Source organism: Leisingera sp. ABM4_060, from assembly GCF_056158765.1.
Genome location: NZ_JBSWTX010000001.1, coordinates 2620001 through 2677171, shown reverse-complemented (window position 1 = coordinate 2677171; position 57171 = coordinate 2620001). Strand labels below are relative to the sequence as shown.

Below are 57171 nucleotides of genomic sequence, written 5' to 3'. Positions count from 1 at the left end.
TTACCGTTTTGGGTAGGTTTTTTCCCATCCATTCAGATACCCAAAAGCAGGATATAGGAGTGTTGCGGGTTTTGTCGACCTGGGTTTTCCTTGGGTTAACAGATGTTGCACGACAGGAAACAAACCTTCCCGCAGCGAAGAACGCGTCGCAGAAGGCTTGGGACCCCCGGCACATCGCCGACACGAAACCAGCGAGGTCTAACCCCGATGACTGAACCCACGATTTTCCCCAGCCTGGAAATCCCGGAAACCCTGGCCGCAGGCCCCGGGCCGGGCAATACCGACCCCCGCGTGCTGCAGGCCTTTTCCAACACCGGCCTGGCCGACCACATGCAGGCGGACGTGCTGCGCGGCATGATCGAGTGCAAGCAGATGCTGCGCGACCTGTGGGGCACTGCCAACACCTACACCTACGGCGTTGGCGGCACCGGCTTCTCGGGCCTGGACTGCATGCTGAACGCGATCCTGCCGGGCGACACCGTGGTGGCCTTCCAGAACGGCACCTTCTCGGGCATCGACGCGATGACCATCCGCATGAAAGCCGCCACCCGCGAGGAGCTGGCCGCAGACGCGATGAACCCGCAGCCGGCTTCCGTCACCGTGGTTGACGTGCCGCACGGCGAGTCGGTTTCCGGCAAGCTGGTGGAGCAGGTGCTGGCCGAGAAAAAACCGAAATGGGCCTTCATGGCGCATTGGGAAACCGGCTCGGGCCGCATTAACGACCTGAAAGGCTTCTCGGATGCCTGTGTGAAACACGGCGTGATGGGCCTCATTGACGCAGTGTCCTCGCTGGGCATCGAAGACTTCTCGATCGACGATTACCCGGGCGTTGCCGGCTGGGCCTCCTGCCCGCAGAAAGGCGTGCTCTGCCTGCCGCTGACCTATGCGCCGGTGTCCTTCACCGACAAATATATCCAGACCGTGCGTGAGAACGGCTGCCATTCCTATGTCCACAACCCGATCCTGGAAGCCCGCCACTGGGGCATCATGGACGGCGAGGACGTGGCTGCCGGCACCTACCACCGCACCCACTCGGGCTATGCGGTTGCCGCCTTCCACGAGGCGCTGCGCATCACCCTGCAGCACGGCCGCGCCCAGAAGGCCCGCGACTATGCCTTCCACGAGAAAGCGCTGCGCGACGCCGTCACCGCGATGGGCTGCGACGTGACCTCGAACATGACCAGCCTGGTGGTTCTGAACCTGCCCGGCGATCTGGCAGGCCGCGAGAAAGAGCTGGTGGGCAACTGCCGTGCCGTTGGTTTCGGCATCTGGCCGACCCTGTCTGAGCCGGTCCAGGTCCGTATCGGCATCCTGAACCAGATCACCCCGGCGGCCATCACCGACATCGTCAACCGCTTCGGCAAGGCGATGAACGATATGGGCGCAAATGTCGACATGGAGGCGATCAACGCCCTGCTCGACAAGCATTACGCACCGGAACTGGAACCGGCTGAGTAATAGAATTCCGACATCCATGAGGAGGAGAGGACCATGGATATCCACGAGTATCAGGCCAAGGAAGTTCTGAGCAACTTCGGCGTGACCGTTCCGCCGGGCGCGCTGGCCTACAGCCCCGAGCAGGCGGCCTACCGCGCGCGGGAACTGGGCGGCGACAAATGGATCGTCAAAGCCCAGGTTCACGCCGGCGGCCGCGGCAAGGCGGGCGGCGTCAAGCTGTGCAACTCTGAAGCCGAAATCTATGAGGCGACTGAGAACCTGTTCGGCAAGAAGCTGGTGACCCATCAGACCGGCCCCGAAGGCAAAGGCATCTACCGTGTCTATGTCGAAGGTGCGGTGCCGATCGCTCGCGAGATCTATCTCGGCTTTGTGCTGGACCGTTCCAGCCAGCGGGTGATGATCGTTGCCTCGTCCGAAGGCGGCATGGAGATTGAAGAGATCTCTGCCGAGCGCCCCGAGTCCATAGTGCGCTCGACCGTTGAGCCGGCCGTTGGTCTGCAGGACTTCCAGGCGCGCGAGATTGCGTTCCAGCTGGGCATCGAACCGGCGATGACGCAGCAGATGGTGCGTACCCTCAAGGGCTGCTACCAGGCGTTTTCCGAACTGGACGCCACCATGGTTGAGATCAACCCGCTGGTGGTCACCTCGGACAATCGGGTTATCGCGCTGGACGCCAAGATGACCTTTGACGACAACGCCCTGTTCCGCCACCCGCAGATCGCCGAACTGCGCGACAAGTCCCAGGAAGACCCGCGCGAAGCCCGCGCGGCCGACCGCGGCCTGTCCTATGTCGGCCTCGACGGCAACATCGGCTGTATTGTGAACGGTGCGGGCCTGGCAATGGCGACCATGGACACCATCAAGCTGGCCGGCGGCGAGCCTGCCAACTTCCTGGACATCGGCGGCGGCGCAACTCCGGAACGGGTGGCCAAGGCTTTCCGCCTGGTGATGTCCGACAGCAACGTGCAGGCGGTTCTGGTCAACATCTTCGCCGGTATCAACCGCTGCGACTGGGTTGCCGAAGGTGTCGTGCAGGCGTTGAAGGAAGTGCAGGTCGACGTGCCCGTGGTGGTCCGCCTTGCCGGCACCAATGTGGAGGAAGGCCAGAAGATCCTGGCGCAAAGCGGCCTGCCGCTGATCCGCGCCACCTCGCTGATGGAAGCTGCAGAGCGGGCCGTTGGCGCGTGGAAAAACGACCTTGATCAAAACACTCGTGTGAGGGCCGTCAAATGAGCATCCTTCTTGATCGCGAAAGCCGTGTCATCGTCCAGGGCATCACCGGCAAGATCGCCCGGTTCCACACCAAGGACATGATCGAATACGGCACCAACGTCGTCGGCGGCGTGGTGCCGGGCAAGGGCGGCGAGACCGTCGAGGGCGTGCCGGTCTTCAACACCGTGAAAGAAGCGGTTGAGGCCACCGGCGCAAATGCCTCGCTGGTGTTTGTGCCGCCGCCGTTTGCAGCCGACTCCATCATGGAAGCGGCGGATGCGGGCATCCACTACTGCGTCTGCATCACCGACGGCATCCCGGCCCAGGACATGATCCGGGTGAAGCGCTACATGTACCGCTATCCCAAGGAAAAGCGGATGATCCTGACCGGGCCGAACTGCGCGGGCACCATCTCGCCAGGCAAGGCGCTCTTGGGCATTATGCCGGGCCACATCTACCTGCCGGGCACCGTGGGCATCATCGGCCGTTCGGGCACCCTGGGGTACGAGGCCGCGGCGCAGCTGAAAGAACTGGGCCTGGGGGTTTCCACTTCGGTCGGGATCGGCGGCGACCCGATCAACGGCTCCTCCTTCAAGGACATCCTGGAGTGGTTCGAGAAGGATCCGGAAACCGAGGTGATCGCGATGATCGGTGAAATCGGCGGCCCGCAGGAAGCGGAAGCGGCGGATTACATCAAGAACCACGTGACCAAGCCGGTGGTGGCCTACGTCGCGGGTCTGACCGCACCCAAGGGCCGCACCATGGGCCACGCGGGCGCGATCATCTCGGCCTTCGGCGAATCCGCCTCGGAAAAGGTGGAAATCCTGTCGGCTGCTGGCGTGACCGTTGCCGAGAACCCCGCCGTGATCGGCGAAACCATCGCAAGCGTGATGAAAAAGAACGCCGCCTGATCCAGCCCTGGATCTGGCGCACTGCTCCACCCTTGGCCCGGGGCAATGGCGGGGGTGGAGCACCCTAAAAAAGATCAAGCACGTCAGGGAGATGAAATCATGGCAAAGCCAAAGGTACTGGTGACCCGCCGCTGGCCCGCCGCAGTAGAGGCGCAGCTTTCTGAAACCTTTGATGCCGTGCTGAACACCGGCGACAAGCCGCTGAGCGAGGATGAGCTGCGCGACGCGCTGAAATCCTATGACGCAGTGCTGCCGACGGTGACCGACACTGTCTCGGCCAAGGCATTCGACGTCGCCAAACCGCAGGCCCGTATCCTTGCCAACTATGGTGTTGGCTATTCACATATTGATATGCATGGCGCTGCTGGCCACGGCATGACCGTGACCAACACGCCAGATGTGCTGAGCGAGTGCACCGCTGATATCGCCATGACGCTGCTGCTGATGGTGGCCCGCCGTGCAGGCGAAGGCGAGCGTGAGCTGCGCGCCGGCGAATGGACCGGCTGGCGCCCGACCCATCTGATTGGCACCAAGGTTTCCGGCAAGACGCTGGGCATCGTTGGCTTTGGCCGCATCGGCCAGGAAATGGCCCGCCGCGCCCATCACGGCTTTGGCATGAAGATCGTGGTGCAGAACCGCTCCCGCGTGTCGCCCGATATCCTGGCCCGCTACAACGCCACTCAGGCCGACAGCCTGGAAGAGCTGATGCCGCAGTGCGACTTTGTCTCGCTGCACTGCCCGGGCGGAACCGCCAACCGGCATCTGATCAACACCCGGATGCTGAACCTGATGAAGCCGGACGCATTCCTTATTAATACCGCCCGCGGCGAGGTGATCGACGAGCTAGCCCTGTCCCGCGCGCTGTGGTTCGAAACCATCGGCGGTGCGGCTCTGGACGTGTTCGACGGTGAACCGCGCATCAACCCGGACCTGCTGGACTGCGACAACCTGGTGATGCTGCCGCATCTGGGCAGCGCTACCCGCGAAGCGCGCGAGGCAATGGGCTTCCGCGTGCTCGATAATCTCAATGACTTCTTTGCAGGGCGCGAGCCGCGTGACCGGGTGATGTAATGGGAAACCCGGCCGAAACCACTCAAGCGGGGTTCGAAGATACGGGCTATGCTGCCGAACTGCGCACCGAACTGCACGCCCTTTGGCTGGATGTGCTGCGCCAGCGCGCACCGGAAGTGGCAAAGCGCGCCACCGGCGAGTTGCCTTGGGACCTGTCCGACGGCCAGCCCGCGATCGCCTATATGCAGGCCTTCAACATCTGGTTCCAGCTGCTGAAGATCGTCGAGGAAAACGCCGCCATGCGCGACCGCCGCATCGCCGAAACCCAGGACGGCCCGGAAGTGGTCGAGGGCAGCTTTGCCCGCGCGCTGGACCTGGCCGGGGAACTCGCCACGCCGGAACGGCTGCAAGAAGTTGCCGGCCAGTTCTCGATCGGCCCGACCCTGACGGCGCATCCGACCGAGGCTAAGCGGGTCACAATTCTGGAAATCCACCGCCGCATCTACCGCGGGCTGGTGTCGCTGGAGGCCAAGCGCTGGACCCCGCGTGAGCGCGCCGATCTGCTGGAGGATCTGCGTTCGGAGATTGACCTCTTGTGGATGACCGGCGAGCTGCGCCGCGACCGTCCCAGCCTGCAGGACGAAATCCAATGGGGCCTGCAGTTCTTCCGCGACAGCCTGTACGAGGCCGTGCCGCAGCTTTTCGAACGCTACATCGCTGCTGCTGAGCCGCGTCTGGGCTCAACTGCGGACGCTCCCTGCCTGAAATTCCACTCCTGGATCGGCGGCGACCGCGACGGCAACCCGAATGTGACGGTTGAGGCCACCGCGGATGCACTGGCGGCCAACCGCGCAGCCATTCTGAAACGCTATCAGAAGGCGCTGACCACCGCTGCAGAGCGGATTTCGATTTCGGCCGCCGTGTTTGCCCTGCCTGTGAGCGCCTCTGCCCGTCTTGCGGGCATCATCGAAGCTGCCCCCGGCATGGCGGATCTCGCAGCCCGCAACCCCGGCGAAGTCTTCCGCCAGGCGCTGACCGCGATTCTGGCCCGGATCAAAGCCACCGCGACCGAAGAGTCCGGCGCCTATCCGCATTTGGGCGACTTCATCAGCGACCTCACCCAGGTCGAGGAAGCGCTGGAAGAAATCGGCGCCAGCCGTCTGGCCGCGCGTTATGTGCGTCCGATCCGCTGGCAGGCCGACGTCTTTGGATTCCGTACCGTGACGCTGGACATCCGCCAGAACTCGACGGTGACCACCGATACCCTGACCGAGATTTGGGCGCGTTCCGACGATGTGCCGGAGTTCGGCAGCCCCGAGTGGTCGGCCCGCCTGCGCCAGGAGCTGGGCAGCGCTTCGCTGGCCTATGTAATGCCGGATGAGCTGAACCCGCAAAGCAGCGAGCTGCTGAAGCTGCTGCGGCTGATGCGCGATGCCGGGGCCGGGGAAGATCCGCAGGCGATGGGACCGTTCATCCTGTCGATGACGCGCTCCACCGACGACCTGCTCGCAGTTTACCTGCTGGCGCGCTATGCGGGCTTCGGCGCCGAAAAGGCGGCGCTGAAAGTGGTGCCGCTGTTTGAAACCATCGGCGATTTGCGGGCTGCCCCGGGTATCCTCAACGGTCTCTTGGACGTGCCCTTTGCCCGCCGCTCGCTGAAATCCGGCGACAACCGTATCGAGGTGATGCTGGGCTATTCCGACAGCAACAAGGACGGTGGCTTCCTGTGCTCCACCTGGGAGCTGGAGAAGGCGCAGCGCCTGATCACCCGCACCCTGGCCGCGCACCGGATGCAGCCGGTGTTCTTCCACGGCCGCGGCGGCTCTGTTTCACGTGGAGGCGCCCCTGCCGAGCGCGCCATTGCGGCACAGCCCGCAGGCACTATTGCCGGTCAGATGCGGATCACCGAACAGGGCGAAGTGGTCAGTTCCAAGTTCGCCAACCGCGGCACCGCTCTGCATCAGCTGGAACTGATGGCCTCTTCGGTGCTGCGCCACTCGCTGCAGGACAACACCCCGCCGGTGAACCCCGAGCATGACGACGCGTTCGAGGCGCTTGCCGGCATGTCCCAGGCCGCCTACTCCAATCTGCTCAACGCGCCCGGCTTCCTGGACTATTTCCAGCAGGCCAGCCCGGTGGAGGAACTCGCACGGCTCAAGATCGGTTCGCGCCCGGCCCGCCGTTTCGGTGCAGGCTCGCTGGATGACCTGCGCGCGATACCCTGGGTCTTTGCCTGGTCGCAGAACCGCCACATGATCACCGGCTGGTATGGCTTCGGCTCGGCTGTTGCCAGCTTCCGCAAGTTCCGCGGCGCACGCGGCGACGCGGTGCTGCAGGACATGTTCTCCAACTCGCCGCTGTTCCGCCTGGTGGTGGATGAAGTCGAAAAGACGCTGCTGCAAAGCGATATGGAGATCGCTGCGGATTATGCGACGCTGGTGCAGGACGGTGAAATCCGCGAGCGGATCTTTGGCACCATCCGCAAGGAATACCAGCTGGCCCGCGAAGCCATCCTGTTCCTGACCGGGGACAGCAGCCTCGCCGACCGCTTCCCGCGCCTGCGCGCCCGCTTTGGCCGGGTCGAAACCATGCTGCGCGAAATTCACAAAACCCAGGTACGCCTCCTGCGGGAAGAGCGCGCTGAAAAGCCTTCAACAGTGCCGGTGCCGCTGCTGCAGTCGATGAACTGCGTTGCTGCGGGCCTCGGCTGGACCGGATAGACAGGAGCCCCGAATGTCCAAAGATCTCTTTTTCACCCAGTCCCTCTCTGAGCGCGATCCTGAGCTGTTTGCCTCGATCACGGCCGAGCTGGGCCGCCAGCGCGACGAGATCGAGCTGATCGCCTCCGAGAACATCGTCTCGGCCGCGGTGATGGAAGCGCAAGGTTCCGTGCTGACCAACAAATACGCCGAAGGCTACCCGGGGCGCCGCTACTATGGCGGCTGCCAGTATGTCGACGTGGCCGAAAACCTGGCGATCGACCGCGCCAAGGCGCTGTTTGGCTGCGAGTTTGCCAACGTGCAGCCGAACTCCGGCTCCCAGGCCAACCAGGGCGTGTTCCAGGCGCTCTTGAAGCCCGGCGACACCATTCTGGGCATGGATCTGGCCTCCGGCGGCCACTTGACCCACGGTGCGGCGCCGAACCAGTCGGGCAAGTGGTTCAACGCGGTCTCCTACGGCGTGCGCCGCGACGACAACCTGATCGACTACGACCAGTTGGAAGCGCTGGCGGTCGAGCACCAGCCGAAGCTGATCATCGCCGGCGGTTCGGCGATCCCGCGGGTCATCGACTTTGCCCGCTTCCGCGCCATTGCCGACAAGGTCGGCGCCTATCTGCATGTCGACATGGCGCATTTCGCAGGGCTGGTTGCGGCTGGCGAGCACCCCTCGCCCTTCCCGCATGCGCATGTGGCCACCACCACCACCCACAAGACCCTGCGCGGCCCCCGCGGCGGCATGATCCTGACCAATGACGAGGCGATTGCCAAGAAAGTGAACTCGGCGATCTTCCCCGGCATCCAGGGCGGCCCGCTGATGCATGTGATCGCAGGCAAGGCGGCGGCCTTCGGCGAGGCGCTGAAGCCCGAGTTCAAAGAGTACCAGAAACAGGTGAAGGCCAACGCGGCGGCGCTGGCGGATCAGCTGATCCAGGGCGGGCTGGACATCGTCACCGGCGGCACCGATACGCACGTCATGCTGGTCGACCTGCGTCCCAAGGGCGTCACCGGCAACATCGCCGACAAGGCGCTGGGCCGCGCCCATATCACCACCAACAAGAACGGCATCCCGTTCGATCCGGAAAAGCCCACCGTGACCTCGGGCCTGCGCCTGGGCACGCCCGCAGGCACCACCCGCGGCTTCGGCGAGGCGGAATTCCGCCAGATCGCCGACCTGATCATCGAGGTGATCGACGGGCTGGCGGCCAACGGTGAAGAGGGCAATGCGGATGTGGAAGCCGCGGTGCGCGCCAAAGTGGCGGACCTCTGCGCCAGGTTCCCGCTGTACCCGAACCTGTAAGGCCTTGCAGGATTGAGAGACAGAAACCGCCGCAGCCCAGCAGCTGCGGCGGTTTTGCGTTGACAGCCTTCTGTTCGGCGAGGGGGCAGCTCCCGCGCCCCGCCAGCGCATCAAAGATGCCCCGGCAAGGGCCTCGGGCCCGGCGGCGCCCCTGCCGGGGCGCTGCCCGCGCCGCGCGAAAGCGCGGCGCCATGCCCAACGCTTTCGGGGCTGCCGCAGGCTGGCCGGAAAGGGGCGGGAGTATTTGCCGGCAGGAAAGGCGGGCGGTACAAACGGAAAGCGCCGGGATCAAAAAAATCTGGTGACCGTTTGAGCGGTTTTGCCCGTTGTTTTTGTGAGATGCTCCCAATTTTTGTGGGAAATTGTGGGGAGAACCCTTGTAATGGAGAGGTGCCCTATGCCTAATCGCCAGAAGAAACGAAACAATGGCGAACGGATACCCTCTTGTCTGACTCTCTTTCCCTCTCGCATCGCGAATTGGAGCTGGTCGACGCGTTGCGCCGCCTGGGCGGCTCCGCCCGAAGTGCGGAGCTTGCCAGGATGCTGGAGGTCTCCGAAGAAACCGTGCGGCGCACGATCAAAGCTCTCGACAAGGCAGGCGCTGTGCAGCGGGTGCATGGCGGAGCCTTTCTGGCCGGTCCCCAAAGCGCAACCAGCTTCGCCCGGCGGATCTCTGAAAACCAAAAGGAAAAGGCGCGGATCGCAGCGCAGGTTGCTGCCCGTGCCAGTGACGGTATGGCACTGTTTCTGGATGTTGGGTCCACGACTGCCTTTGTTGCCGAGGAGCTGCGGCAAAAATCCGGGCTGATCGTGGTGACCAACTCCATCGGGGCGGCACAGACCCTGGCCAACCACAACGGCAACCGGGTGCATTTCCTGGGCGGCGAATTGCAAAGCAACGAGCGCGGCACCTTCGGCTTTGTCACTGAGCAGCAGGTGCGCCGCTTTGCGCTGGATCTCGCGGTTCTGTCGGCGGATGCGTTCTCAGCCAAACACGGGGCGCTCTACCACAGCGCGGGTGAGGCGCAGCTGGCCAGTGTCGTGGCCGATTGCGCCGAGCAGGTTGCGGTGGCGATAGCGCATCCGAAGTTTGAGGAAACTGCGCCGCATCGCGGGCCATCGCCGCGCAGGATCGATCTTTTGTTCACCGACCGGGCGCCAGGCAAGAAACTGGCAGAAGCGCTTAAAAGCTGGGGCGTGAAGACGGAAGTTGCCGAAGGAGGCAAGAATGACTGAGCTGGAAACCGGCCCCGCCGCGCGCGGCAGATGGATACTTGAATGGCGATCCTGACATTCCTCATCAGCCTTGCAGGCGCCACCATGCTGCTGCTGTTTGCGGTGCGGATGGTGCGCACCGGCATCGAGCGCAGCTATGGCGCCTCGTTCCAGCGGCTGATGACCGGCCAGCGCAGCTATGCCTCCTCCGCCGTGACCGGCGTTGCCATGGCCATCGTGCTGCAGTCTTCGGCCGCGGTGGCGCTTCTGACCTCCGGCTTTGCCGCCTCCGGCATGCTGGCGTTCCCGGCTGGCCTCGCGATTGTGCTCGGCGGCGACCTCGGCTCAGCGCTGATCATTCAGATCCTGTCGTTCAAGCTCGACTGGCTGGTGCCGGTTCTGCTGGCGATCGGCGGCTACCTGTTTGTGAAGACCGAAGCCAAGAAGGCGCGGCAGCTGGGGCGGATCCTGATGGGGGTTGCCTTCATCCTGATTTCGCTGCGCTTCCTGCGCGAGGCGATGGATCCGATTCGCGACAGCGCCTTTCTGCCTGCAATCGCGGGCTATTTGGCGCGCGACTATATCACCGCCTTCCTGGTTGGCGGTGCTCTGGCCTTTGTGATGCATTCCAGCGTTGCGGCAATCCTGATGTGCGTGACACTGGTCCAAATTGGCGCGATCCCCTTTGCGGCGGGCCTGTCGCTGGTGCTGGGGGCAAATTTCGGTTCCGCGTTCATCCCGGTGTGGCTGAGCAGGGGAATGGAATTGAAGGCGCGGCGCATTCCCTATGCCAATCTGGCCTTGCGCGGCGCATGGGCGGTGGTTGCCTTGTTTGCGGCCAATCTCGCACTGCGGCAAGGGGTGCTGGGAGATCCCCAGGGCGGCCAGATGCTGGTCAATGCGCATCTTGCGTTCAACGCATCGCTGCTGGTTCTGGCTTTACCGTTCTGCGGGCGGCTGGAAGGACTGATGGCCCGCCTCTTTCCGGAGTTTGCGAAAACCGGCGCCAGCCAGCCTGGCCGTCCGGTCAGCACGCTGGAGCAGGGCAGCTATGGGTCGGCGACACAAGCCGTTCTGAACCTCAAACGTGAATTGCTGCGGATGTCGGACCTCGTGCACGCCATGTATCGTCCGGTGCTGGAGCTTTATCAGTCCGGCACCAAGGAGCAGATCAAGGCGGTGCAGATGATGGATGGCGAGGTCAACACCTGTCTTTCCGGCATCCGCCAGTATGTGGCTGCAATCCCCGAAGAGGAATTCAGCAAGGCGCAGGTGAAAACTGCCCGCGGGCTGATGGAATATGCCATCCGCCTGGAAACCGCTGGCGATGTAGTGGCCCGGCGCCTGACGGTTCTGGCTGGCGATCTGAACAAGAAAAATCTCCGCTTTTCCAAAGATGGCTGGATGGAAATCACCCGGATGCACGAGGCCACCCTGGCCAACCTGCAGCTGGCGTCGAACGTGCTGATTTCGGATGACCTGGAGAGCGCGCGCCTGCTGAGCCTGGAAAAAACCGAGCTGAAACGGATGGAGCATGACAGCCGCAAACGCCACCTGAAACGATTGCAGAACGGCGCGCAGGAAAGCTTTGAGACCTCGGATATCCACTTGGAGACGCTGCGGGCGCTCCGTGAATTCAACAGCCATATTGCCGCGGTGGCCTATCCGGTTCTGTACCAGAACGGCCAGTTGCTGGAGACGCGGCTGATCAACGAAATGCAGCCCGAGCAAGCCGGGTAAGGCGAAGAGCCCGGGCTGCACTTTAAACGAACTGTCCCTGAAATGACCCTTTTTGTTATTGCCATCATCCTGTCGGCAGCGCTGCTGCATGCCGTCTGGAACGCAATTGTGAAAACCGCGGCCGACCGTACCACCACGCTGGGGCTGGTGGCATTCGGCCATGTTCTTCCCAGCACCGTGATGATCACGCTGCTGCCGCTGCCCAATGCCGAGAGCTTTGTCTACATTCTGCTCTCGACCGTGGTGCATTTCGGCTACTACTACATGCTGGGGCGGGCCTATCAGCATGGCGACTTCAGTGTCGTTTACCCGATTGCCCGCGGCATCGTGCCTGCGCTTGTCGGCATCTGGGCGATGATCTTTGCCGGTGAAGTGCTGCCGCTGCAGGCCTGGGCCGGGATCGGGGTGATCGCGCTTGGCATTCAGCTCAGCAGCTGGAAGGCGCTGCGGTCCGGGGTGGGGCGGACGGCGCTGGGATTTGCCGTCGGCACAGGTTTTTTTATCTCGATCTATTCCCTGATTGACGGGGTTGGGGTCCGCCTGTCCGGCAATACGCTCAGTTACTGGGCCTGGGGTGCCTTTCTGCATATTTTCATCGCAGGCTTCATCGCAGTCCGCAAACGGGAGGCCTTGGCAGCCTTGCCCAAGCGAACCTGGGCCCTGGGCCTGGCCGGAGGACTGGTGTCGATGATGGCTTACGGGCTGGTGCTTTATGCTAAGAATTTTGCGCCGCTGGGGGCTGTCTCGGCACTGCGCGAGACGTCGGTGATCTTTGCAGCCCTGATTGGCTTTGTCTTCCTCAAAGAGGGCTATTGGATGCGCCGCCTCGGCTCGGCGGTGCTGATGGCCGGCGGGGTTGCTTTAATCGGCATGGCAGTCTGAGGCGGATCCTCAGACTGCCATGCCGTGGTCAGGCGCTGGCACGGGGTTGCTGCTGCGAGGGGCCGGCTTCGGCCTGCACGGCGGCCAGAGTATTCAACAGCACCGCCTTTTTCACCGGCTTGGCCAGGAAATGGTCCATGCCTGCGTCCAGGCAGGCCTGACGGTCGCTGGAAAACGCATTGGCGGTCAGCGCGATAATCACCGGCTGGCCGATGGCCAGGCTGCGGATCTCGCGCGTGGCGCCGACGCCGTCCAGTTCCGGCATCGACATGTCCATCAGTATGATGTCCGGCTGCAGGTCCTTGCACATCTCGACCGCCGCCCGGCCGTTTGCGGCTTCGGCCAATTCCACCGGCTGGCCGCGCAGAAATTTGCGGATCAGCAGCCGGTTGGTCTGGTTGTCCTCAGCCAGCAGAATCCGGCAGGGTTCCAATGGCTGTGCCGAAGCCAGTTGCAGTATAGCTGCCTGGCTCTGTTCACCGGCGGCCGGCGCCATCTGCACCTCGAGCCGGAAACAGGCGCCGTGGCCCAGCTCAGATGTCACGGAAATGCCGCCGCCCATCCGGCTGGCCAGCATGCTGGAGATTGTCAGGCCCAGCCCGGTACCGCCAAAGGATTTGGTGGTTGCGGCGTCCGCCTGGGTGAACCGGTCGAAGATGTGGCGGCTCTGAGCTTCGGAAATGCCAATGCCGCTGTCCTCTACGTCGATGACCAGGCGGCAGGGATCACCAGCAGCATGGGCGACGCGGACCTGGACTTTTCCCTCAGCCGTGAACTTGACCGCGTTGCCGATCAGGTTGACCAGGATCTGGCGCAGCCGCCCGTCATCGCCGCGCAACTGCGCGGGCAGTCCGCTGGCATAGGTGACCTGCAGCGGCAGCCCCTTTTCCAAGGCTTTGGCGCGGAACAGGCCTGCGGCGCTGCCGACGCAATCACGCAGGTCGAAATCCTCTGCGGCAATTGAAAACTTGCCTGCTTCCAGCCGGGACAGATCAAGGATGTCATTGATGATCTTCAAAAGCGCCTGAGCCGAGCTGCGGATGGTCTCAACGTTTTGCTGGTCGTCTTCCTGCAGCTCTGCTTCGGCCAGCAGGTCGGCCATGCCGATGATACCATTCATCGGAGTGCGGATTTCGTGGCTCATGTTTGCCAGAAACTCAGACTTGGCACGGTCCGCCATTTCCGCCGCCTGCTTGGCCTCCGCCAGTTCGCGTTCGCGCTGCTTGCTGCGGGTGATGTCGCGCTCGATGCCGATAATCAGGTCAACCCGGCCATCAGCGCCGGTCACTGGGACGATGTTGGTGTCGAACCAGACCTCTTCCCCTGATTTGGTGTAATTGAGCACCTCATTGTGGTAGCGGGTGCCGCTGTCCTTGTGGCGGTTCATTTCCTTGATCACGCCAAGATCGGTCGCGGGCCCGTCCAGCATCTCCGAAGGCGTCCGGCCGATCGCCTCGCTGCCGGTATAGCCGGTGGCCCGGGTAAAGGCATCATTGACCCACAGGATCCTGCGGTCTGCATCGGTCAGGATGATGCTGTCGGAGGCATGTTTGGCAACCAGTGACAGGCGGTGCAATTCTTCCTGCTGTTTCTGCAGTTCGGAATGCGCCTGTTCCAGAGCCTGCTTGCCGTGTTTCAGTTCACTGTTGCGTTCGGAGAGTTTCTGATTGGCACGGATCAGCTCTTCGCGCAGGTGGACGTCCTCGGACACATTCCAGTTGACGCCAATCATCCAGTCGCGGCCTTGCGCGTCTTTGAACGGGCTGGCCAATGCGCGGATGTGCTTGACAGTTCCGTCGTCCAGTACGATCCGGAACTCAGACGCGAAGTTTGCCTTGTCCCTTTCGGCGGTCTCCAGCGCCGTGGCGACCTGATCGCGGTCCTGCGGATGCAACCTCCCGATCCAGGCGTCGCCGGTCAGCGGGCCCTCTTCCCGCGGCACGCCGTAAAGCTCGTGCATCCGGCTGTCCCAGCTCACCCGCTGGTTTTCCGCATCGCACTCCCAGATCCCGACACGGGACGTTTTGACCGCGATTTCCAGCCGCCTGGAGACTGCTTCCAGCTCAGTCTCACGGCGGCGCAGCTTGCCAATTGCGATTTGACGGGCCGCGGACAGTCTGCCGGCCAGGAAGGTCGGGAAGACGATTAGCATTCCAGCGCCGAGCAACGCCAGCCGCAATTTCCACAGGTTGCCGGGGTGCTCTTGCCAGCCGCCTTGAGGGCGGGCTGCCAGCTGCCAGGCGCCTGCCGGCAGGTTGATGTCCAGCAGCACTGGATCTCCGGCCGGTGTCCCAGGGGCGCCGAAAAACTGCCGCCCCGCCGCGCCAGTGCCGTCATGACCGGTCAGGGTCAGTTCAAGCCCGCTGCCAGGCTCATCCAAGCCGGTGGCGGCATAAAGCGTCTTGGTTTCGACAACCGCTGACAGGATGCCCCAGAATTGCCGCTCTGCCCCGGATCCGGCGAAGATCGGCAACCGGTAGATGAACCCCGACCCGCCCTGAACCAGTTTTACCGGGCCGGCCAGCACCATCTCGCCGCTATCACGCACCCGGTAGGCCGCTTCGCGCTGCGCTTCATTGCTGTTGTAGTCCAGGCCGATGGCCGTTTCATTGCCTGCGATGGGGTGGATCAGCGAAATCACCAGGTCTGGAGCTGCCGCGATGTGGCGGATGGCTGTCTTGCCTTCAAGCACTTGCCCCGCCAGCCGGCTGAATTGTGCCTGTTGCATGTCCGGTTCAATGGCCAGCACCGCCGCCAGCCCGCGCAGCCGCTGATAGTCGCCGTTCAATTGCCCCTCCAGCCGCGACTTGATCAGCCCGGCTGCTTGCTGCACATCGGCGCGCTCGGACTGGTGATGAATGGTTGCGTTTTGGCGTTCCGCAAAAAATCCTGCGGCGCAAACGACCGCAAAAGCAAGCAATGCGGGCAAATGCGTCCGGTTGCCGAGAGCTCGAAGCCAGGTTCCAGATAGTTTGAACACGGCCATCGGGCCACCTTTTCAATTTCGCGAAACACCGCCAAAGGGTCGGGGGCAGTGTGCCGGATCACCGGGCCTGCCTGGAAGCCTCTTTAAAGTCCGATTGGCGGCAATTCTCAACTCTTTCCCTGCGTGACCCGTCTCCGGAGGCAGAAGCCGGAAGCCGGCTGCTGCTTATGGCTGCGGGCAATAGCCTGACGGGGTCAGAAATCCTGCCATTTCGCCAGGGCGGCGGAGCCATCCATGACCGGCAAGGCGGCAGGGCCTTCGGTCTCCAGATCGTCCCAGCCGGGTCCATGCGCTGAGGGCAGCTCCGGTTCGGCTGCCAGCTGCGGTGGTGCCGTCTCTTCGCCGACATTGAACTGTGCAACCAGCCCGGCCAGTTTGGAGGCATCTCCGTTCAGTAATTGGCCTGCAGCGGTCATTTGCTCCACCATGGCGGCGTTCTGCTGGGTCACCTGATCCAGCTGCATCACCCCGGTGTTGATCTCGCCAATGCCGGTCGATTGCTCGGCCGCGCCTTCGGCGATGCCGGAGACCAGCCCTGAAATGTGGGTGACCTGCGAGACGATGCTGTTCAGCGCTTCGCCCGCCTTGCCGACCAGATCGACACCTTTTTCCACCTGCTCGCCGGAGTTGGAAATCAGCGTCTTGATCTCCATTGCCGCATCCGAGGAACGCTGTGCCAGCGCCCGCACTTCCGAGGCAACCACCGCAAAGCCACGGCCTGCTTCACCTGCGCGGGCGGCCTCGACGCCCGCGTTCAGGGCCAGCAAGTTGGTCTGGAAGGCGATATCGTCGATCACGGTGATGATCTGCGAGATATGGGCCGAGGATTGCTCAATCTCGGTCATTGCGGCAACCGCGTTCTGGACCACCTCGCCGCTGGTCTTTGCTTCGTCCCGGGCTTCGTTCATGGCGTTTTCCACGCCGCGCGCGCCATCGGCAGCGGCTTTGACGCTGGCAGTCATCTGATCCAGCGCCGCTGCGGTCTGCTCCAGCGTGGCGGCCTGGCTTTCGGTGCGTTGGGACAAGTCGTCCGAGGCTTGGCTGATCTCATGCGTGCCACTGCGGATGCTGGTGGTGGCATCCACTACCTCGCGCACGGTGGCGTTCAAGGTGTCCACTGTCTGGTTGAAGTCGAGGCGCAGGCCCTTGTAAGCTTCGGGGAAAGGGGTATCGATCGTGCTCGAGAAGTCGCCTTTCGCCAGATGCATCAGACCGCTGCGCAGCTCATTCACCACCAAATCCTGCTCTCTCTGCGCTGCTGCCCGCTCTTCCTCGGCGATCTGGGCGTTCTGCAGGTCGGTTTTGAAACCTTCCAGAATGCCTGCGATATTGCCGAATTCATCCCCGGTCCCGTTGCCGGCAACCGGATGATCGTAGTCTTTGGCGGCGATATGCTCGACGCTGTCGGACAGGGCGGAGACCTTGCGGGCAATGCTCCGCGCGGCGATCCAGGACAGCAGAGCCACGGCCAGAGCCACGCCGACTGCCTGCAGCATTGCGGCGCTGGTCAGGCTGTTCTGTGCTGCCAGGGCCTCGGCGCTGTCTACTTCCAGCACGATCCCCCAGGTCCGGTCTTCCAGGCCGATGCCCGCGGCCATCGCCTCAACCGGCTGTCCGGACAGGCCCGGCGTGCCCGAGAAACTGCTGTCGCCGCCGCTGATCGCTGCGGTGATCTGCTGCAGCTCCGGCAGAGCTGACAAGACCTGATGGCCGCCCTCGCGGTCGGAAGCGGTCAGCGCAGCGCCGTCGCCGCGCACCAGATAGGCTTGACCGGTTTCGCCGAGCAATGCGGAATGGGACAGGATGCCGGCGATTTCGTCCACTGGCACACGCAGCACCAGCGCCCCCATGATTGCGCCTTTCTTGAAGATCGGCGAAGCAATGAACATGGCTGCGGTGCCGCCGTCAGCCTCATAGGCGGCCATTTGCGACAGGAATACATTGCCCTGTTCCAGCTCCAGCGCCGTTTGGAAAGCCTGGCCAAGGCCGCTGTCTTTATAAGGGCCGTCGAGGTAATTCAGCGCGAAGTCCTCGTTCTTGTGCACCGAGTACACCATGTTGCCCTGCACATCCAAAAGATAGGCATCAAGGAACCCCTGCTCCTCCAGGAAGGTGACAAAGCCGGTGTGGTTCATCTTGTGGCGGATCGACCAGGCGGATTTGTCCTTGGCGTCCAGCAGTTTGTAACGCTCGCCCGCGGGATTCGGGTTGCCATCGGAGTAGGTGGCGCGCAGATGGCCGGCGGGATCGTCGCCAAGGGAATAGAAGCCGTTCGAGAAATCGCGCAGCGCCGTTTCCACCGCCTTGCTGGCAACCAGCGTGCGGGTCTGCGAGCGCAGGCCTGCCACCCAGTTTTCCAATGCTTCCTTGCGCTCTTCCAGCAGCGTTGCATAGGCTGCTTCGCGGTTGGCTTTCAGGGCCTGCCCGGCTTCCCATGCAAAGAAAAAACCGGAAGCGAGGGTGAGAATGATTGTCGGTGCAGCGATGGAGAGGGGCAGTTTGCGGCCTAATCGCATATTGCCCCAGAATTTAAACAGTCGAGTCATTGCAGCGTAGTTCCCATCAACATTTCAGTCTGCCCGGCAGCCTGCGTCGGGCCGTCGGCGGTGCCAGCTGGGTGGCGCTTGATGGGAGACGACAGTCGGGCGGATTCATTTCAGCGGGGTTAAAATATGCTCCAGACCTCCGGATTCGCGTCATTTGACGGGCTGGAAGCCGCTTTTAGGCCGTTTCCTGTTTTTTTGATGCCGCGGCAGAATGGCAAATCGCCAGAGCGCAGGTGTGATTCTCTCACGCCGGACGCAGCATGCGGGCTTTACCGGCCTCGCAGGAGAACTTGGGCTGCAGTGCTCCTGCCGCGCGGGTGGCTGTTTCCACCCCGCACGCAGGCAGCCTGTTTTCAGGAGGCGTCTAAACTCCCCGATATTCATGCAATTTTGACGGCAAAAGTGGAAGTCGACAGGTAAAGATGACGGCTGAGTCCATCATTAGTGTTCTTCAGGCGTCTGAATTTATTCATTTTTTGGAAGATGGTGCTGCTGGAGAGAATTGAACTCTCGACCTCTCCCTTACCAAGGGAGTGCTCTACCTCTGAGCTACAGCAGCGCCGGTGAGGGGGCTTTTAGGCATAAACGCGGAGGGGTGCAAGAGCATTCTGGACGGTTTTTTCGCACTAAGTTACAGAAGTCTTATGGCAGAGAAGAAAACACCGAAAAACGACGGCTCAGCGGCCTCCCGCGAAGACCGGTTGAAGGCGGCGCTGAAGGCAAACATGGCCCGGCGCAAGGCCCAGGCCAAGGCGCGGGCGGACAAGCAGAACCAGGATACGGGTAAAAGCGGAGAATAAGGGCAGATGGATTCGATTCTGGTAACTGGCAACGGCCCGCTGAATGGGCAGATTCCGATCGCAGGGGCAAAAAACGCCTGCCTCACCCTGATGCCGGCCACGCTTTTGAGCGAGGAACCGCTGACGCTGACCAATGCGCCGCGGCTGAGCGACATCAAAACCATGACGCTGCTGCTGCAGTCGCTGGGCGCCGAGGTTTCCAGCCTGCAGGACGGCCAGGTGCTGGCGATGTCCAGCCATGACCTGACCAGCCATGTCGCCGACTATGATATCGTGCGCAAAATGCGTGCGTCCAACCTGGTGCTGGGCCCGATGCTGGCGCGGCTGGGCCAGGCAGTGGTGTCGCTGCCGGGCGGCTGTGCCATCGGTGCGCGTCCGATGGACCTGCATATTCACGGGCTAGAGGCGCTGGGGGCCGAGATTGAGCTGAAGGACGGCTATCTGCACGCCAAGGCTCCGGGGGGCTTGAAAGGCGCAGTAGTGGAGCTGAGTTTTGCCTCTGTCGGGGCAACCGAGAACATCATGATGGCGGCCACCTTGGCCAAGGGCACCACTGTCATCAAAAACGCCGCCCGCGAGCCGGAGATTGTCGATCTGGCAGACTGTCTGCGCAAGATGGGCGCGCAGATCGAAGGCGACGGCACCCCCGACATCACCATTCAGGGTGTCGACCGTCTGCATGGCGCTACCCACCAGGTGGTGACTGACCGGATCGAGCTGGGTACCTATATGCTGGCCCCGGCGATCTGCGGCGGCGAAGTGGAGCTGCTGGGGGGGCGCATGTCTTTGGTTGGTTCCTTCTGCGAGAAGCTTGACGCCGCGGGTATTCAAGTGACGGAGACGGAGAAAGGGCTGAAAGTGGCCCGCAAGAACGGCCGCGTGTCAGCAGTGGACGTTGTTACCGAACCCTTCCCGGGGTTCCCCACCGACCTGCAGGCGCAAATGATGGCGCTGATGTGTACCGCCGAGGGCACGTCGGTTCTTGAAGAGAAAATCTTCGAGAACCGCTTCATGCACGCGCCCGAGCTGACGCGGATGGGCGCTCAGATCGAGGTCCATGGCGGCACCGCAACGGTGACCGGTGTCGAAAGGCTGAAAGGCGCTCCGGTGATGGCCACTGACCTGCGCGCCTCGGTGTCTTTGATTCTCGCAGGCATGGCAGCTGAGGGTGAAACCATGGTGAGCCGGGTTTACCACCTAGACCGCGGCTATGAACACGTGGTGCGCAAACTGTCGGGCGTTGGCGCCAAAATCGAACGGATCAAGGAACAGTGATGGCGGATGCAAGCTTTGACGACGGCCGTGAGGTTCCGCTGAACCTGGGCGCCCTGGAGGAAGAAGACCTCAAGATCGTCTCCTCGCTGCTGCAGGATGCAGTGTTTCCGGTCACCGAAATGAGCTGGCGTGCTTCTGAGCGCCGCTTTGCGCTTTTGCTCAACCGTTTCCGCTGGGAGGACCGCGACGCTGCCGAACGCCGCGGCCGTGCCTATGAGCGGGTGCAGTCGCTTCTGGTGGTGAACAATGTGCTGGGGGTTGCTTCGCAAGGTGTAGATCGCAAGGACAAGGACCTGGTTCTGTCGCTGCTTTCGGTCAGTTTCGAGCCCGGCGAAGACGGCACTGGCCATGTGCTCTTGACCCTGGCCGGCGATGGTGCCCTGCGCTTGTCGGTCGAAGCGTTGGAGGTTTCCTTGCGCGACGTGACCCGCCCCTACCGCGCTCCGTCAGGGCAGGCCCCCGGCCACGGAGACTGACCAGTGCAGAACAAGCGCGGCATTTCTCAAGCCTTTGCACCCGTTGCGGTGCCGCATCTGCAGATCCGTCCGGCAACAGTCTTTGACGTCTTCGGCATGAGCCGCGTTCTCACCGCTTCGATCCGTGAATTGTGCCAGGCCGATCATGGCGGGGACCCGGACCGGATCGCAGCCTGGACGTCCTGCAGGTCCGCGCAAGAGATCCGTGGCTGGCTCGCTGGAGCAGGAAAATTTTGGGTCGCGGAACTGGCGGGCGAAGCTGCTGGTGTTTGCGGGCTGGATCCGGAGGGAGCGGTCTCTCTGCTCTATGTTTCCCCGGTTGCTGCCGGTCAGGGGGTAGGTTCCGCCATGCTCGCTCATCTTGAGGCGGAGCTGAGAAGGGATGGGCATCCTGAAGGCCGCCTTTCTGCCACCCGAACGGCTTTTGGATTCTACCGGGCCAAAGGGTGGCAGCAACTGGGCGAACCTGCGGATTGCTGCGGGACGCCTTGCATCCCGATGCGCAAAACGCTTGTCTGACCTGCGGCCTGCCGCTTCTTTCTGGTCCAAAATACTCCGGGGTGAATTGGCCGCGAGGCCAAGAGGGGCGGTGCCCCTGGCTTGCGTCCATTTGCACCGGCTGGCGCCATAAATCTTGAGGCTCCGCCCCCATGCCGCTATGCGGGGCGCAAAGGAGATCCCGATGCCGCAGTTTCTGAACACCGCCAATTCCGATTTCGAGCAGTCCTTCACCGCGCTCCTGGGCGCCAAGCGTGAAGACAGCCCGGATGTGGATGCCATTGCCGCCGGGATCATCGAAGACGTGCGCAGCCGCGGCGATGCGGCGCTGGTGGAGCTGACCGCAAAATTCGATCGGCTGGAACTCCAGCCCTCGGAACTGCGGTTCACAAATGCCGAGGCGGATGAAGCCATTGCTACGGTCTCTGCCGAAGAGCGTCAGGCGCTGGAATTGGCAGCGGAGCGTATCCGCGCCTATCACGCGCGCCAGATGCCGGAGGACGCGCAATGGACAGACGAGAGCGGTGCGACCCTCGGCTGGCGCTGGTCAGCTGTCTCCGCGGCAGGGCTTTATGTGCCGGGCGGGCTGGCCTCCTATCCGTCGTCAGTACTGATGAACGCAATTCCGGCAAAAGTGGCAGGTGTGGAGCGGCTGGCGATCACCGTGCCTGCACCGGACGGTCAGATCAACCCGCTGGTGCTGCTGGCAGCAAGGCTGTCGGGTGTCGATGAAATCTACCGCGTCGGCGGTGCTCAGGCCGTGGCGGCACTTGCCTATGGCACCGAGAGCATCGCCCCGGTGGACAAGATCACCGGTCCAGGCAACGCCTTCGTCGCGGCAGCCAAGCGCCGGGTCTTCGGCAAGGTGGGGATCGACATGATAGCCGGGCCTTCGGAAATCCTGGTGATCGCGGACAAGGACAACAACCCGGACTGGATCGCGCTGGACCTAATGAGCCAGGCGGAACATGACGAAAGTGCGCAGTCGATTCTGATCACCGATGATGGGGCTTTTGGCCAAGCGGTTGCCGAAGCAGTGGAGAAACGGCTGCAAACCCTGGAGCGCCGCGCCATTGCCGGCGCTTCCTGGCGCGATTTCGGTGCCGTGATCACTGTGCGCGATCTGGATGAGGCTGCGGCACTGTCAAACCGGGTTGCCCCTGAGCATCTGGAGCTCTGCGTCGCGGACCCGGAGGTCTTGAGCGAAAAGACAATCCACGCGGGCGCGATTTTCCTGGGCCAGTACACGCCGGAAGCCATCGGCGATTATGTCGGCGGCCCCAATCACGTGCTGCCGACGGCGCGGTCGGCGCGGTTCTCCTCCGGCCTGTCGGTGATGGACTTCCTTAAGCGCACCACGCTGAGCCGGATGACGCCGGACTCGCTGCGGGCAATCGGCCCGGCGGCAGAGGTGCTGGCCAATAGCGAAAGCCTGGAGGCGCATGGGTTGTCGGTCACGGCCCGGCTGGATGCGCTGAACGGGTGAAGCGGAAAGGGGCGCTGCCCCTCTGCGCGTGCCGCGCATTCACCCCGGAGTATTTCGGACCAGAAAGAAGCAGCTGACAGATCAGTAATGCGCGGTGTAGCCGCCATCAACAGCCAGCACCTGCCCGGTGATGTAGGACGCGGCCGGAGAGGCGAGGAAAAGGATGGCGGGAGCCAGCTCTTCCGGTTCGCCCCAGCGGCCGAGGCAAGTGGCGTTTTGCAGCTTTTCCGCAATGGCTGGATCTGCCGCTGCAGCCATGTTGGGAGCGGTCTTGAAGAAACCCGGCGCAATCGCATTCACGGTAATGCCCTTGGGGCCAAGTTCCGCCGCCAGCGCCTTGGTCATACCGTTGATACCCGCTTTGGCGGTGGTATAGGCGGCGTCGCCGGCCTGGGCGATGAGGCCGGCAATGGACGAGATGTTGATGATCCGCCCTCTGCTCTTTTCGGCCATCTGTCCGGCAGCCAGCTGCGACAGGCGAAAGGGGGACACCAGGTCAACCTCCCACAAGGACTGCAGGTCTGAGCGGGTGAATTCCTGCAAGCTGCGGCGGTCGCGCTGGCCGACGTTATTGACCAGGATATCGAGTCCGCCTGCCGCAGCGATTTTCTTGAATGCTTCAACAGCGGCCTTCTCGTCCGCAATATCCAGGACCAGCGGGCGGGCGGTTCCCGGCAAACGGGCCAAGGCCTGTTCCACACGGTCCTGGCTGCGCCCGTTCACCCAGACTTCTGCGCCTGCTTCCGCCAGCAGGCAGGCTGCGGCAAACCCCAGGCCATCAGTTGACCCGGTCACCAGTGCGCGCTGGCCGTTGAGCGAAAACTGTTCAAGTGCTGTCATCATCCCGCCTCCTGCTGCCGGCAGGCTGGGCCTGCAGCTGCGGCCTGTCAACTACTGCCGCAAATGGGGTTTGCTTTGACGCCCCATGCTGCATTGCCCCAGGCGAGGCGGTGCGATACTCATGGCCGGACGCCCTTGCGCATTTCAGAGACAAAGACCCATGAGCCGCATCAGCCAGATTGAATTGGACGACCGCAACCTGCCGCCGCCGACGCCGGAAATCGAGCAGGAGCGCAAGGTGGCGATCTATGACCTGATTGAGGACAACAGCTTTGCCCTGCCGCCCCGCGACGGGCGGGAGCTGCCAGCAGGCCCTTATCACCTCGGGCTGGCGATCCGCGACAAGCGGCTGGTCTTCGACATCAACACCGAAGGCGGTGAGAAGGCGGCAGAATTCCACCTGTCGCTGTCGCCCTTCCGGCAGGTAGTCAAGGACTACTACCAGATTTGCGAGAGCTACTTCACCGCGGTTAAGACCATGCCGCCCAGCCAGATCGAGACCATCGACATGGCCCGGCGCGGCATCCACAACGAGGGCAGCCGGGTGCTGCAGGAACGGCTGGAGGGCAAGGCCGAGGTCGACACTGACACTGCCCGCCGCCTGTTCACCCTCATCTGCGTTTTGCATTTCGGAGGCTGACGCGTGGAGGAGCTGCCGCAGTCCGTTCTGTTCTGTTGCGACCACAATTCGGTCCGTTCGCCCATGGCCGAAGGCATCATGAAAAAATTCTATGGCACCGGCACCTATGTGCAGTCCGCCGGTGTCAAGAACGACATGGAGATTGACGGCTTTTCGATTTCGGTCTGCCAGGAGATTGGGGTTGAGCTGTCGCGCCACCGCTCGCGCTCGTTCGACGAGATGGAGCGCTGGGGCGATGACCTGTCTTCCTTCGACCTGGTGGTGGCGCTGTCGCCGGCCAGCCAGCGCAGGGCGCTGGAACTCACCCGTTTTTTCCACCTTGATGTCGAATATTGGCCGATTATGGACCCAACCGGGCTCGGCGAGACGCGCGATGCCAAGCTAGACAGCTACAGGCAAAGCCGTGACCAAATCATCCAGCACCTGAAGAACCGCTGGGGCGAACCGACGGAGAGATCATGACCGAAACCATTCAGCGCTATTTCGCAGCCTTCAACGAGGGCGATACCGATGCCATGCTGGAGTGCCTGGACGACCAGATTGCCCACCACGTGAACGAGGGGCAGATCCGGGTGGGCAAAGAGAAATTTGCCGCGTTCTGCACCCATATGAGCCGCTGCTACAAGGAAGAGCTGACAGATATGGTGATCTTCTCGGCAGAGAGCGGCACCCGTGCCGCGGCGGAGTTCATTGTGAATGGCACCTATCTGGTGACCGACGAAGGCCTGCCGGAGGCCAAGGGCCAGACCTACCGCCTGCCGGGCGGCTCGTTCTTTGAACTGAAGGACGGCAAGATTTCCCGCGTCACCACCTATTACAACCTGGCGGACTGGATCGCCCAGGTCTCCAAGTAATGGCAATCCGGGTTGAAGCCATGACCGGCGCGGCGCTGGAAGCCGCGCTGGACGATGTCGCGCGCCTGCGCATCGCGGTGTTCCGGGCCTGGCCGTATCTCTATGACGGCGATCTGGGGTATGAACGGGAATACCTGCAAAGCTACCGCGACAGCGAACGGGCCGTTGTCGTCGGGGCCTTTGATGGCGAGACGCTTGTTGGCGCCTCCACCGGCGCGCCGCTGGCAGATCATGCGGAGGACTTCGCTGCCGCCTTTGACGGGACCGGCATCGACCTGAACCAGGTGTTTTACTGCGCCGAATCCGTGCTTCTGCCGGAGTACCGGGGCCATGGCATCGGCCACGGCTTCTTTGATGCCCGCGAAACCCATGCCCGTAAGCACGGGTTTGTGAAATCCGCTTTCTGCGGCGTGCAGCGCCCGGCGGATCATCCGCTGCGCCCGGACAGCTACGCGCCGCTGGACCCCTTCTGGCGCAAGCGCGGCTATGAACCGCTGGAAGGCGCGATCGCGCAATTCTCCTGGAAAGATGTGGATCAGGACGAAGAGACTCAGAAGCCGCTGCAATTCTGGATCCGCGACCTGTAAGAGAAATGAGGCGCCAGCAGGGCGCCTCATTCATTGATGGTCACACGCCTTCAGGGCGGGCGGCCTGAACTTCCTCCAGCGCGATTTTCTGCTGAGTGGCATAAAGCTTCACGGAATCCCGGGCATCGTCAAAGGTGCGCTTGGCCGCTGTCACTGCCCGGCCGGCAGCAACATATTCCTTCTTGTTGTAATCTTCCTGTTTGAACTGCTTGTAGTTCTCGGCCAGTTCCTTGAACAACTTGGGCAGGGCTCCTTTCACGTTCTTTGCGTGGGCATCAATCTTAAAGGATTTGGTCAGGTCGCGGATGCCCTTGTCGGCCTGCGCCTCGATTTTGGACTGGTCCGAGCCTTCCTTGTTATAGGCGGTCTTCCAGGCTTTCTGGATCGCTTCCAGCTTGTCCAGCGCAGCGTTCACGTCCTTGGAGATGTCAAGGCAGGCGGACTCGATTTTCCTGCCGCGCACCTCAGCTGCCTTGATCTCCTTGATGATCAGCTTGCGGTTGGCCTCATGCTCTTTCTTGAGCTTGGCCAGATGCTTGTCGGTCTCTTCGTTTTCCTTTTCGACCTTCAGCTGCTGCGCCATCTGCTTTTGTTTGATCTTGTCGGCGTTGCGGGCCAGATCGGCGGCGGCGTTCTCGCGCTTCTCAATCAATTTGCCGTAGGCGAGGCACAGCTCCTTGCTGTGCGACTGCAGCTTGCCGCATTTGCCGCGCGCTTTCAGCATCGCATTGGCGAGCATACTGAAGGCCTGGACGATCTCCGGCATCTTGTCCAGATCCGCCTTGGCCGGGTCGCCGGACGCGGGCACGCCCATCTTCTCAAGCAGATCCATATATTTTCCCACGCCGCTGCCCTTGCAGGCGCCGGCCCGGTATTCACGCCAGAATTTGGTGCGGAAGCCTTTCTTGGGAAGGTCGGCAATAACGCCCTTCAGGTTCTTGTCATCAAGTTTGGTCGCCAAGGAAGTGGTCCTTTTTGAGAATATGAATTGAGTGGATGCAGTCGAGAATGGCCAAAGAGCCGGGTTTCACCAAGATGAAACCCGGCCTGTCGGAAAATCCGTTGCAAAAATGCGATCCGGTGTGCCTGCCGGTAAAGAATTGCAGCCGTCTTGCGTAAGAGCGCGTTGCAGGGCAAAGCTGCTGCTGCCTGCAAAAATTGGAGGGACGAGCCCATGAAAATCGCCACCGCCGCTTATCCGCTCGACTGGCTCGACAGCTGGGCCCAATATGAGGACAAGCTCGCCGCCTGGGTCGGAGAGGCCGCGGGCAACGGGGCAGAGCTGCTGGTGTTCCCGGAATACGGCGCAATGGAATTGTCGACTTTGGATGGTGCCGCGGCCGCGGGGGATCTGGAGCAGTCGATCCATTCGGTTTCCGAGAAAATGGAGGATGCCGCGGCTTTGCACCTGAAGCTGGCTGCCGAGTACGGCGTGCATATCTTGGGCGCTTCGGCTCCGGTGAACAGCGGGCTGGCACGGCCGGTGAACCGGGCAGAGTTCTACACGCCGTCGGGTGGGCGGGATCATCAGGACAAACAGATCATGACCCGCTTCGAGCGCGAGGACTGGGAGATCATGGGCGGCGGCCCGCTCAAGATCTTCGAGACAGCCTTGGGGAGAATCGGGGTGCTGATCTGTTATGACAGTGAGTTCCCGCTCCTGGGGCGGGCGCTGGCGGAGGCGGATGTGATTCTCGTCCCCTCCTGCACCGAAGCGCTGGCCGGATACTGGCGGGTGCGCATTGGCGCCATGTCACGGGCGCTGGAAAATCAGTGCGTGACTGCCATGGCCTCGATTGTCGGGGTTAACAAATGGTCGGAAGCTGTCGACATGAACACGGGCACTGGCGGCATTTTCGGCCCGCCCGACAATGGCTTCCCCGGAACCGGCGTGCTAGCCGAGGGGCAGCTGAACCAGCCGGGCTGGACATATGCTGAAGTAGAACTGGACAGAATTGCCCATGTGCGGGCCGATGGCGGGGTGCTGAACCGCCTGCACTGGGAGGAGCAAATGCCGCGGGTGAAATCGGTCACAAAAGCCGCGTTATCCTGATTGAGCCCTTGAAATATTGGGAAAATGCCCCCATTTAAGCGCACGTCCCGCAGTTTGCGGGTTAACCCAATGATGGAGACAACATGGCCAAGGAAGATACGCTCGAATTTCCCGGTGTCGTGAAGGAACTCCTGCCTAACGCGACGTTTCGGGTCGAGCTTGAGAACGGCCATGAGATCATCGCACATACGGCAGGCAAGATGCGCAAGAACCGCATCCGTGTTCTGGCTGGCGACAAGGTTCAGGTGGAAATGACCCCCTATGACCTGACCAAAGGCCGGATCAACTACCGCTTCAAATAAGCCGTTGATCTGACTTAATAAACAAAAGCCCGGCAGCCCGCCGGGCTTTTGTTTTGAAGCGGCCTTGCGGCCGCTGCCTCCGGCGGGGATATTTGGGGCAAGAGGAAAAGCCTGGGCGGCTTCCGCACTGGCGGAATGCGCCTTGTTGCAGGGCACAGACAGGTAAGGGGCCACGGCATGGCATTCATTCTGGGATCGGGCAGCCCGCGGCGGCTGCAGCTTCTGGCGCAGCTTGGGGTGCGTCCCGACGCGGTGCATCCGCCGGAAATAGATGAGACACCGCTGAAAGGCGAACTGCCGCGGGCCTATTGCGCGCGGGTGACCCGGGAAAAAACCCGGGCTGTCCCCGCGGGGACAGAAGATGTTGTTCTCTGCGCCGACACCACAGTTGCGCTGGGGCGCCGCATCCTGGGCAAGCCGCGTGATGCTGGAGAAGCGGCAGAGTTTCTGCTGGCGCTTTCCGGCCGCCGCCACCGGGTGGTTACCGCTGTTGCCGTGCGGCGCGGGGACCGGGTGTGGGAGAAGGATGTGGTGAGCCAAGTGAAGATGAAAAACCTGTCAGACGAGGAGCTGAACGCTTATCTCGCCACGGGCGATTGGGAGGGCAAGGCAGGGGCCTATGCCATTCAGGGCCCAGCCGGGGCGCTTATTCCCTGGATCAGCGGCTCCTTCACCGGAATTGTCGGGCTGCCGCTTTCCGAAACCGCCAATCTTTTGCGCGCCGCCGGGCTGCCGCTGTATCAGGAGGCCGCCGCATGAAGGGCCGTACCATCATTCTCGACCATCTTCAGGACCGTGAAGCCGCCGCCTTGATGGTGGACGGCAAGCTGGAGGACTTCCTGATTGAAAGCGACGCCCCTGCCCCCGGCACCATCTACCGCGCCCGCGCCGACCGGCCGGTGAAGGGGCAGGGCGGCATGTTCCTGACGACGCCTGACGGCCCTGCCTTCCTGCGCCAGGTCAAGGGGCTGGCACCCGGACAGATGATCCTGGTGCAGGTTTCGGGCTACGCAGAGCCGGGCAAGGCGATCCCGGTAACCCAGAAGCTGTTGTTTAAGAGCCGCTATGCCATCGTGACGCCGGAGGCGCCGGGGCTGAATATTTCGCGCAGCATCCGCGACGAGGAGGAGCGCGACCGCTTGCTGGAGATCGCCCATGAGGAAATGGGCGAGTCCGGCTACGGGCTGATTCTGCGCTCGGCCTGTGCCGGGGCAGACGACGAAGAGATCGCCGGTGATGTGGCCGCGATGGCAGCCCTTGCCGCGCAGGTGATGCAGGATGAGGGTGCGGAAGCCGAGGTTCTGGCCGAAGGCGACGGCCCGCATCTGCTGGCCTGGCGCGACTGGGTGGAGCCTGCGGATGTGGAGCGCGACCCGGGCGGCTTCGAACGGCTGGGCGTGCTGGATGCGCTCGACGCAGCGCAAGGCATCCGGGAACCGCTGCCGGGCGGCGGCTTCCTGTTCATCGAGCCGACACGGGCGCTGGTCGCCGTCGATGTGAACACGGGATCCGACACCTCGCTGGCGGCAGGTGTCAAAGCCAATATGGCGGCCGCCAAGGTTTTGCCGCGCGCTTTGCGAGTGCGGGGCCTGGGCGGGCAGATTGTGCTGGACCTGGCACCGATGCCAAAGAAGGACCGCCGCGGATTTGAAACCGCCTTGCGTGCAGCGCTGCGGTCGGATTCCGAGGAAACAGTTCTGGCAGGCTGGACCAATCTCGGCCATTACGAGTTGCAGCGCAAACGCGGCCGTATTGCGTTGCGGGAGGTGTTGAAATGAGCTGCCCGATCTGTGGGGGAGAATCGCAGCAAAGCTACCAGCCGTTTTGTTCCAAGCGCTGCGCCGATATCGACCTCGGGAAGTGGTTGAACGGTGCTTACTCGGTGCCAGGCCAGGACCCGGAAGACCTTGAAAACGCTGTGGAAGAAGCGGAGCGCGCGCTGGCTTCGAAAGAAAATCCGCATCAGGCCCGTCATTAGCGATTTTCTTTGAAAAACCCTCTGGACACTGCCGCGTCCACAGCATAGAAGGCCCCCACCCAAGGCGAACAGCCTTCCCGTGCCCGGGTAGCTCAGGGGTAGAGCAGTGGATTGAAAATCCTCGTGTCGGTGGTTCGATTCCGCCCCCGGGCACCACTTTAAAACATTGAAATCATTGAAATATTCAGAAGGTGCAACGCGCCTAAATCTCTCGCTCATTTACGTGGGGACGCACTACCTCCCGCATACTTGTCGACCCGATTATTACCATTCTTCCGCTCTTAGTGCCTCGATATGAGAATGTTGAACGAACTATATGCAATCAGCCTACGCCGATTGATTTGAGCTAGCGGGCTTTGGCTGGAGTGTGACGCGTAGATTCGCGACGGTCCTTTGCCATACCGATCTCTGGCTTGCCTTTGGGGCTAAAGGTTTAGAAAGGGCGCAGTCTGCACCTCCAGAAGGTACAAACGCACTCCTCTTCAAACTGACGCAAGAAGTTTGTAAAGGCCACGCTCATCTAGAAACCACACCACGCCTCTTATGCCCTGAACTGTCGGCTGCCAAATTTCCGGCAGCAAGTTGCAGCGTCGCGCAGCCTTGCAGCGGTGCCGTGCTAGCGACTTCGAACCACGCGACCAGATCTGGCGGCAACGACATCGGCCGATGAGAGTTCGCGGATGCAGCGCTGGTAATTCTTGCCGGTAATTTTGGATTTCATGCCGATCTGGTACGCAGAAATTTTCATTCTATTACAGTTATATACTTCGGTATTCTAGCGAACCTTGCCGATAACGTGTGCCGATCTGTTGCCTTGCAGATAAACGGGGCCTCAGCTTCATTCCTCAAAAAGGTCAAAGTCTCCTTCACCGCCAGAGGTCTTAGATGCTCTGTTCTCCGCTAGATCACGTGGCTCCGATGCCGCGCTGATCAGTTTACCCAGAGCTCACTCCGTCAAAGCAGGAGACAGATGGCCGGGAAACCCCTCTCCGAAGCGCCGTATCATCACCATGTATCTGAGCCCCACTGCGGACATCTTGCAGATTTGACGACCGTCGGCTTGATCACTCAGAACAAGCCCTCCCGCCGTGGGAACGACTTCGACACCATGTTCGCTGAAGGCCGAGATCAATTCGCTCCAGGACTGACTGTTGGCGTAGACGCGCTGTGCAAACTTGCTAAGCGCATCCAGGTCCCATGGTGGCTGAACAGCGTCTGCATCTTTCGGTGTCGGAGCTTTGCCCACGGGCGGCGTTGCCGGCGGAGTTGCAGTGTCATCCGGTATCGAAAAAACCTCAGCATCCGCTTTGGACCCCGCAGGCGAGAATACCAGTTCCGGCAGAACAGTCTCCCAACCACTCGACGATGTCGGGCACTGGCATCGTCTTTGTCTTCAGCTCTCGCGCCAGTTCCGCCACGCCTTCGGCCAAAAGTTCGACCCACTTGTTGACCTCCTGTTCGTTGAGAACGGAGATGATGTCATCAATTCCCAACAACATCCCCTGGCGCTTCCGCAGACCAGCCACCAGTGCCTGGGTTTCGCGCAGCCGCCAGATGTTCGGCAGGTCCTCATTGGCCATCTCGACCTTGATCCCTTGCTGTTCAGCATAGGACCGGACAGCGCCAAGCTTCTTCCAGTCGCGGGAGATGATGGCGGTGCGGGAACAGGACCACTCCGGGTCGAGCCTTGACAGGCGCAATAACTCGTCGATTGCCGCGATGCCCTGGCCGCCGTTGAAACCCTCCGGGCACCACAACTTTCATTATGCTGGATCGGCATTCAGCCAAGCTCCTACTTGCTTTTACTCCTTGGCAGCCTGCGGGCTGTTGAACGTCAGCAGGTTTGAGCTGGATTTGACGCAACAGATTAGAAAAGAAATGAGCTAGGTTCATGAGGGCCTGCCGGTTCTCTTGCGCACGCAAACGCCACAGGTCCAGAGCGATTGCCTCTGAAGGCCAGTCCAAATGAACTGCAGTTCGTATGGTTCAGGCGCCAGGCGGCCTACAATTCACTGGCCACTGCGCTTGTACTGAAGCCGGGAGCGCCGTAGGCGCTCGTTTTTACTGCGCCGCATTTCATTTTCGTCTTCCAGGATTTCACGCGCGGCCCGAGCGGTCTTTTCCATCGTGGTTTCCTTGCGGGACAGGCCGGCTAGTTTCAATTCCTCAATATTAAACTTGGTCATCGTCCAACTCCTACAAGGCTGATTGTGGGCAGGGCTATTTTTGCGTGAAAGTTCAGTTTGGGCCTTCTGCCAGGTGCGCTATGAGGCAGAAGGACAGGGCAGCGCCAATTCGTTGCAGTGTTCTACGCAGCGGCGGGGAAGTCCGCGTGAAATCCAGCAGAGCCGACTGCCGAGAGGAATGCTGCGCGGGCGGCGCCGACAGGTGCGAGACAGTCCATCGCTGCATCGATTTTCTCAAGCGCAACATCTCTATTGTGATCAGAAACAGGCCAAGCTCTCTGCAGCCAGAATTGGGCTTGTTCGATTGTCGAGATTTTTCGTGCCCGCCCCTCGGAGGGCAGAAAAATGGTCATGGGGGTTCCCCAGGAGATTTCTATCAAGATTGTTCTTTCGGTGGATTTTGAAAGCCACATCAGACTGTTGGTCACAGCAAATGTGGAAAGCGAGAGCACTGCAAGAATGCTCTCGCTGAATGTTTCAAGCCTGCAGTGGCTTAGGCAAGTGCGAGATTGCTGGCAAACTCGCGCCCGTCGCGACCGCTTTCGATGTCGAAAGTCACGGCTTGGCCATCGTTAAGCTGCTGGATGCCAGCGCGTTCCAAGGCGGAAATATGGACAAAGATGTCCTTCGATCCCTGCTCGGGAGCGATAAAACCAAAACCTTTTTGAGAGTTGAACCATTTCACGGTGCCATTGGCCATCGTGTCGTCTCCTTGAAAAATGCTATCCGCAACACGCGATAGCCCGGCCCAGTGTCAACATAGGAACAACTGGGGCCATTAGGAAACAGAAGGTCGTAGGAAGAAGCTTTGCCCGACCGAGATGGGGTATGCGATCCGTGATTACAAGAGGCTAGCTTTGAGACCACGTGAAATTTTTACAAACTTGCTTGGCGTGCCGGCTGGGCCTGCCGAGTACGTCCTTCACAGCGGATTGTTCTGAAGGGCAATTTTCGAGATCGCTGGTTTTTCAGCTCCAGCTCAAAGTCGCTAATGGCTGTGACCCGCCTTGTGCTCACACAGCAACCAACTTAATTGGCGACGGCCGCTTCAGGTTCGACCCGAACCTCTGCTTTGCCGCGAAGGCAGGTCCGGTCCGGATTGGCGAACGGCACGTGCCGCCCGCCAACGTGGTTCAAATGTCGATTTGCTCGACGATGCTCAGCGCATCTTCAAGTTCGACGCCAAGGTATCTGACAGTGCTGTCAACCTATGTGTGTCCGAGCAGAAGCTGAACCGCTCTGAGATTTCCGGTTTTCCGGTATATCTCCGCTGCTTTGGTCCTACGCAGCGAAGGAGTGCCGTATCCACAGGGTTCCAGCCCAATCGCGGCCACCCAATCCCGCACAAGCCGGCCATATTGGCGAGTTGAGATATGCGGGCGGTCGTGAAACCGGCTGGGAAACATGAAACGGCAGCCGATCATTTCCGGCGACTTGATCCACGCGGTAATGGTGTCCCGTGTGTTTTCAGAGAGTTCGAACTGAACGGGCCGCTTGGTTTTTGCTCTGGATCACTGACACCCTTTCGCGAACGCGATCATCCCTCACCAAGTCAGTGACGGCCAGGCAAAATCAGCCCTTCCCTCTCAAGACCGGTCTTGAAACGGTGCCATACTGTCGAAAACCCGTTGTAGGTCCACGCCTCGCCGCGCGAGCTAACGAGGACTGTCTCGGCTTCATGCTTCGGGATAACTAACTGAAGTCAGCTTCCGGCAAACCCGGTGCGGTTCAACGCGATGCCTCCGACGACCGCCAAACGGTACGAGGTGCGTGACCAAATGGTAAACGGCCTGCATGAACGATACTGTTTTCAGGGGACAGAGCAGAACTTCGAAAACATTGTGCCTCCACCAGGAACTCCAATCGCGGTGGGCCGTCTCAGATGTGCAATGCCTGACCCAAGGCGCGGAGGCAGGCTTCGTGCAGGGCTTCAGACTGGGTTGGATGGGCGTGGATCGTCGCGCCGAGATCATCCAAGCAGGCGCCCATTTCGATCGCCAGCGCGAAGGATGCGGAGAGTTCAGACACTCCAGAACCCACGGCTTGAATACCCGCCACCGCGTGGTCACTGTCACGCCAGACGACGCGGACAAAGCCGTCTTCGCGTTCAGCTGTCAGCGTCCGCCCGTTGGCCTGCAAGGGGAAGCTGGCAGAGGATGTGCCCGCGAGCTCGCCGGGGGCGGCGCCGCAGGACACCACTTCCGGATCGGTGAAGCAGACCGCTGGAATTGCCCGTTTGTCCCATTCCACGGCATGGCCTGCGATATGCTCCGCCACCATTTCCCCTTGCGCCATGGCGCGATGGGCCAGCATTGGCTCGCCGGTCACGTCACCAACAGCGTAGATACCGCGCATTGATGACTGGCAGTAGTTGTCGATTTTGATAAACGGTCCGTTCTGTGTCAGCGCGAGCTCCTCGATGCCGATTCCGGCAGTGCGGGGGCGGCGGCCGGCGGTGACCAGCACTTTTTCGGCGGCGGCGGCACCCTGGCTCGTTTGCAGCCTGCCGTCTGTGAATCTCTCTGCGCGCGCTCCGGTCATCACGGCTACTCCCAGAGCGTCAAGCCGGGCCTTCACAGGGTCTGTCAGCGCCTTGTCATAGAGCGGCAGGATACGGTTTTCGGCCTCGATCACTGTGACCTTGGAACCGAGCTTGGCAAAGGCAGTGCCAAGCTCCAGGCCGATATAGCCGCCGCCGATCACGGCGAGACTTTCGGGCACCTGTGCCAGGTTCATTGCCTCAGTGGAGGAGAGGATGGGGCCGCCGAACGGCAGGCCGGGCAATTCAACCGGGGCAGAACCGGAAGCAATCACAATGTATTCCGCCCGGATGACCTGGCCGTTTCCGTTGCCGTTAACCGAAACCGTTTTGCCATCCAGAAAGCGCGCGCGGCCGGTCACAAAGCGCACCTTGGCCTTTTTCAACAAAGCTGAAACACCAAGGTTCAAACGCTGTACGATGCCGTCTTTCCAGGCAACTGTCCGGGTAAAATCAATTGCAGGCGCCCCGGTGCTGATACCGAGCGGGCCCTGCGGAGCCTGGGCGATCCGGTGGAATTCATCTGCAGCATGGATAAGCGCCTTGGAAGGGATGCAGCCTTCATTCAGGCATGTGCCGCCGGGTTTGCCCTCATCCACCACAATCGTGTCGATGCCCAGTTGGCCAGCGCGAATGGCGCAGACATAGCCGCCAGGGCCAGCGCCGATAATCAGGAGTTTACAGGTTAGATCCGACATTCAGCCCTCGACAAACAGCATTGCAGGTGTTTCCAGCAGAGTTTTCAGCTTTTGAACAAAGACCGCGGCGTCCCAGCCGTCGATCACCCGGTGATCAAAGGAACAGGAGATGTTCATCATCTGCCGCGGCTGGAACTGCTGGCCGTCCCAGACCGGGCGGATCTGCATCTTGTTGATGCCGACAATGGCGACTTCGGGATAGTTGACAATTGGCGTTGTGGCGATTGCACCCAGCGGCCCGAGCGATGTGATGGTGATCGTGCCGCCGCTCAACTCCGCCCGTTTGATCGAACCCTCGCGGGCGGCTTCCGCCAGGCGTGTGATTTCGGCAGCATTGTCCCACAGGCTGCCGGCCTCGGCATGCTGCAGGACCGGCACGCTCAACCCCTGCGGAGTCTGGGTGGCGATGCCCACATGCACCCCGCCGTGCCGGTGGACCACCCCGGCCTCGTCATCGAAGCGCGCGTTCAGCCCGGGCTGCTCGCGTACGGATTCGACGATGGCGCGTATCAGGAAGGGCAGCAGTGTCAGCTTGGGCCGCGTTTCTGCGTGCTTGGCATTCAGCGCTTCACGCAGGTCCTCCAGCGCGCGCATCTCCACCTCCTCAACGATGGTGATGTGCGGAATGCGCTGTTTGGCCAGCGCCATTTGCTCGGCAATCCGGCGGCGCATGCCGATGACGCGCACCTCTTCGATGCCGGTGTTTTGAGCGCGGATGACGCCGCCTTGCTGGATACCGCCGGAGGCGATCCAATTATCAAGGTCCGCGTGGCTGATGCGCCCGGCGGGGCCGGTTCCCGGTACTTGGCGCAGATCGACGCCTTCTTCTCGCGCCCGGGCCCGGACTGACGGGGAGGCCAAGGGCTTGGTGCCGTTGCTGCGGGGCACAGGGGCGGCAGCTGGTGGTATTACGGGCGCCTCGGCGGTTGTCGGCTCTGGTTCCGCTGGCGGCGCTGCCGGTTTCCCGGTATCCGCTTGCACTTCGCTTTCATTGCCTGCGCCGTCGACCTCAAGGCGCAGCAGGACAGAGCCGACCGGAAGCATCTGTCCGATTTCTCCGCCCAGCTCCACAACCTTGCCTTCGGCAGCAGAGGGGACTTCGACCGCAGCCTTGTCTGTCATCACCGCTGCCAGAATGTCGTCTTCCTTGACGATGTCGCCTGGTTTGACGTGCCATTCGATCAGCTCGGCTTCGGCGACGCCTTCGCCTATATCGGGAAGGCGGATTGCGAAAATACCCATGGATTAGTCCTCCATGACTTTCTTGAGCGCCTCGCCGACCCGGCTAGGCCCTGGGAAGTACTCCCATTCCTGGGCGTGTGGATAAGGCGTGTCCCAGCCGGTCACCCGGATGATTGGCGCTTCGAGATGGTAGAAACAGGTTTCTTGCACCAGCGACATCAGCTCGGCCCCGAAACCGGAGGTGCGTGTCGCCTCATGCACAATGACGCACCGGCCGGTTTTCCTCACCAACTCTGTGACAGCCTCAAGATCCAGCGGCAGAAGGCTGCGCAAGTCGATCACTTCGGCATCAACCCCGGTCTCTTTTGCAGCGGCCTCGGCGACATACACCATTGTGCCATAGGCCAGAACTGTAACATCTGCCCCCTCGCGCCGGATTGCCGCTTTGCCCAGAGGCTCAACGGTATCCCCGTCCGGGACATCCCCAAGAGGATGGTTTTTCCAGCTTTCAACAGGTTTGTCGTGATGGCCGTCGAACGGCCCGTTATAGAGCCGCTTGGGCTCGAAAAAGATCACCGGATCGGGATCGGCGATTGCCGCCAGCAGCAGCCCCTTAGCATCGCGCGGGTTCGACGGCATGGCTACTTTCAGCCCGGACACATGGGTAAATAGTGCCTCTGGGCTTTGGCTGTGAGTTTGGCCGCCAAAGATTCCGCCGCCGGTCGGCATGCGGATCACCAGCGGGCAGGTGAAATCAGCGTTGGAGCGGTGCCGCAGCCGGGCAGCCTCAGAGACGATCTGGTCATAGGCCGGATAGACATAATCTGCGAACTGGATTTCGATCACCGGTTTCAGGCCATAGGCCGCCATGCCGATGGCGGTGCCGACGATGCCGGATTCGTTGATCGGCGCATCAAAGCAGCGGGACTTGCCGTATTTCTCCTGCAGCCCTGCGGTGCAGCGGAAGACGCCGCCAAAGAACCCGACATCCTCGCCGAAGACGACAACCCGGTCGTCGGCTGCCATGGCCACGTCATGCGCCTCGCGGATGGCTTCGATCATGGTCATCTGTGCCATTTCAGAACCCGGCCTCCTGACGCTGACGGATCAGATGCGGCGGCATGGTCTCATAGACGCCTTCGAACATGTCGCGCGGGCTGGGCGTCTTGCCGGCTGTCAGCGTGCCAACCGCCTCGGCCTTTTTCTGGGCGGCAACAACCGTATCCAGAACTTCGGCTTCTGCCTGCTTGTGGCGGTCCTCGCTCCATTCGCCGATGGTGATCAGATGCTGTTTGAGCCGTTCGATCGGGTCACCCAGAGGCCATGCTGCAGCTTCCCGCCGGGAGCGGTAGGCAGAAGGGTCGTCACTGGTCGAATGGCCGCCGGCGCGGTAGGTCACATGCTCAATCAGCGTCGGGCCATACCCGCGCCGGGCCCGCTCGCAGGCCCATTGCGCCACGGCATGAACGGCCAGGTAATCGTTGCCGTCCACCCGTATCGAAGCAATACCAAAGCCGTGGCCGCGGGCGGCGAAGGTGCCGACTCCGCCACGGGCAATGCCTTGGAAGGTCGAAATGGCCCATTGGTTGTTGACGATATTCAGGACCACCGGCGCCTTATAGGTCGAGGCGAACACCATGGCTGCGTGGAAATCGTTTTCGGCGGTGGAGCCGTCGCCGATCCAGCCCGCCGAGATCTTGGTGTCGCCGGATATCGCCGAGGCCATGGCCCAGCCGACCGACTGCACGAACTGCGTGCCCAGATTGCCGGAGATGGTGAAAAAGCCATGTTCCTTGGAGGAATACATGATCGGCAACTGGCGGCCGTGCAGCGGGTCCTCGGCGTTGGAGTAGATCTGGTTCATCATCGTGACCATCGGGTAGCCGCTGGCGATCAGCAGTCCGGCCTGACGGTAGGTGGGGAAATTCATGTCGCCGGGCTGCAAGGCGCGGCTGAATGCGCAGCTGACGGCTTCCTCGCCCAGATGCTGCATGTAGAAGCTGGTCTTGCCCTGCCGCTGCGCGTTGAGCATCCGCGCGTCGAACGTGCGCAGTAACTGCATGTGGCGCAGCCCCTGCCGCAGCTTTTCGGGGCTGAGCGCGCCGGCCCAGTCGCCAACCGCTTCGCCCTCTTTGTTGAGCACCCGTACGATGGAGAAGGCCATATCGCGGATCGCGTCGGGATCCACGTCAACGGGCGGGCGGGGCACGGCGCCTGCCCGGGGGATTTCAAAATCGGAGAAATCGGGAGTGGTGCCCGGACGGCAGCCCGGCTCTGGCACGTTCAGGGATAGCGGGCTGATGTCACTGGTCATACTGCACCTTTCTGGTTTTTCGCGGCCTTGGAAGCTATTCCGGCTGACCGGTCCTTGCGGCCTTGGCGGCCCGGATCTGCAGTCGTGGCGGCGACCAATCTGATGCCGCCTGTATGTACCACATAGCCCGGCCATCACTGGATACCACGGTGACGTAAGTGCCTGGCTACTGTAAGTGATTCAATCTTAAGCTGTGCTTGAGGCTGCTGGCAATACGGCGCCAGCACGAAAAGGTCCTGAAACTCCGTTGCAGGTTCTGCGTGCCAGATAGTTTGCCGCCAAGCCAAATCAGATCTCTTGCGGTGCTTTGACGGTGGACAGACTTGAACTGTGCCGCCCTTTGCATTCGGTGGAACTGGTAGGCAGTTGTCGTTCCTGTACTCATTCTGTGGTGTGACGGTTCAACCTAATTCGGCTGCTCCAGTTCCCGCAGTGCTTGCTGGATGGCGACGATCATCGCATCCCGGCGCGATGCTTGTTCGCTGACCGGTACGCCATGCGAGGCAGCGGTCAGGCCTTCCTCCAGCATCCGCGCGGTTTCTGCCGTCAGCCGCGGCGTGCCAAGGTCTTCCCACCAGCCGTTGAACGTTTCCGCGAAATGATCGCAGAATGCTGCCAGCCCGCCGGGACCAGCGCCCAGTCCGAACAGCGCGGTTGGCCCCATTGCTGCCCAGCGGAGCCCTGGCCCTGCTGACATTGCCTTGTCGACATCGCCAACGCTGGCGATGCCGCTTTCGACCAGATGTATCGCCTCTCGCCAGACCGCCGCTTGCAAGCGGTTCGCAACATGGCCGGGGACTTCTTTGTTCACCCGTATGGTGACCTTGCCAAGGTCTTCATAAAACGCTTCGGCGGCCTCGACGGCCTGAGGGTCGGTTTGGCCGTTGCCCATGACCTCGACCAGCGGGATCAGATGCGGCGGGTTGAACGGATGGCCTAGAACAAAGCGCGCAGGGTTTGCCCAGCCGCCCTGCATCTGCCCCAGCGTCAGGCCGGAGGCGGAACTGGCGGTAATCGCCTCCGGGGCGAGCGCGGCTTCGATCTCAGCAAAGAGGGCGTGTTTGACAGGCAGGCGTTCCGGCACGTTTTCCTGAATGAACCCCGCGCCATCCACTGCTTCAGCCGCAGTTCTGTGGAATGTCACCCGGTCCGGGTCGCCGCGCACGGTCAAACCCAGTTCCGCCAAAGCAGGCCAGGCTTGTTCGACATAGGTCTTCACACGCACTTCAGCTCCGTCTGCGGGATCATAAACCGCAACCGATCGGCCAGAGGCCAGAAGCAACGCGGTCCAGCTGGCGCCGATCACGCCTGCTCCGAGGACCGCGGTATGGGAAATGCCAGTCATTTAGAAAAGCCCTGTATTGATGGGGGACGCGGCAGTCAGGCCGCCATCGACGGTGAATAACTGTCCTGTGGCAAAGGCGGCCTCATCCGAGGCCAGCCACACAGCCATGGCGGCGATATCGGTGGGTTTTCCGAAGCGCCGCGCAGCATGGCGGGACAGGGCGTCCTTGCGGGCGGCTTGCGGGTCATCGGAAAGATCAAAGCCAGCTTCCAGCATGCCGGTCTCGATCCAGCCGGGGCAGATGGCGTTGCAGCGGATCCGCGGGCCGTGGTCGACGGCGATTGAGCGGGTCAGCCCGTGCACAAAGGCCTTGGACGCGTTGTAGAGCGCCATCGACGGATCCGCGGCCTGGCCGGAGATCGAGCCGATGTTGATGATCGAGGCGCCTTGCGTCAGATGCGGCAGAAACGCCCGGCAGCAGTTGAAAACACCACGGCAATTGGTGCCGATCACCGCGTCCCAATCCGCATCTGTGCTGTCCAGAACGGTTTTTTCCACTTGCACCCCGGCGTTGTTCACCAGGATCTCCAGAGCTCCGAGGTTCTCGGCAAATTCATTGACTGCTGCGGCATCCGTAACATCCAGAGTGAACCAGGCAAAGCTCGGGTCCAGGTCTTCGGGCCGCCCGCCGCGCCCGCAGACCATGACGGCGGCGCCTTCGTTGCGGAACGCTTCGGCGATGCCCCGGCCGATCCCCTGGCGGCCGCCTGTGATCAGCGCTCGTTTTCCAACCAGCCGCATCAGTGTGCCACCATCACATGGCGCACAGAGGTATAGGCCTCCAGCGCGTAGACGCTCATGTCGCAGCCGGTGCCGGAGCCTTTCATCGCGGCCCAGGGCATTTCGGCAGCAGGCATGCCGTGGGTGTTGACCCAAGTCATGCCGTAACGCAGTTGAGACGTCATTTTCATGGCGGTTGAGATGTCCTTTGTCCAAACCGAGGAGGCCAGCCCGTAACGGCTGGCATTGGCGATCCTGAGTGCGTCCTCGCCATCGGTGAAGCGGGACAGCGTGACCACCGGGCCAAAGACCTCGTTGCAAGCAATTTCAGCGTCGTTGCCGACATTGGCAATCACGGTGGGTTGATAGAAGAAACCGGCGCCGTCTCCTGCGCTGCCGCCGGTTGTGATCTCGGCGCTGTCCCGGGCCCGGTCGACAAAACCAGCGACCCGGTCGCGCTGGGCGGCGGAAATGACAGGTCCCATTTCGGTGCCTTCTGCCTTTGGCGCTCCGGTCTGGATTTGCTTGACCTGATCGGTCACCGCGGCAACCAGCCGGTCGTAGATCCCATCCTGCACCAGCAGGCGGCAGGGCTGGGCGCAATCCTGGCCTGCATTGAAGAAGGAGCCATAGCGGATGGTTTCGGCCAGCGCCTCGATGTCGGCATCGTCAAAGACGATGACGGGGGCCTTGCCGCCCAGTTCCAGGTGCACATGCCGGATCTGGCTTGACGCGGCCCGCATCGCCGCCATGCCGGTGGCAGGGGAGCCGGTGATGGAGATCCCCTCCATGCGCGGATCGTTGATCAGCTGATCACCAGTTGAGGCGCCGCGCCCGTGGACCATGTTGAGGACGCCCTTGGGCAGCACATCTGCCAGCAGTTGGCCCAGGCGCAGCGTGGCCAGCGGTGTGAGTTCGGAGGGTTTCAAGACCACGGTGCAGCCCGCTGCCAGCGGAGCGGCGATTTTCCAGGCGGCCATCATCAGCGGATAGTTCCATGGCGCGATCGAGGCGGCCGGGCCAACCGGGTCCCTGCGGATCATCGAGGTGTGGCCGGGGGCGTATTCGCCGGCGGCAGAACCGGTCATGGTGCGTGCGGCACCTGCCATGAAGCGGAAGGTGTCGATGGTGAGCGGCATCTCTTCATCCCGGGCCATGGGCCAGGGTTTGCCGACGTCACGGGTTTCCAGTTCTGCGAGTTCGTCGAGATTGGCCTCGATCACGTCAGCGATGGCGAGAAGATTTGCAGAACGCTCGGCAGGGGTGGAGAGCCGGTAGGTTTCGAAGGCTTCGTGAGCTGCGCGGGTTGCAGCTTCGACTTGCTCTGGCGAAGCCTCTGCGGCTTGGGTGATGGTTTCACCGGTGGCGGGGTCCACGACCGGCAGTTTCTGGCCGCCGCCTTCTGTTAGTTCCCCATTGATCAGCATTTTTGTCTGCATGGTGTTTCCTTTCAGAAAGCGGCTTTCAAAGCTTCATCTGCTGAACCTGGGCTGACAGACCGCCGTCGAGCACCCAGAGCTGGCCTGAGGCATAGCGGGCCTCGTCGCTGGCCAGCCAGTTGACCAGATTGGCAATGTCCTCCGGTGTGCCATAGGTGCGGGTGGGATGCACATCGCGCACCGCTTGCTGCAGCTGATCAATGGTCTTGCCGCCGCCGCCGGAACCTTCGCCGGTGAAGAAGCTCTGCAGCATCGGGGTGTCGACATAGCCGGGGCAGACCGCGTTTACCCGGATGCCTTCGGGGCCGTGGTCGCAGGCCATTGCCCGGGTCAGCGCATGCACCGCCCCCTTGGTGGCGCAATAAGCGGCGAGGCCGGGGTCGGCGATGAAACCGTCATAGCTGCCGAAGTTGATGACCGAAGCGGTGCGGCCTGTGGCTGCCGCCTTGCGCAGTAGCGGCAGTGCGTACTTCGAGGTTAGGAAGGTGCCGGTGGCATTGACTGCAAAGGAGAGGTTCCACTCCTCCAGGCTGGTGTCTTCGATGGTTTTTTCGATCTCGATGCCGGCGGCGTTCACCAGGATATCGAGCTGGCCTGTCTCTTCCGCGACTTGCTCCATGGCAGCAATGGCGTCGCCTTCCCGGGTGACATCGAGTTTCAGGAAGCTACTGCCGTCGTCGTCATGCGCGGCCAATGATCCTTCAGGGGTCAGGTCTGCGGCATAGACCCGCGCGCCTTCGCGCAGGAAGCGGGCAACAATGGCGCGGCCAATGCCGCCGCGGCTGCCGGTCACCAGGGCGGTTTTGCCTTCCAGCATCATCTGTCGTTCTCCTTCAGCGGGGGGTAGCGGTAGCGGGCTGCGGCCACCGTCCAGTCCATGTTGTTGCGGACATATTCCTGGCTGGCGTCGCGCGGCGGGTTGTAGTCCCAGGCTTCGCCAGCGCCGGCCTCCATCGCGGCATGCAGGGCACGGCGGGATTTCTGGGTGGCGATCACATCGGCGCGCAGCTGCTCGCTGTTCCAGCGCCGGGCGGTTTCCGAGGCGAAATCTGCGGCAACGGCTGCGTAGGACGGGTCGCCGGTCAGGTTCCGTGTCTCCAGCGGGTCGAGGGACAGGTCATAGAGCTGCGGCGGGTCTAGGTCGCAGTGAATGTACTTTAGCGGCCCGCGCCGGATCATGAATACCGGATAAGGGGTCATCTCGGCGCAGTATTCGCCGATCGCTTTGTCCACGGAATCTTCTTCCCCGCGCGCCAGCGGCATCAATGAACGGCCATCGACGGGTTCGCCCAGGAGTGTCTCATCCCCCCCTCCGGCCTCAACAAAGGTAGGCAGCAAGTCCAGCAGGGAGCAGGCATTGGCAGCAGTTCCCTGCACCACGCCGGGTCCGGCCATGATCAGCGGAACCCGGGCGGAATGCTCGAAAAAGTTCATCTTGTACCACAGGCCGCGCTCGCCCAGCATGTCGCCGTGATCGGCGGTGACAACGACAATCGTGTTGTCCAGTTCGCCTATGTCCTCCAGCGCCTTCACCATCGCGCCGACCTTGCTGTCGAAGTAGCTGACATTGGCCAGGTAGGCGCGGCGGGCGCGGCGGACTTCTTCCTCGCTCAAGGGGACATAGCTGGCCTCGATCCCGTCCATCACCCGGCGGGAGAACGGGTCTTGCTCTTCGGGCGGCAGGGTGAACTCCGGCATCGGGATTTCGTCGTCTGAATATAGGTTCCACCATTCCGGCTTGGCCACATAGGGGTCGTGCGGGTGGATGAAGCTGGCCACCATCAGAAAGGGGGCCTCGTCCCCGGCCGCCCGGTCGCGTCCGCGGTCGATCAGCCAGCGGCGGGCGGCGAATTCGACCTCATCGTCATAGTCGGTCTGGAAGGTGGCCACCGCTTTGCCGCTTTCCTTGACCGTCTGCATGTTGTGATACCACTTATCGATCCGCTCATCCGGAGCCTCCCAGTCTGGGGTCCAGGCGAAATCGGCCGGGTAGATGTCAGTGGTGATGCGGTCCTGGAACCCGTGTTTCTGGTCGGGGCCGACAAAATGCATCTTGCCGGACAGGCAGGTGCGGTACCCAAGCGCCGTCATATAATGGGCAAAGGTTGGCACCGAGGCGCGGAATTCGCTGGCGTTGTCGTAGGCCGCGATGCGGCTGATCAACTGGCCGGACATGAAGGCAAAGCGCGAGGGCGCGCAAAGCGGCGAGTTGCAGTAGGCCGCATCAAACCGCATGCCGCGGGCGGCCAGCGCATCCAAATGCGGGGTTTTGGCAACCGGATGGCCGTAGGCGCCGGTCCAGTGCGGCGCCAGCTGGTCGGCCATCACGACCAGGACATTGGGCCGCCTCACGGGGCGGCCTGCGCGTAGGCGTCCAGCACCAGCCCGTGGAAATGGTGCACTGCGTGTTCTGATTTGCCGGAGCCGGAGGGGTCATTCACGATGCGGCCCTGGGTGAAGGCAGGGGTGTTCATGCCGCGCTGCACGCTTTCGCAGATGGCGATGTCCTCACGCTGCAGTACTTCATCCAGGTAACGGATCGCATCCAGCTCCATCTGGTCCGGTTCCGGAGTTTCCAGGAAAAAGTCGTAGGTTTCCAGGGTGCGGTCCGGCCCGACCGGAATGATGTTGAGTACGATTATCGAGGAGCGCCCCGGATAGCGCATCAGGCAAGTAGTGGGCCACAGCCACCAGACTGCATGGGTGCGGACTGTGGCGTTGGAGACGTCATAAGCGGTGTTGGCGCCCTTGCCGGCATCAGCCATGTGGCTGGAATAGATGCCGTAGGTGGTCACCTTGTAGGTGTCCATGTCGACCAGGTCGCAGAAATCCTTGTGCGCGGTGGGGCAGTGGTAGCACTCCAGGAAATTGTCGACGACATTCTTCCAGTTCGACTTGATGTCATAGGTCAGCCGGTGGCCGAAAGTGAGCTGGTCGATGTCCGGGGCCCAGTGACGGATTTCGGTTTCCAGGCCACCGGACTGTTCGCGCAGCGGCGGTGCGGAGGGGGCGAGATTGACGTAGATGAACCCTGCAAACTCCTCCACCTGGACTTGATCCAGGCAGATGTCGCCGGTGCTGAAGTTCTCCAGGTGTCCTGTCTCCGGGGCGCGGACCAGCTGGCCGTCCAGCTTGTAGACCCAGGCGTGGTAGGGGCACATGATGCGGGTGGTATTGCCTTCACCGCTCAGCAGCTCATGCGCGCGATGCTTGCAGACATTGTAGAAGGCACGCAGGGCGCCGTCGCGGCCGCGCACTACGGCAACCGGCTGGCCAGCGATCTCCACGGTGACATAGGCGCCGGGCTCGCGCAGCTTTTCCACGTGGCAGACCCACTGCCAGGACTTGGCAAGGATTTCCCGCTGATCTGCGGCAAACCACTCAGCCCGGGTATAGGCGTCGGCCCGCAGGGACAGCGAGTTTCCCGCATCCGCTGAATACCCCTGTCCGATTGTTGCAAACTGTGCTTGCGATGGCTGGCCGGTCATGTCGATCACTCCGTAGGAACGCTCCGCTCTCTTGCATGATCCGCCAGCTTTCATCCTAGCGCGCGCATACTGTTTGCCGTCATTTTAACATTATTCGCCATTCTTTCCGGCGCCTTCAAAACGGTACATCGGCCAGGCCCGGAACTCGAAGGGCACGCGGCTTTCCAGCCTGTCGCGGGCTGGAGGCAGGCCGAAGCGTTTTTTGTAGGCGCGGGAGAAATGCACCTGGCTGGCAAAGCCCGAGGCCAAGGCGATCTCTGACATGCTCAGCTCGGTCTGGGTAACCAGCCCGCGCGCACGGTCCAGCCGGATGTCGCGGTAATAGAGCTGCGGGCTGGTTCTGACAGTTTCCTGAAACAGACGGTTCAGCTGGCGCTGGGACACCCCGGCCAGCCGACAGAGCTTTGGAATGGAGATTGGGGTCTCCAGATGCTGCTCCATGATTTCGATCGCCTTGCGCAGTTTGGCCGGCGCGGTGTTGCCCAGAGGTTCGAGGTGCTCGTCCGTCTGGTGGGCGCCGGGGCCGCGGACGGCGCTGTGAAAAAGGTATTTTGCACAGTCGCTGGCCAATGCATCCCCGGCCATGCTGCGCAGCAGGAACAGCGCATATTCTCCAGCCGCGGAGCCGCCGCAACAGGTGCCGGTGCTGCCTTCATGCACAAAAAGGTCCTCGCAGACCTCTACCTTTGGGTATTTTTCTCTGAAGGCGTCGATATGTTCGTAGTGCACAGTGGCGCGGCGGCCGTCCAGCATTCCGGCTTCGGCCAGGATAAATGCCGCGGTGTCCAGCCCGCCGATGTAGCTGCCAGAGCGGGCAAACCGCCGGATGGCGGCAAGCAGCGGCGCGCTGGAATAGGCTTCGGGTGTCCAACTGCTGGAGACAATCGCAAGGTCCGGCCGCGTCTGTGCCAGGGAATGCAGCGGCTCCACCGCAATCTCCAGCCCGTTGCTGGCCCGGCAGAGCCCGGCTGTTTCCCCTGCCAGCCGCCACCGGAAATGCTGGCGTCCGCTGAGGTAATTAGCGGCCCTGAACGGATCAATGAAAGCCAGGGTCGCCGCCATGTTGAAATGCGGCGTCACCAGAATAGTGATTTCTGCGATGTCAGGCTGCATCAGGTCTCCCTGGACTTTTGCCGACTATGCCGGGCGCGCGGCGGCTTCGGCAAGCAGGGAAAGCCGCCAATTCCGCGCTGCCGGGTATTGAAGTCCGGCGGAATTGATTGGATATGTTGTGCCCAATTTGAGTTGGATTTTCGGGAGATTAGCCGAACCCCGGCCTGTCCGCAGGCATGCAGGACCGGCCGCATTGGCGGCTCCCGTATTTAAATCCGTGGCTTTCTTGCCCTTGGGGCAGTCAATAATTTGTATGTATCGGAGTTGTTCGTTGGATAACAAAGTCGACCCTTCCCTATTTCCGCAGCTGGCAGCCGGCCTGGCATTTGATCCTGTGGATAGCGCCCAGGCGGATGGCGGATTGCACCGGCTGGAATTGGCGGTTCAGCGGGTCAGTGAAGGTTTGATGCGGTGGCAATCCGGTTGTTTTGAGCAGGTGAGCAATGTGCCGCTGACCGGGCCTGAGATAACTCTGCTGCTGCTGATCGGCAGCGGCGGGCGTGCGAAGACGATCAAGGAATTGGCCCGTTCCACCAACCGCATTGACATTCCCAACATCCAGTATTCTCTGCGCAAGCTGGCGTCGGCCGGGCTGACGTCCAAACAGGGCGCCGGGCGCTCGGGAGTCACCTACAGTCTGACTGGAGACGGGGAGCAGGTGTCGCAACAGATGCGCAGCGTACGGCAGCGGCTGCTGATGCATATGCTCGAAGGGCGATCTGAACTGGCCGGGCAGATGGACCGCGCTTCGCAAGCGCTTGAGGAGCTGGCTGAACTTTACAGTACAGCAACCCGCCTAGCAGAGGCGAACAGCGAGGTCTGACAGCACTGGGTAAGATGCCCCCATTGCGCGTGCCGGCAGCGGCGGCGTAAGCTCAGGCCATGATTGAGCTCAAGGACCTTCAGCTGCTGACCGCGCTGGCGCGGCATCAGCATTTTGCCAAGGCGGCCGCTGACTGCGGTATGTCGCAGCCTGCTTTTTCCATGCGGATCCGCAACCTGGAGGAACGGCTGGGCTTGTCTATCGTGCGCCGCGCCAACCGGTTCCAGGGGCTGACCGAAGAGGGCATGATGATCGTGCGCCGGGCGCGGTCGATCCTGGATGATGCCAAGGCGCTGGAGCAGGAGATTGCCGCCTCGCGCGGCGAGGTAACCGGCAATCTTGTGCTGGGGGTGGTGCCGACCGCCACTGCCTGGGCGGCGCAGTTGGTGGATCAGGTGCGCCAGGCCTATCCGCGGATTCTGGCTCAGGTCGAGGTCACAACCTCGCTGGCTATCCAGCAGCGGCTCTATGATGGTACAATTGATGCTGGAATTACCTATGCCGACAGCATGGGCCGGGACCTGGTGACGGTGCAGCCGCTTTACGAGGAAAGCTATGTGCTGCTGGCACCTGAGGAGATGGTGGCGGGCCGTGGCGATGCGATCAGCTGGGCCGAGGCGGCGGAGCTGCCGCTGAGCCTTTTGGACCAGCAGATGCAGAACCGGCGCATTCTGGACCGGATCTTTGCCGACCTGGGGCTGAAGCCTGAGATCGTCTCCGAATCCAACGGATTCATGGCCTCGATGGTGATGGCGCGGGAGGGTTCGGTGGCAACGATTCTGCCGCGGGCGCTGATGCAGGCGCTGGGCGGTCTGGGCGGAACCCGGGTTTTGTCGCTGATTGAGCCGGAGCAATCGCGGCCGATTTGCATTGCAACCTTGGACCGGACACCGGAATTGGTCACGGTTCAGGCGTTGAAAGAGGTGGTTGCGACGTTTGTGGACGATGGGATGCCGCAAATGGCGTGATAAGCAATCCTTATCGTGCAATCGGTTTTCTAGATTTGACGATATTCATTCTTGATGGCATTCCGGGATGAAAGACGTGCTGACTGGAGGATCCCATGGCACCATTGGATGATAGCAAGGGCGTATGGAAGTCCGGCAAAGGCAAAGGGCGCAAGACGCCCAAAGGCCGCCAGGTTGACGACATCGCGCTGAGCGAGGTTCAGGAACTGCTGGGGGACCGCCCGCGCAACCGTGACCTCTTGATCGAGTTCCTGCACCTGATCCAGGACAAATACGGCTGCCTGAGCGCGGCGCATATCCGGGCTTTGGCCGAGGAAATGCGCACCGGTCAGGCGGAGATTTACGAGGTGGCGACCTTCTATGCCCACTTCGACGTGGTGAAAGAAGGCGAGACCCCGCCGCCGGCGCTGACCATCCGGGTTTGCAACTCGCTGTCTTGTGAGCTGGCTGGTGCCCAGCAGCTGCAGAAGGCGCTGGAAGACGGTCTGGACGCCTCCCAGGTCCGCGTGCTGCGCGCGCCCTGCATGGGCCGCTGCGACACTGCGCCGGTGCTGGAGATCGGCCACAACCACATTGACCACGCCACCGTCGAGAAGGTGGAAGCGGCGATTGCGGCGGATGATACCCACGCGCATGTGCCCGAGTATGAAACCTTCGCCGTTTATGAGGCTGAAGGTGGCTATGCCACGCTGAAAGACCTGCGTGCCAATGGCGACTGGGAAGCGGTTCAGGCGAAAGTCAAGGAAGCTGGCCTGCGCGGCCTTGGCGGCGCAGGCTTCCCGTCCGGCACCAAATGGGGCTTTGTCCGCGCCAACGAAGGTCCGCGTTACCTCGCCGTGAACGGCGACGAAGGCGAACCGGGCACCTTCAAGGACCGCTACTACCTGGAGCGCACCCCGCATGTCTTCCTGGAAGGTATGCTGATTGCCTCCTGGGCGGTCGAGGCCGAGAAAGCCTTCATCTACATGCGCGATGAATATCCGGCGGTGCTGGAGATCCTGCGCCGCGAGATCAAGGCGCTGGAAGATGCCGGCATCGTCGAAGAGGGCTACATCGATCTGCGCCGCGGGGCAGGGGCCTATATCTGCGGTGAAGAAAGCGCGATGATCGAGTCGATCGAAGGCAAGCGCGGCGAGCCGCGCCACCGTCCGCCTTTTGTGGCGCAGGTGGGTGTCTTCGGCCGTCCGACCCTCGTCCACAACGTGGAAACCCTCTATTGGGTCTGCAAGATCAACCGCGAAGGGCCGGAATGCCTGAACTCGGTTGAAAAGAACGGCCGCAAGGGCCTGCGCAGCTACTCGGTGTCGGGCCGGGTGAAGAACCCGGGCGTGCACCTGCTGCCCGCCGGTTCCACCATCACCGATATCATAGAAGCCTGCGGCGGTATGCTGGACGGCCACGCCTTCAAAGCCTATCAGCCGGGCGGCCCCTCCTCGGGCCTGCTTCCTGCGTCGATGAATGACGTGCCGCTCGACTTCGACACGCTGCAGCCGCATGGCACCTTCATCGGTTCGGCTGCTGTGGTGGTTCTGTCCGATCAGGACTCGGCCCGCGACGCGGCGCTGAACATGCTGCGCTTCTTCGAAGACGAAAGCTGCGGCCAGTGCACCCCCTGCCGGGTGGGCTGCGAGAAAGCCGTCAAGCTGATGAGCGAGAAGAAATGGGATCAGGGCCTGCTGGAAGAGCTGAGCACCGCGATGGTCGACGCATCGATCTGCGGCCTGGGCCAGGCCGCGCCGAACCCGATCCGCCTGACCATGAAACACTTCCCCGAGGAGGTTTGAGCCATGAGCGATAAAGTTACATTCACACTCGATGGCGAACAGGTCACGGCGGAAAAAGGCCTGACAATCTGGGAAGTCGCCAACGGCCGCGGGCTGAAGATCCCGCACCTGTGCCACAAGCCGCAGCCGGGCTACCGCCCGGACGGCAACTGCCGCGCCTGCATGGTAGAGATCGAGGGCGAGCGCACGCTGGCTGCCTCCTGTATCCGCGAACCCGCAGAGGGCATGGTTGTCACCACCAACAACGCGCGCGCCGAAAACGCCCGCAAGATGGTGATGGAACTGCTGGTAGCCGACCAGCCCAAGAAGGAAGAGGCGCACGACAAGTCCTCCCACATGTGGGACATGGCTGAGCTGAATGGCGTCACCGAGAGCCGTTTCCCCAAGCTGGAAGAGGGCCGTATTCCGCTGCTCGATGACAGCCACGTCGCCATGAAGGTGAATCTGGACGCCTGTATCTCCTGCGGTCTGTGCGTGCGCGCCTGCCGTGAAGTGCAGGTGAATGACGTGATCGGCATGGCCGGCCGCGGCCACGACGCCTATCCGACCTTCGACATCGCCGACCCGATGGGCCAGTCCACCTGTGTGGCCTGCGGCGAATGTGTGCAGGCCTGCCCGACCGGCGCGCTGATGCCGGCAACCGTGCTGGACGAAAACCAGGTTGGTGACAGCAAGGATTACGACTCCGAAACCGAAAGCGTCTGCCCGTTCTGCGGCGTTGGCTGCAAGGTCTCGCTTAAGGTCAAGGACGGCAAGGTCAAGCATGTGGAGGGCATCAACGGCCCGGCAAACGAAGGCCGCCTTTGCGTCAAAGGCCGCTTTGGCTTTGACTATATCCACCACCCGCACCGCCTGACCAAGCCGTTGATCCGCCGCGACGACGCGCCGGCCAAGGGCCTGAACGTCGATCCGGGCAACCTGTCGACCCATTTCCGCGAAGCATCCTGGGAAGAGGCGATGGATCTGGCTGCCAAGGGCCTGATCAAGCTGCGTGATGAGAACCCGAAATCGGTTGCGGGCTTCGGCTCGGCGAAATGCACCAACGAAGAGGCTTACCTCTTCCAAAAGTTCATCCGCCAGGGCTTCAAACACAACAACGTCGACCACTGCACCCGTCTGTGCCACGCATCCTCGGTTGCGGCGCTGATCGAAAACGTGGGCTCCGGTGCTGTTACCGCGACCTTCAACGAGATCGAAAACGCCGACGTGGCGATCGTGATCGGCTCCAACCCGATCGAGAACCACCCGGTGGCTGCGACCTACTTCAAGCAGTTCACCAAGCGCGGTGGTAAACTGATCGTGATGGATCCGCGCGGCGTCGGCCTGCGCCGGTTCGCGACCGAAATGGTGCAGTTCCGCCCCGGCGCAGACGTGTCGATGCTGAACGCGATCATGAGCGTGATTGTCGAGGAAGGCCTGTACGACCAAGCCTACATCGACAAATACACCGAGAACTGGGAAGCGGAAAAACAGCATCTGGCGCAGTTCACGCCTGAGAAGATGTCGGAAATCTGCGGCGTCTCGCCTGAGCAGCTGCGCAGTGTTGCACGCACCTTTGCGAACGGCAAAGCGGGCCTGATCTTCTGGGGCATGGGCGTTTCTCAGCACATTCACGGCACCGACAACTCACGCTGCCTGATTTCTCTGGCGCTGATGACCGGCAACGTCGGCAAACCGGGTGCCGGCCTGCACCCGCTGCGCGGCCAGAACAACGTGCAGGGCGCCTCCGACGCGGGCCTGATCCCGATGTTCCTGCCAGACTATCAGACCGTGACCTCGGATGATGTACGTAAGAGCTTCACCGATGTCTGGGGCGGCGGCGACTTCTCGAACGAGAAGGGCCTGACCGTGACCGAGATCGTTGACCAGGCCTATGCCGGCAACATCAAGGGCATGTACATCCAAGGTGAAAACCCGGCGATGTCCGACCCGGATGCGGATCACGCGCGCGACGCCTTTGCCAAGCTGGAGCTGATGATCGTTCAGGATATTTTCCTGACCGAGACGGCGAACTATGCCGACATCATCCTGCCGGCCTCGGCGCTTTATGAGAAGAACGGCACTGTTTCCAATACCAACCGTCAGGTGCAGCGTGTGCGTCCGGCTGTGGCACCTCCGGGCGATGCGCGCGAGGACTGGGCGGTTACCGTTGAGCTCGCACAGCGCATCGGCCTGCCCTGGGACTACAAGGATGTCAGCGAAGTCTTTGCTGAGATGAAGCTGAACATGAAGTCGCTGAACAACATCACCTGGGAGCGTCTGGAAACCGAGACCATCACCTATCCGTCGCTGCATGAGACCGACCCCGGTCAGGCGATTGTGTTCGGTGACGGCTTCCCGCGCCCCGAGGGCCGTGCCCGCTTTACTCCGGCATCTGTGATCCCGCCGGATGAGGCGCCGGATGCGGAGTTCCCGATGATCATGACCACTGGCCGCCAGCTGGAACATTGGCACACCGGGTCGATGACCCGCCGCTCCAAGGTTCTGGATGCGGTGGAGCCGGAGGCGAACTGCTCGCTCAACCCGCGCACTCTGAAGCTGATGGGCATCGAGCCGGGCGAGATGATCCGTCTTTCGACCCGCCGCGGCTCGATCGAGATCATGGCGCGGGCCGACCGGGCAATTGCCGAGGACATGGTGTTTGTGCCTTTTGCCTATGTGGAGGCAGCGGCCAACATCCTGACCAACCCAGCGCTCGACCCCTATGGCAAGATCCCCGAGTTCAAGTTCTCGGCGGTGAAGGTCGAGAAGATCGAGAACCAGATCGCCGCAGAGTAAGGCGTTCAGGTTCAGACACAATAGAGCGGGCGCGGAACCATTGGTTCCGCGCCCGTGCTTTTGGTGGCGCCGCGCTGGCGCGCGGCGCGGCGGTGGCTGCCATTGGCGTTTGGTACCTGGGTTGGTGCCGTGGAGGTGTGTCGCTTCGGGCAATGCCCGAAGCGATCCGCGCCGCGCCCATTTGGGGGCGGCGCCCGGCCCAACGGCTGCGCGGGCATCTTTGATGCTTGCCTAGCGGGCGGGGGTGCCTTCTTCAGCGATGGCGGGCCAGAAACCGGTCAAGGTCCCGCGTGTCGGGCGGTTTGCCTGAGAATACTTCGATATAACCCGGCATCAGCGAGATCCGGTAGCGTTTGCTCTCGGTGACCTGCATCGAGATATAGCCAATTTGGGTGTAGATCATTGCTTTGGCCCGAACCAGAGCGTCCTGCTGCTTATACCCGAAGCGCAGAAACATTCCCGTCATGGCCTGTTCGCGCCGGGTGTCGGCGGCATCCAGCCGGGCTTGCAAAGCGGTGTCGGTGCGCGCCCAGTTGCGGACCGCCAGATCCAGCCGGGCGTCAAACAGCTCGGGATCAATCCAGCAGTCGAACAGGTTGAACAGCGCTTCTGCGATGCTTTCCGCATAAGCTTCGGTGCGTGCCACCAGGTTGCCGGTGTTCTTGTCTTCCCAGCGGCGGACCATTGCTTCCAGCAGTTCTTCCCGGTCCTTGAAGTGCCAGTAGAAACTGGTGCGCGATACCCCGAGGCGCTTGGCCAGAGGCATCACCTTCACGGCTTCCACTCCACTGGCGGTCAGCACGTCGTAAGCGGCTGCAAGCCAATCCTCTTCCCTGAGGCGCGCACGGGAGATGTCCGGGGTGTCCATGCCTCACCCATAACAGGGGATTAGAAGGCGAGCAACAATTCCTGACAGGTGTGAATGTAAACTTGACACATATGTCAAGTTGATGTCCGATACTCTTGCCCCAGACAATTCTCCAGGAGATTTCCGCATGTCCAAGGACCCGCTGCTGCAGCCCTACCAACTGAAGCATCTGAGGCTGCGCAACCGCATCATGACGACCAGCCATGAGCCCGCGTATCCGGAAGGCGGCATGCCAAAGGAGCGGTACGCAGCCTATCATGCGGAACGGGCAAAGGCGGGTGTGGCACTGACAATGACCGCGGGCTCTGCGGCGGTCAGCAGGGACAGCCCGCCAGTCTTCAACAATATCCTTGCCTACAAAGATGAGGTGGTGCCCTGGATCCGCAATCTGACTGATCAGGTGCATGATCATGGAGCCGCTGCGATGATCCAGCTCACCCATCTTGGCCGCCGTACCGGCTGGAACAAGGGGGACTGGCTGCCCTCGGTCAGCTCATCGCGCCACCGCGAGCCTGCGCACAGGTCCTTTGCAAAGCTCGTCGAGGACTGGGACATTGCCCGCATCCTCTCTGACTTCGCTGATGCCGCGGAGCGTATGAAGGAGGGCGGAATGGATGGCATCGAACTGCAGGTCTACGGCCACCTGATGGACCAGTTCTGGTCGCCTCTGACCAATGATTTGGATGGACCTTACGGCGGTCAGACATTGGAGAGCCGGTTGAAGTTTCCGATGGACGTGTTGAAAGCCGTACGTGAAAGGGTCGGGGAGGAGTTCATTGTCGGGTTGCGCTACACCGCGGATGAGGCGCAAGAGGGCGGCATCACGCCAGAGGAAGGTTTGGAAATCTCCAAACGGCTTGCTGACAGCGGCATGGTGGATTTTCTCAATGTTATCCGGGGCCGTATCCATACGGACCCGGCCATGACCGACATCATCCCGGTGCAAGGTATGAAGTCGGCCCCGCATCTTGATTTTGCGGGCGAAGTAAAGAGGGCAACTGGCATGCCCACCTTCCATGCGGCACGGATTCCGGATGTTGCAACCGCACGCCATGCCGTGTCCGAAGGGCTGCTGGACATGGTGGGGATGACCCGCGCCCATATGGCCGACCCGCACATCGTGCGCAAGATCATGGAAGGGCGTGAGGGTGACATCCGCCCTTGCGTTGGTGCTACCTACTGCCTGGACCGGATCTATCAGGCTGGAGAAGCCCTGTGCATCCACAACGCGGCGACAGGACGTGAACTGTCCATGCCCCACAGCATTCCGCCCGCAAAAACCCGCAAGAAGATCGCCGTCGTGGGCGCAGGCCCCGGGGGGCTGGAGGCCGCGCGTGTGGCTGCAGAGCGCGGGCATGACGTGACTGTGTTCGAGGCTGCGTCTGAGCCCGGTGGTCAAGTGCGCCTGACCGCGCAAAATCCGCGTCGGGCGGAGATGATCGGGATTATCGACTGGCGCATGGCGCAATGTGCGGCCCGCGGCGTGGAATTCCGTTTCAACAGTTGGGCTGAGGCCGGGGATGTGACCGCACTCAATCCGGACGTTGTGATTGTGGCCACAGGAGGTATGCCAAACACGGAACTGTTCGAAACCCGTGTTGATGCTGCCAATGCAGTCTCCGCTTGGGACATCATCTCCGGAGATGTGAAACCAGCGGCACATGTTCTGATATATGACGAAAGCGGCGACCACCCGGCACTCATGGCCGCTGAGACTGCCGCCCAAGCGGGGGCAAAGGTTGAAGTGATGACGCCGGACCGCACCTTTGCGCCGGACGTGATGGGGATGAACTTGGTGCCCTACATGCGCGCGCTGCAGGACAAGGATGTAACCTTCACGGTGGCCCGCCGCCTGCTGAGAGCGGACCGCAGCGGCAACCGGCTGCTGGTGTCCATCGGCACCGATTACAGCAGCCATATCTATCAGGCAGAATATGACCAAGTAGTGGTGAACTATGGCACGATGCCGCTGGATGAGCTTTACTTTGCGCTCAAGGAGCAATCGGTGAACCGTGGCGAAGTGGATTATGATGCGCTGATCGCCGGGCGCCCCCAGGAGATTGCCGTAAACCCTGATGGGTGTTTTCAACTGTTCCGTATCGGTGATGCGGTTTCGGCCCGAAACACACATGCAGCCATCTATGATGCTCTGCGCCTGATGAAGGATATCTGACATGAACCTGGGTTTTATTGGCTGCGGCACCATTGCCTCGGCGGTGGTGCGCGGCCTGGCCGGGCAGGGGCACCGGATCACCGTGTCCGAACGCAGCCGGGTGCATTCTGCCGCGCTCGCAGCCGAGATTGAGGAGGTTGCAGTTGCGTCGAACCAGGCTGTCTTGGACGCGAGTGATGTGGTCTTCCTGGGCGTGATGGCGGAAGCGGCCGGGGAGATACTTGGCAGCCTTGTGTTCAGGGAAGATCAGCAGGTCGTGTCTTTCATGGCCGGTGCCAGCCTGGGCCGGGTTGCCGAACTGGCTGCTCCAGCGCAGGCGGCTGCCGTCATGATGCCGTTCCCGGGCATTGCGCAGGGCGGCTCTCCAGTGATGGCCCTTGGGGATACGGCATTGCTGGAGCAGATCTTTGCTCCGGCGAATACAGTCTTTGCGCTGCAGGATGATGCTGAACTGGAGGCCTATCTCTGTGCGCAGGCGGTTTTGTCGCCTGTCACCCGCATGGCAGCTGACGCGGCAGCTTGGCTGGGTTCCCGCGTTTCGGATCCAGCGCAGGGAGAGGAGTTTCTGAGGATGCTGATTGCGACCAGTCTTCAGGCTTCGGGTTGCTCTGAATTGATTGAAGCTTTGAATACACCAGGCGGTTTCAATCAGCGTTTGCGTTTGAATATGGAAGCCGCTGGTATGACTGAGGATCTTGCAGCGGGCCTGGACCGCTTGATGCAGGGCTGACAGACCTTGGCTTTAGTATTTAAAGGCGCCGTGTTTAGCGGCGCTTTTTTTATTTGGGGCTCTGCCTGCTTGGCCTTTGGCCACTTCCGCCGGAGTATTTTTGACCAGAAAGAGGCCGGGGGTTTTGGTTGTTTGGGGCGGTTGTGCTGTTTTTTGGCGGGTCATCTGGTGAATCGGCGGCTCGGTTCTTCGGTTCCTTTGCATGGATTTTCTGATTTAGGGTCCTGTTTCTGTGGATAAGGGGTGCGGGTCTGTG

Annotated in this window: 49 protein-coding genes, 2 tRNA genes and 1 pseudogene; 30 read left to right on the top strand and 22 right to left on the bottom strand. The window is 61.8% G+C overall.

The window, feature by feature from the left end; translation table 11 throughout:
• Nucleotides 1-207: 207 nt before the first annotated feature.
• The 9 genes from ACXAEH_RS12840 (at nucleotide 208) to ACXAEH_RS12800 (ending at nucleotide 12446) form a co-directional block, all read left to right on the top strand.
• Complete coding sequence (locus ACXAEH_RS12840) at nucleotides 208-1458, top strand: pyridoxal-phosphate-dependent aminotransferase family protein (protein ID WP_475033259.1); 1251 nt, start codon at nucleotides 208-210, stop codon at nucleotides 1456-1458.
• A gap of 33 nt (nucleotides 1459-1491) precedes the next feature.
• A complete protein-coding gene (locus tag ACXAEH_RS12835) occupies nucleotides 1492-2691 on the top strand; it encodes a malate--CoA ligase subunit beta (protein WP_475033258.1) in 1200 nt (399 codons plus the stop codon).
• Complete coding sequence (gene sucD / locus ACXAEH_RS12830) at nucleotides 2688-3581, top strand: succinate--CoA ligase subunit alpha (RefSeq protein ID WP_174149633.1); 894 nt, start codon at nucleotides 2688-2690, stop codon at nucleotides 3579-3581. Before ACXAEH_RS12835 ends, sucD begins: the two co-directional genes overlap by 4 nt.
• A gap of 99 nt (nucleotides 3582-3680) precedes the next feature.
• The gene (locus ACXAEH_RS12825; RefSeq protein ID WP_475033256.1) at nucleotides 3681-4652 is read left to right on the top strand and encodes a 2-hydroxyacid dehydrogenase; all 972 of its coding nucleotides are present in this window, start codon (nucleotides 3681-3683) and stop codon (nucleotides 4650-4652) included.
• Complete coding sequence (locus ACXAEH_RS12820; RefSeq protein ID WP_475033255.1) at nucleotides 4652-7312, top strand: phosphoenolpyruvate carboxylase; 2661 nt, start codon at nucleotides 4652-4654, stop codon at nucleotides 7310-7312. The genes ACXAEH_RS12825 and ACXAEH_RS12820 overlap by 1 nt, the downstream gene beginning before the upstream one ends.
• Before the next feature lie 13 nt (nucleotides 7313-7325).
• Nucleotides 7326-8609, top strand: coding sequence for a serine hydroxymethyltransferase (gene glyA / locus ACXAEH_RS12815; protein WP_475033253.1), 1284 nt, complete (start codon nucleotides 7326-7328; stop codon nucleotides 8607-8609).
• A gap of 444 nt (nucleotides 8610-9053) precedes the next feature.
• Complete coding sequence (locus tag ACXAEH_RS12810) at nucleotides 9054-9845, top strand: DeoR/GlpR family DNA-binding transcription regulator (RefSeq protein ID WP_475033251.1); 792 nt, start codon at nucleotides 9054-9056, stop codon at nucleotides 9843-9845.
• Nucleotides 9846-9887: 42 nt separating this feature from the next.
• Nucleotides 9888-11564, top strand: coding sequence for a Na/Pi cotransporter family protein (locus tag ACXAEH_RS12805; protein ID WP_475033249.1), 1677 nt, complete (start codon nucleotides 9888-9890; stop codon nucleotides 11562-11564).
• A 42-nt stretch (nucleotides 11565-11606) separates the two neighbouring features.
• Nucleotides 11607-12446, top strand: a complete 840-nt coding sequence (locus ACXAEH_RS12800) for an EamA family transporter (RefSeq protein ID WP_475033248.1) — start codon at nucleotides 11607-11609, stop codon at nucleotides 12444-12446.
• A 28-nt stretch (nucleotides 12447-12474) separates the two neighbouring features.
• On the opposite strand, the gene ACXAEH_RS12795 is transcribed toward ACXAEH_RS12800, so the two are convergent.
• From ACXAEH_RS12795 to ACXAEH_RS12785, 3 genes are all read right to left on the bottom strand, one after another.
• Complete coding sequence (locus ACXAEH_RS12795) at nucleotides 12475-15279, bottom strand: PAS domain S-box protein (RefSeq protein ID WP_475033246.1); 2805 nt, start codon at nucleotides 15277-15279, stop codon at nucleotides 12475-12477.
• A 347-nt stretch (nucleotides 15280-15626) separates the two neighbouring features.
• Entirely contained in the window at nucleotides 15627-17978 is a 2352-nt protein-coding gene (locus tag ACXAEH_RS12790) for a methyl-accepting chemotaxis protein (protein ID WP_475033245.1), read from the bottom strand.
• A 484-nt stretch (nucleotides 17979-18462) separates the two neighbouring features.
• Nucleotides 18463-18537: transfer RNA gene (locus ACXAEH_RS12785), tRNA-Thr, on the bottom strand.
• Between the two features lie 85 nt (nucleotides 18538-18622).
• Between ACXAEH_RS12785 and ACXAEH_RS12780 the strand changes: the two genes are divergently transcribed.
• The 5 genes from ACXAEH_RS12780 (at nucleotide 18623) to hisD (ending at nucleotide 22513) form a co-directional block, all read left to right on the top strand.
• Nucleotides 18623-18778 carry a hypothetical protein gene (locus ACXAEH_RS12780; RefSeq protein ID WP_475033244.1) on the top strand — a complete coding sequence of 52 codons (156 nt, stop codon included), beginning with the start codon at nucleotides 18623-18625 and terminating at the stop codon, nucleotides 18776-18778.
• A 6-nt stretch (nucleotides 18779-18784) separates the two neighbouring features.
• Nucleotides 18785-20053, top strand: coding sequence for a UDP-N-acetylglucosamine 1-carboxyvinyltransferase (gene murA / locus ACXAEH_RS12775; RefSeq protein WP_475033242.1), 1269 nt, complete (start codon nucleotides 18785-18787; stop codon nucleotides 20051-20053).
• On the top strand, nucleotides 20053-20529 hold the full coding sequence (locus tag ACXAEH_RS12770; RefSeq protein ID WP_475033241.1) for a DUF2948 family protein: 477 nt from the start codon (nucleotides 20053-20055) through the stop codon (nucleotides 20527-20529). Before murA ends, ACXAEH_RS12770 begins: the two co-directional genes overlap by 1 nt.
• Before the next feature lie 3 nt (nucleotides 20530-20532).
• Nucleotides 20533-21048: a GNAT family N-acetyltransferase gene (locus tag ACXAEH_RS12765; RefSeq protein ID WP_475033240.1), complete on the top strand. Its 516-nt coding sequence runs from the start codon at nucleotides 20533-20535 to the stop codon at nucleotides 21046-21048.
• Between the two features lie 163 nt (nucleotides 21049-21211).
• Nucleotides 21212-22513, top strand: a complete 1302-nt coding sequence (hisD, locus tag ACXAEH_RS12760) for a histidinol dehydrogenase (protein ID WP_475033238.1) — start codon at nucleotides 21212-21214, stop codon at nucleotides 22511-22513.
• 81 nt (nucleotides 22514-22594) lie between these two features.
• Here the strand turns inward: hisD and ACXAEH_RS12755 are convergent, their stop codons facing one another.
• Nucleotides 22595-23353 (bottom strand): SDR family oxidoreductase, encoded by a 759-nt coding sequence (locus ACXAEH_RS12755; RefSeq protein ID WP_475033237.1) that lies wholly within the window; start codon nucleotides 23351-23353, stop codon nucleotides 22595-22597.
• A gap of 160 nt (nucleotides 23354-23513) precedes the next feature.
• Here ACXAEH_RS12755 and ACXAEH_RS12750 point away from each other — a divergent pair, with 160 nt between their 5' ends.
• The 4 genes from ACXAEH_RS12750 to ACXAEH_RS12735 are packed head-to-tail and all read left to right on the top strand — an operon-like array spanning nucleotide 23514 to nucleotide 25434.
• The gene (locus ACXAEH_RS12750; RefSeq protein WP_475033236.1) at nucleotides 23514-23993 is read left to right on the top strand and encodes a UPF0262 family protein; all 480 of its coding nucleotides are present in this window, start codon (nucleotides 23514-23516) and stop codon (nucleotides 23991-23993) included.
• 3 nt (nucleotides 23994-23996) lie between these two features.
• Nucleotides 23997-24455, top strand: coding sequence for an arsenate-mycothiol transferase ArsC (locus ACXAEH_RS12745; RefSeq protein ID WP_475033234.1), 459 nt, complete (start codon nucleotides 23997-23999; stop codon nucleotides 24453-24455).
• Nucleotides 24452-24847 carry a ketosteroid isomerase-related protein gene (locus ACXAEH_RS12740; RefSeq protein WP_475033233.1) on the top strand — a complete coding sequence of 132 codons (396 nt, stop codon included), beginning with the start codon at nucleotides 24452-24454 and terminating at the stop codon, nucleotides 24845-24847. Before ACXAEH_RS12745 ends, ACXAEH_RS12740 begins: the two co-directional genes overlap by 4 nt.
• The gene (locus tag ACXAEH_RS12735; protein WP_475033232.1) at nucleotides 24847-25434 is read left to right on the top strand and encodes a GNAT family N-acetyltransferase; all 588 of its coding nucleotides are present in this window, start codon (nucleotides 24847-24849) and stop codon (nucleotides 25432-25434) included. The genes ACXAEH_RS12740 and ACXAEH_RS12735 overlap by 1 nt, the downstream gene beginning before the upstream one ends.
• A gap of 40 nt (nucleotides 25435-25474) precedes the next feature.
• Here ACXAEH_RS12735 and ACXAEH_RS12730 read toward each other — a convergent pair whose 3' ends face one another.
• Nucleotides 25475-26395: a hypothetical protein gene (locus ACXAEH_RS12730; RefSeq protein WP_475033230.1), complete on the bottom strand. Its 921-nt coding sequence runs from the start codon at nucleotides 26393-26395 to the stop codon at nucleotides 25475-25477.
• Between the two features lie 213 nt (nucleotides 26396-26608).
• Here ACXAEH_RS12730 and ACXAEH_RS12725 point away from each other — a divergent pair, with 213 nt between their 5' ends.
• From ACXAEH_RS12725 to ACXAEH_RS12700, 6 genes are all read left to right on the top strand, one after another.
• On the top strand, nucleotides 26609-27487 hold the full coding sequence (locus tag ACXAEH_RS12725; protein ID WP_475033228.1) for a carbon-nitrogen hydrolase family protein: 879 nt from the start codon (nucleotides 26609-26611) through the stop codon (nucleotides 27485-27487).
• An 83-nt stretch (nucleotides 27488-27570) separates the two neighbouring features.
• Nucleotides 27571-27789, top strand: a complete 219-nt coding sequence (gene infA, locus ACXAEH_RS12720) for a translation initiation factor IF-1 (protein ID WP_005978431.1) — start codon at nucleotides 27571-27573, stop codon at nucleotides 27787-27789.
• Nucleotides 27790-27966: 177 nt separating this feature from the next.
• Nucleotides 27967-28548 (top strand): Maf family protein, encoded by a 582-nt coding sequence (locus tag ACXAEH_RS12715; RefSeq protein WP_475033227.1) that lies wholly within the window; start codon nucleotides 27967-27969, stop codon nucleotides 28546-28548.
• A complete protein-coding gene (locus ACXAEH_RS12710; protein ID WP_475033226.1) occupies nucleotides 28545-29567 on the top strand; it encodes a ribonuclease E/G in 1023 nt (340 codons plus the stop codon). The genes ACXAEH_RS12715 and ACXAEH_RS12710 overlap by 4 nt, the downstream gene beginning before the upstream one ends.
• Nucleotides 29564-29767, top strand: a complete 204-nt coding sequence (locus ACXAEH_RS12705; protein WP_475033224.1) for a DNA gyrase inhibitor YacG — start codon at nucleotides 29564-29566, stop codon at nucleotides 29765-29767. The genes ACXAEH_RS12710 and ACXAEH_RS12705 overlap by 4 nt, the downstream gene beginning before the upstream one ends.
• A gap of 81 nt (nucleotides 29768-29848) precedes the next feature.
• A tRNA-Phe gene (locus ACXAEH_RS12700) sits at nucleotides 29849-29923 on the top strand.
• A 1139-nt stretch (nucleotides 29924-31062) separates the two neighbouring features.
• On the opposite strand, the gene ACXAEH_RS12695 is transcribed toward ACXAEH_RS12700, so the two are convergent.
• From ACXAEH_RS12695 to ACXAEH_RS12620, 16 genes and pseudogenes are all read right to left on the bottom strand, one after another.
• Nucleotides 31063-31524, bottom strand: a complete 462-nt coding sequence (locus ACXAEH_RS12695) for a hypothetical protein (RefSeq protein WP_475033223.1) — start codon at nucleotides 31522-31524, stop codon at nucleotides 31063-31065.
• 252 nt (nucleotides 31525-31776) lie between these two features.
• On the bottom strand, nucleotides 31777-31953 hold the full coding sequence (locus ACXAEH_RS12690; RefSeq protein WP_222509820.1) for a hypothetical protein: 177 nt from the start codon (nucleotides 31951-31953) through the stop codon (nucleotides 31777-31779).
• Nucleotides 31954-32075: 122 nt separating this feature from the next.
• On the bottom strand, nucleotides 32076-32405 hold the full coding sequence (locus ACXAEH_RS12685; protein WP_475033222.1) for a DUF982 domain-containing protein: 330 nt from the start codon (nucleotides 32403-32405) through the stop codon (nucleotides 32076-32078).
• A 41-nt stretch (nucleotides 32406-32446) separates the two neighbouring features.
• Complete coding sequence (locus ACXAEH_RS12680) at nucleotides 32447-32653, bottom strand: cold-shock protein (protein WP_475033220.1); 207 nt, start codon at nucleotides 32651-32653, stop codon at nucleotides 32447-32449.
• 433 nt (nucleotides 32654-33086) lie between these two features.
• A pseudogene (locus ACXAEH_RS12675) lies at nucleotides 33087-33519 on the bottom strand (tyrosine-type recombinase/integrase); the annotation flags it as partial.
• 312 nt (nucleotides 33520-33831) lie between these two features.
• Nucleotides 33832-35190: a dihydrolipoyl dehydrogenase gene (gene lpdA, locus ACXAEH_RS12670; protein WP_475033219.1), complete on the bottom strand. Its 1359-nt coding sequence runs from the start codon at nucleotides 35188-35190 to the stop codon at nucleotides 33832-33834.
• Complete coding sequence (locus tag ACXAEH_RS12665; RefSeq protein ID WP_475033218.1) at nucleotides 35191-36432, bottom strand: dihydrolipoamide acetyltransferase family protein; 1242 nt, start codon at nucleotides 36430-36432, stop codon at nucleotides 35191-35193.
• Nucleotides 36433-36435: 3 nt separating this feature from the next.
• Nucleotides 36436-37449: an alpha-ketoacid dehydrogenase subunit beta gene (locus tag ACXAEH_RS12660; RefSeq protein ID WP_475033217.1), complete on the bottom strand. Its 1014-nt coding sequence runs from the start codon at nucleotides 37447-37449 to the stop codon at nucleotides 36436-36438.
• A gap of 1 nt (nucleotide 37450) precedes the next feature.
• Nucleotides 37451-38686, bottom strand: a complete 1236-nt coding sequence (locus ACXAEH_RS12655; RefSeq protein ID WP_475033215.1) for a thiamine pyrophosphate-dependent enzyme — start codon at nucleotides 38684-38686, stop codon at nucleotides 37451-37453.
• A gap of 406 nt (nucleotides 38687-39092) precedes the next feature.
• The gene (locus ACXAEH_RS12650) at nucleotides 39093-40031 is read right to left on the bottom strand and encodes a 3-hydroxyacyl-CoA dehydrogenase NAD-binding domain-containing protein (RefSeq protein WP_475033214.1); all 939 of its coding nucleotides are present in this window, start codon (nucleotides 40029-40031) and stop codon (nucleotides 39093-39095) included.
• Complete coding sequence (locus tag ACXAEH_RS12645) at nucleotides 40032-40772, bottom strand: SDR family NAD(P)-dependent oxidoreductase (protein ID WP_475033213.1); 741 nt, start codon at nucleotides 40770-40772, stop codon at nucleotides 40032-40034.
• The gene (locus ACXAEH_RS12640; protein ID WP_475033211.1) at nucleotides 40772-42190 is read right to left on the bottom strand and encodes a gamma-aminobutyraldehyde dehydrogenase; all 1419 of its coding nucleotides are present in this window, start codon (nucleotides 42188-42190) and stop codon (nucleotides 40772-40774) included. The genes ACXAEH_RS12645 and ACXAEH_RS12640 overlap by 1 nt, the downstream gene beginning before the upstream one ends.
• A gap of 25 nt (nucleotides 42191-42215) precedes the next feature.
• Complete coding sequence (locus ACXAEH_RS12635) at nucleotides 42216-43010, bottom strand: SDR family NAD(P)-dependent oxidoreductase (RefSeq protein ID WP_475033209.1); 795 nt, start codon at nucleotides 43008-43010, stop codon at nucleotides 42216-42218.
• Entirely contained in the window at nucleotides 43007-44542 is a 1536-nt protein-coding gene (gene betC / locus ACXAEH_RS12630; RefSeq protein WP_475033207.1) for a choline-sulfatase, read from the bottom strand. Before betC ends, ACXAEH_RS12635 begins: the two co-directional genes overlap by 4 nt.
• Nucleotides 44539-45678: an aromatic ring-hydroxylating oxygenase subunit alpha gene (locus ACXAEH_RS12625; protein ID WP_475035571.1), complete on the bottom strand. Its 1140-nt coding sequence runs from the start codon at nucleotides 45676-45678 to the stop codon at nucleotides 44539-44541. Before ACXAEH_RS12625 ends, betC begins: the two co-directional genes overlap by 4 nt.
• Before the next feature lie 90 nt (nucleotides 45679-45768).
• Nucleotides 45769-46791 carry a GlxA family transcriptional regulator gene (locus ACXAEH_RS12620; RefSeq protein ID WP_475033206.1) on the bottom strand — a complete coding sequence of 341 codons (1023 nt, stop codon included), beginning with the start codon at nucleotides 46789-46791 and terminating at the stop codon, nucleotides 45769-45771.
• A 361-nt stretch (nucleotides 46792-47152) separates the two neighbouring features.
• On the opposite strand from ACXAEH_RS12620, the gene ACXAEH_RS12615 reads away from it, so the two are divergent.
• The 4 genes from ACXAEH_RS12615 (at nucleotide 47153) to fdhF (ending at nucleotide 53144) form a co-directional block, all read left to right on the top strand.
• Entirely contained in the window at nucleotides 47153-47614 is a 462-nt protein-coding gene (locus ACXAEH_RS12615) for a winged helix DNA-binding protein (protein ID WP_475033205.1), read from the top strand.
• Nucleotides 47615-47673: 59 nt separating this feature from the next.
• Nucleotides 47674-48582 (top strand): LysR family transcriptional regulator, encoded by a 909-nt coding sequence (locus ACXAEH_RS12610; RefSeq protein WP_475033203.1) that lies wholly within the window; start codon nucleotides 47674-47676, stop codon nucleotides 48580-48582.
• 95 nt (nucleotides 48583-48677) lie between these two features.
• Nucleotides 48678-50366, top strand: coding sequence for an NAD(P)H-dependent oxidoreductase subunit E (locus tag ACXAEH_RS12605; protein WP_475033201.1), 1689 nt, complete (start codon nucleotides 48678-48680; stop codon nucleotides 50364-50366).
• 3 nt (nucleotides 50367-50369) lie between these two features.
• The gene (gene fdhF, locus ACXAEH_RS12600) at nucleotides 50370-53144 is read left to right on the top strand and encodes a formate dehydrogenase subunit alpha (RefSeq protein ID WP_475033200.1); all 2775 of its coding nucleotides are present in this window, start codon (nucleotides 50370-50372) and stop codon (nucleotides 53142-53144) included.
• 253 nt (nucleotides 53145-53397) lie between these two features.
• On the opposite strand, the gene ACXAEH_RS12595 is transcribed toward fdhF, so the two are convergent.
• The gene (locus ACXAEH_RS12595) at nucleotides 53398-54012 is read right to left on the bottom strand and encodes a TetR/AcrR family transcriptional regulator (protein WP_475033198.1); all 615 of its coding nucleotides are present in this window, start codon (nucleotides 54010-54012) and stop codon (nucleotides 53398-53400) included.
• A 127-nt stretch (nucleotides 54013-54139) separates the two neighbouring features.
• Here ACXAEH_RS12595 and ACXAEH_RS12590 point away from each other — a divergent pair, with 127 nt between their 5' ends.
• Nucleotides 54140-56185 carry an oxidoreductase gene (locus ACXAEH_RS12590; RefSeq protein WP_475033197.1) on the top strand — a complete coding sequence of 682 codons (2046 nt, stop codon included), beginning with the start codon at nucleotides 54140-54142 and terminating at the stop codon, nucleotides 56183-56185.
• Between the two features lies 1 nt (nucleotide 56186).
• Entirely contained in the window at nucleotides 56187-56915 is a 729-nt protein-coding gene (locus tag ACXAEH_RS12585; RefSeq protein ID WP_475033196.1) for an NAD(P)-binding domain-containing protein, read from the top strand.
• Nucleotides 56916-57171: the final 256 nt, after the last annotated feature.

Excerpts from the sequence above, each read along its gene's own strand:
- ACXAEH_RS12840 (WP_475033259.1), top strand. The coding sequence starts at position 208 with ATGACTGAACCCACGATTTTCCCCAGCCTGGAAATCCCGGAAACCCTG.
- ACXAEH_RS12835 (WP_475033258.1), top strand. The coding sequence starts at position 1,492 with ATGGATATCCACGAGTATCAGGCCAAGGAAGTTCTGAGCAACTTCGGC.
- sucD (WP_174149633.1), top strand. The coding sequence starts at position 2,688 with ATGAGCATCCTTCTTGATCGCGAAAGCCGTGTCATCGTCCAGGGCATC.
- ACXAEH_RS12825 (WP_475033256.1), top strand. The coding sequence starts at position 3,681 with ATGGCAAAGCCAAAGGTACTGGTGACCCGCCGCTGGCCCGCCGCAGTA.
- ACXAEH_RS12820 (WP_475033255.1), top strand. The coding sequence starts at position 4,652 with ATGGGAAACCCGGCCGAAACCACTCAAGCGGGGTTCGAAGATACGGGC.
- glyA (WP_475033253.1), top strand. The coding sequence starts at position 7,326 with ATGTCCAAAGATCTCTTTTTCACCCAGTCCCTCTCTGAGCGCGATCCT.
- ACXAEH_RS12805 (WP_475033249.1), top strand. The coding sequence starts at position 9,888 with ATGGCGATCCTGACATTCCTCATCAGCCTTGCAGGCGCCACCATGCTG.
- ACXAEH_RS12800 (WP_475033248.1), top strand. The coding sequence starts at position 11,607 with ATGACCCTTTTTGTTATTGCCATCATCCTGTCGGCAGCGCTGCTGCAT.
- ACXAEH_RS12790 (WP_475033245.1), bottom strand. The coding sequence starts at position 17,978 with ATGACTCGACTGTTTAAATTCTGGGGCAATATGCGATTAGGCCGCAAA.
- ACXAEH_RS12780 (WP_475033244.1), top strand. The coding sequence starts at position 18,623 with ATGGCAGAGAAGAAAACACCGAAAAACGACGGCTCAGCGGCCTCCCGC.
- murA (WP_475033242.1), top strand. The coding sequence starts at position 18,785 with ATGGATTCGATTCTGGTAACTGGCAACGGCCCGCTGAATGGGCAGATT.
- ACXAEH_RS12770 (WP_475033241.1), top strand. The coding sequence starts at position 20,053 with ATGGCGGATGCAAGCTTTGACGACGGCCGTGAGGTTCCGCTGAACCTG.
- hisD (WP_475033238.1), top strand. The coding sequence starts at position 21,212 with ATGCCGCAGTTTCTGAACACCGCCAATTCCGATTTCGAGCAGTCCTTC.
- ACXAEH_RS12755 (WP_475033237.1), bottom strand. The coding sequence starts at position 23,353 with ATGACAGCACTTGAACAGTTTTCGCTCAACGGCCAGCGCGCACTGGTG.
- ACXAEH_RS12750 (WP_475033236.1), top strand. The coding sequence starts at position 23,514 with ATGAGCCGCATCAGCCAGATTGAATTGGACGACCGCAACCTGCCGCCG.
- ACXAEH_RS12740 (WP_475033233.1), top strand. The coding sequence starts at position 24,452 with ATGACCGAAACCATTCAGCGCTATTTCGCAGCCTTCAACGAGGGCGAT.
- ACXAEH_RS12735 (WP_475033232.1), top strand. The coding sequence starts at position 24,847 with ATGGCAATCCGGGTTGAAGCCATGACCGGCGCGGCGCTGGAAGCCGCG.
- ACXAEH_RS12725 (WP_475033228.1), top strand. The coding sequence starts at position 26,609 with ATGAAAATCGCCACCGCCGCTTATCCGCTCGACTGGCTCGACAGCTGG.
- infA (WP_005978431.1), top strand. The coding sequence starts at position 27,571 with ATGGCCAAGGAAGATACGCTCGAATTTCCCGGTGTCGTGAAGGAACTC.
- ACXAEH_RS12715 (WP_475033227.1), top strand. The coding sequence starts at position 27,967 with ATGGCATTCATTCTGGGATCGGGCAGCCCGCGGCGGCTGCAGCTTCTG.
- ACXAEH_RS12710 (WP_475033226.1), top strand. The coding sequence starts at position 28,545 with ATGAAGGGCCGTACCATCATTCTCGACCATCTTCAGGACCGTGAAGCC.
- ACXAEH_RS12705 (WP_475033224.1), top strand. The coding sequence starts at position 29,564 with ATGAGCTGCCCGATCTGTGGGGGAGAATCGCAGCAAAGCTACCAGCCG.
- ACXAEH_RS12690 (WP_222509820.1), bottom strand. The coding sequence starts at position 31,953 with ATGACCAAGTTTAATATTGAGGAATTGAAACTAGCCGGCCTGTCCCGC.
- ACXAEH_RS12680 (WP_475033220.1), bottom strand. The coding sequence starts at position 32,653 with ATGGCCAATGGCACCGTGAAATGGTTCAACTCTCAAAAAGGTTTTGGT.
- lpdA (WP_475033219.1), bottom strand. The coding sequence starts at position 35,190 with ATGTCGGATCTAACCTGTAAACTCCTGATTATCGGCGCTGGCCCTGGC.
- ACXAEH_RS12665 (WP_475033218.1), bottom strand. The coding sequence starts at position 36,432 with ATGGGTATTTTCGCAATCCGCCTTCCCGATATAGGCGAAGGCGTCGCC.
- ACXAEH_RS12660 (WP_475033217.1), bottom strand. The coding sequence starts at position 37,449 with ATGGCACAGATGACCATGATCGAAGCCATCCGCGAGGCGCATGACGTG.
- ACXAEH_RS12655 (WP_475033215.1), bottom strand. The coding sequence starts at position 38,686 with ATGACCAGTGACATCAGCCCGCTATCCCTGAACGTGCCAGAGCCGGGC.
- ACXAEH_RS12650 (WP_475033214.1), bottom strand. The coding sequence starts at position 40,031 with ATGACTGGCATTTCCCATACCGCGGTCCTCGGAGCAGGCGTGATCGGC.
- ACXAEH_RS12645 (WP_475033213.1), bottom strand. The coding sequence starts at position 40,772 with ATGCGGCTGGTTGGAAAACGAGCGCTGATCACAGGCGGCCGCCAGGGG.
- ACXAEH_RS12640 (WP_475033211.1), bottom strand. The coding sequence starts at position 42,190 with ATGCAGACAAAAATGCTGATCAATGGGGAACTAACAGAAGGCGGCGGC.
- ACXAEH_RS12635 (WP_475033209.1), bottom strand. The coding sequence starts at position 43,010 with ATGATGCTGGAAGGCAAAACCGCCCTGGTGACCGGCAGCCGCGGCGGC.
- ACXAEH_RS12625 (WP_475035571.1), bottom strand. The coding sequence starts at position 45,678 with ATGACCGGCCAGCCATCGCAAGCACAGTTTGCAACAATCGGACAGGGG.
- ACXAEH_RS12620 (WP_475033206.1), bottom strand. The coding sequence starts at position 46,791 with ATGCAGCCTGACATCGCAGAAATCACTATTCTGGTGACGCCGCATTTC.
- ACXAEH_RS12610 (WP_475033203.1), top strand. The coding sequence starts at position 47,674 with ATGATTGAGCTCAAGGACCTTCAGCTGCTGACCGCGCTGGCGCGGCAT.
- ACXAEH_RS12605 (WP_475033201.1), top strand. The coding sequence starts at position 48,678 with ATGGCACCATTGGATGATAGCAAGGGCGTATGGAAGTCCGGCAAAGGC.
- fdhF (WP_475033200.1), top strand. The coding sequence starts at position 50,370 with ATGAGCGATAAAGTTACATTCACACTCGATGGCGAACAGGTCACGGCG.
- ACXAEH_RS12595 (WP_475033198.1), bottom strand. The coding sequence starts at position 54,012 with ATGGACACCCCGGACATCTCCCGTGCGCGCCTCAGGGAAGAGGATTGG.
- ACXAEH_RS12590 (WP_475033197.1), top strand. The coding sequence starts at position 54,140 with ATGTCCAAGGACCCGCTGCTGCAGCCCTACCAACTGAAGCATCTGAGG.
- ACXAEH_RS12585 (WP_475033196.1), top strand. The coding sequence starts at position 56,187 with ATGAACCTGGGTTTTATTGGCTGCGGCACCATTGCCTCGGCGGTGGTG.